Origin of the sequence: Nostoc sp. NMS7 (genome assembly GCF_017115085.1) — a bacterium.
GTDB lineage: Bacteria > Cyanobacteriota > Cyanobacteriia > Cyanobacteriales > Nostocaceae > Nostoc.
Genome location: NZ_JABXKJ010000158.1, coordinates 1 through 56,434, shown reverse-complemented (window position 1 = coordinate 56,434; position 56,434 = coordinate 1). Strand labels below are relative to the sequence as shown.

Annotated in this window: 56 protein-coding genes and 6 pseudogenes; 29 read left to right on the top strand and 33 right to left on the bottom strand. The window is 42.0% G+C overall.

Annotated elements, in window-relative coordinates; all coding sequences use genetic code 11:
* Window positions 1-771, top strand: a 771-nt coding sequence (locus HWQ38_RS16820; RefSeq protein WP_292795379.1) for a mechanosensitive ion channel family protein, incomplete at its 5' end; no start/stop codon positions are given.
* Between the two features lie 46 nt (window positions 772-817).
* On the opposite strand, the gene HWQ38_RS16815 is transcribed toward HWQ38_RS16820, so the two are convergent.
* Together HWQ38_RS16815 and HWQ38_RS16810 are read right to left on the bottom strand one after the other, a co-directional pair.
* Window positions 818-994, bottom strand: a complete 177-nt coding sequence (locus tag HWQ38_RS16815) for a tetratricopeptide repeat protein (protein ID WP_292795377.1) — start codon at window positions 992-994, stop codon at window positions 818-820.
* 282 nt (window positions 995-1,276) lie between these two features.
* Window positions 1,277-3,277, bottom strand: a complete 2,001-nt coding sequence (locus HWQ38_RS16810; RefSeq protein ID WP_292795374.1) for an MASE1 domain-containing protein — start codon at window positions 3,275-3,277, stop codon at window positions 1,277-1,279.
* A 91-nt stretch (window positions 3,278-3,368) separates the two neighbouring features.
* Between HWQ38_RS16810 and HWQ38_RS40480 the strand changes: the two are divergent.
* Window positions 3,369-3,522 (top strand): annotated as a pseudogene (locus HWQ38_RS40480) (tyrosine-type recombinase/integrase); the annotation flags it as partial.
* Window positions 3,523-3,884: 362 nt separating this feature from the next.
* Window positions 3,885-4,487: a Uma2 family endonuclease gene (locus HWQ38_RS16800; RefSeq protein ID WP_292795372.1), complete on the top strand. Its 603-nt coding sequence runs from the start codon at window positions 3,885-3,887 to the stop codon at window positions 4,485-4,487.
* A 60-nt stretch (window positions 4,488-4,547) separates the two neighbouring features.
* Here the strand turns inward: HWQ38_RS16800 and HWQ38_RS16795 are convergent, their stop codons facing one another.
* The 7 genes from HWQ38_RS16795 to HWQ38_RS16765 all read right to left on the bottom strand — a co-directional run bounded on the left by HWQ38_RS16795 (window position 4,548) and on the right by HWQ38_RS16765 (window position 10,526).
* The gene (locus HWQ38_RS16795) at window positions 4,548-5,804 is read right to left on the bottom strand and encodes an FAD-dependent hydroxylase (RefSeq protein ID WP_292795369.1); all 1,257 of its coding nucleotides are present in this window, start codon (window positions 5,802-5,804) and stop codon (window positions 4,548-4,550) included.
* Window positions 5,805-6,335: 531 nt separating this feature from the next.
* Window positions 6,336-6,500 carry a hypothetical protein gene (locus HWQ38_RS16790; protein ID WP_292795367.1) on the bottom strand — a complete coding sequence of 55 codons (165 nt, stop codon included), beginning with the start codon at window positions 6,498-6,500 and terminating at the stop codon, window positions 6,336-6,338.
* A gap of 569 nt (window positions 6,501-7,069) precedes the next feature.
* Complete coding sequence (locus HWQ38_RS16785; protein WP_292795364.1) at window positions 7,070-7,828, bottom strand: YebC/PmpR family DNA-binding transcriptional regulator; 759 nt, start codon at window positions 7,826-7,828, stop codon at window positions 7,070-7,072.
* Between the two features lie 411 nt (window positions 7,829-8,239).
* A complete protein-coding gene (locus tag HWQ38_RS16780) occupies window positions 8,240-9,151 on the bottom strand; it encodes a metallophosphoesterase (protein ID WP_292795362.1) in 912 nt (303 codons plus the stop codon).
* A 72-nt stretch (window positions 9,152-9,223) separates the two neighbouring features.
* Window positions 9,224-9,619: a cupredoxin family copper-binding protein gene (locus tag HWQ38_RS16775; RefSeq protein WP_292795360.1), complete on the bottom strand. Its 396-nt coding sequence runs from the start codon at window positions 9,617-9,619 to the stop codon at window positions 9,224-9,226.
* 198 nt (window positions 9,620-9,817) lie between these two features.
* Window positions 9,818-10,087, bottom strand: coding sequence for a peptidase (locus HWQ38_RS16770; protein ID WP_292795358.1), 270 nt, complete (start codon window positions 10,085-10,087; stop codon window positions 9,818-9,820).
* 10 nt (window positions 10,088-10,097) lie between these two features.
* Entirely contained in the window at window positions 10,098-10,526 is a 429-nt protein-coding gene (locus tag HWQ38_RS16765; RefSeq protein WP_292795356.1) for a hypothetical protein, read from the bottom strand.
* A 15-nt stretch (window positions 10,527-10,541) separates the two neighbouring features.
* Here HWQ38_RS16765 and HWQ38_RS16760 point away from each other — a divergent pair, with 15 nt between their 5' ends.
* The 3 genes from HWQ38_RS16760 to HWQ38_RS16750 are packed head-to-tail and all read left to right on the top strand — an operon-like array spanning window position 10,542 to window position 12,210.
* Window positions 10,542-10,826: a hypothetical protein gene (locus tag HWQ38_RS16760; RefSeq protein WP_292795354.1), complete on the top strand. Its 285-nt coding sequence runs from the start codon at window positions 10,542-10,544 to the stop codon at window positions 10,824-10,826.
* Window positions 10,827-10,860: 34 nt separating this feature from the next.
* On the top strand, window positions 10,861-11,430 hold the full coding sequence (locus HWQ38_RS16755) for a sigma-70 family RNA polymerase sigma factor (protein ID WP_292795351.1): 570 nt from the start codon (window positions 10,861-10,863) through the stop codon (window positions 11,428-11,430).
* Window positions 11,431-11,436: 6 nt separating this feature from the next.
* Entirely contained in the window at window positions 11,437-12,210 is a 774-nt protein-coding gene (locus tag HWQ38_RS16750) for an anti-sigma factor (RefSeq protein ID WP_292795348.1), read from the top strand.
* 131 nt (window positions 12,211-12,341) lie between these two features.
* On the opposite strand, the gene HWQ38_RS16745 is transcribed toward HWQ38_RS16750, so the two are convergent.
* From HWQ38_RS16745 to HWQ38_RS16735, 3 genes are all read right to left on the bottom strand, one after another.
* A complete protein-coding gene (locus HWQ38_RS16745; protein WP_292795345.1) occupies window positions 12,342-13,913 on the bottom strand; it encodes a metallophosphoesterase in 1,572 nt (523 codons plus the stop codon).
* A gap of 463 nt (window positions 13,914-14,376) precedes the next feature.
* Entirely contained in the window at window positions 14,377-14,742 is a 366-nt protein-coding gene (locus tag HWQ38_RS16740; protein WP_292795342.1) for a DUF5615 family PIN-like protein, read from the bottom strand.
* Window positions 14,742-15,038, bottom strand: coding sequence for a DUF433 domain-containing protein (locus tag HWQ38_RS16735; RefSeq protein ID WP_292795385.1), 297 nt, complete (start codon window positions 15,036-15,038; stop codon window positions 14,742-14,744). The genes HWQ38_RS16740 and HWQ38_RS16735 overlap by 1 nt, the downstream gene beginning before the upstream one ends.
* Before the next feature lie 252 nt (window positions 15,039-15,290).
* Here HWQ38_RS16735 and HWQ38_RS16730 point away from each other — a divergent pair, with 252 nt between their 5' ends.
* The 6 genes from HWQ38_RS16730 to pstB all read left to right on the top strand — a co-directional run bounded on the left by HWQ38_RS16730 (window position 15,291) and on the right by pstB (window position 22,123).
* Window positions 15,291-16,544, top strand: coding sequence for an ABC transporter substrate-binding protein (locus HWQ38_RS16730; protein ID WP_292795339.1), 1,254 nt, complete (start codon window positions 15,291-15,293; stop codon window positions 16,542-16,544).
* Window positions 16,545-17,118: 574 nt separating this feature from the next.
* Window positions 17,119-18,261, top strand: coding sequence for a sulfate ABC transporter substrate-binding protein (locus tag HWQ38_RS16725; RefSeq protein ID WP_292795336.1), 1,143 nt, complete (start codon window positions 17,119-17,121; stop codon window positions 18,259-18,261).
* An 84-nt stretch (window positions 18,262-18,345) separates the two neighbouring features.
* A complete protein-coding gene (locus tag HWQ38_RS16720) occupies window positions 18,346-19,347 on the top strand; it encodes a PstS family phosphate ABC transporter substrate-binding protein (RefSeq protein WP_292795334.1) in 1,002 nt (333 codons plus the stop codon).
* Between the two features lie 49 nt (window positions 19,348-19,396).
* Window positions 19,397-20,338: a phosphate ABC transporter permease subunit PstC gene (gene pstC, locus HWQ38_RS16715; protein WP_292768598.1), complete on the top strand. Its 942-nt coding sequence runs from the start codon at window positions 19,397-19,399 to the stop codon at window positions 20,336-20,338.
* A gap of 6 nt (window positions 20,339-20,344) precedes the next feature.
* A complete protein-coding gene (gene pstA / locus HWQ38_RS16710) occupies window positions 20,345-21,244 on the top strand; it encodes a phosphate ABC transporter permease PstA (RefSeq protein ID WP_292795331.1) in 900 nt (299 codons plus the stop codon).
* A gap of 51 nt (window positions 21,245-21,295) precedes the next feature.
* A complete protein-coding gene (gene pstB / locus HWQ38_RS16705) occupies window positions 21,296-22,123 on the top strand; it encodes a phosphate ABC transporter ATP-binding protein PstB (RefSeq protein WP_292795328.1) in 828 nt (275 codons plus the stop codon).
* A 196-nt stretch (window positions 22,124-22,319) separates the two neighbouring features.
* Here pstB and HWQ38_RS16700 read toward each other — a convergent pair whose 3' ends face one another.
* The 3 genes from HWQ38_RS16700 to HWQ38_RS16690 are packed head-to-tail and all read right to left on the bottom strand — an operon-like array spanning window position 22,320 to window position 23,230.
* On the bottom strand, window positions 22,320-22,814 hold the full coding sequence (locus tag HWQ38_RS16700; RefSeq protein WP_292795325.1) for a DUF3368 domain-containing protein: 495 nt from the start codon (window positions 22,812-22,814) through the stop codon (window positions 22,320-22,322).
* The gene (locus HWQ38_RS16695) at window positions 22,807-23,058 is read right to left on the bottom strand and encodes a UPF0175 family protein (RefSeq protein ID WP_073645131.1); all 252 of its coding nucleotides are present in this window, start codon (window positions 23,056-23,058) and stop codon (window positions 22,807-22,809) included. The genes HWQ38_RS16700 and HWQ38_RS16695 overlap by 8 nt, the downstream gene beginning before the upstream one ends.
* A 46-nt stretch (window positions 23,059-23,104) precedes the next feature.
* Window positions 23,105-23,230 (bottom strand): hypothetical protein, encoded by a 126-nt coding sequence (locus HWQ38_RS16690; protein WP_292795318.1) that lies wholly within the window; start codon window positions 23,228-23,230, stop codon window positions 23,105-23,107.
* 93 nt (window positions 23,231-23,323) lie between these two features.
* Here HWQ38_RS16690 and HWQ38_RS16685 point away from each other — a divergent pair, with 93 nt between their 5' ends.
* Both HWQ38_RS16685 and HWQ38_RS16680 read left to right on the top strand, forming a co-directional pair.
* The gene (locus HWQ38_RS16685) at window positions 23,324-23,737 is read left to right on the top strand and encodes a hypothetical protein (RefSeq protein ID WP_292795382.1); all 414 of its coding nucleotides are present in this window, start codon (window positions 23,324-23,326) and stop codon (window positions 23,735-23,737) included.
* A gap of 82 nt (window positions 23,738-23,819) precedes the next feature.
* On the top strand, window positions 23,820-25,967 hold the full coding sequence (locus tag HWQ38_RS16680) for a DHH family phosphoesterase (RefSeq protein ID WP_292795315.1): 2,148 nt from the start codon (window positions 23,820-23,822) through the stop codon (window positions 25,965-25,967).
* A gap of 177 nt (window positions 25,968-26,144) precedes the next feature.
* Here the strand turns inward: HWQ38_RS16680 and HWQ38_RS16675 are convergent, their stop codons facing one another.
* Window positions 26,145-26,279: a photosystem II reaction center protein Ycf12 gene (locus HWQ38_RS16675; protein WP_292795312.1), complete on the bottom strand. Its 135-nt coding sequence runs from the start codon at window positions 26,277-26,279 to the stop codon at window positions 26,145-26,147.
* Between the two features lie 185 nt (window positions 26,280-26,464).
* Between HWQ38_RS16675 and HWQ38_RS16670 the strand changes: the two genes are divergently transcribed.
* The 3 genes from HWQ38_RS16670 (at window position 26,465) to HWQ38_RS16660 (ending at window position 27,767) form a co-directional block, all read left to right on the top strand.
* Window positions 26,465-26,815 (top strand): YkgJ family cysteine cluster protein, encoded by a 351-nt coding sequence (locus HWQ38_RS16670; RefSeq protein WP_292795310.1) that lies wholly within the window; start codon window positions 26,465-26,467, stop codon window positions 26,813-26,815.
* A gap of 101 nt (window positions 26,816-26,916) precedes the next feature.
* Entirely contained in the window at window positions 26,917-27,345 is a 429-nt protein-coding gene (locus HWQ38_RS16665; RefSeq protein WP_292795308.1) for a TMEM165/GDT1 family protein, read from the top strand.
* 119 nt (window positions 27,346-27,464) lie between these two features.
* Window positions 27,465-27,767, top strand: coding sequence for a TMEM165/GDT1 family protein (locus tag HWQ38_RS16660; protein ID WP_292795306.1), 303 nt, complete (start codon window positions 27,465-27,467; stop codon window positions 27,765-27,767).
* Between the two features lie 7 nt (window positions 27,768-27,774).
* Here HWQ38_RS16660 and HWQ38_RS16655 read toward each other — a convergent pair whose 3' ends face one another.
* Complete coding sequence (locus HWQ38_RS16655) at window positions 27,775-28,701, bottom strand: cobalamin-binding protein (protein ID WP_292795304.1); 927 nt, start codon at window positions 28,699-28,701, stop codon at window positions 27,775-27,777.
* A gap of 278 nt (window positions 28,702-28,979) precedes the next feature.
* On the opposite strand from HWQ38_RS16655, the pseudogene HWQ38_RS16650 reads away from it, so the two are divergent.
* A pseudogene (locus HWQ38_RS16650) lies at window positions 28,980-30,179 on the top strand (ATP-binding protein); the annotation flags it as partial.
* A gap of 232 nt (window positions 30,180-30,411) precedes the next feature.
* Here the strand turns inward: HWQ38_RS16650 and HWQ38_RS16645 are convergent.
* A pseudogene (locus HWQ38_RS16645) lies at window positions 30,412-30,885 on the bottom strand (GNAT family N-acetyltransferase).
* Between the two features lie 60 nt (window positions 30,886-30,945).
* A complete protein-coding gene (gene pruA / locus HWQ38_RS16640; protein ID WP_292795302.1) occupies window positions 30,946-33,915 on the bottom strand; it encodes an L-glutamate gamma-semialdehyde dehydrogenase in 2,970 nt (989 codons plus the stop codon).
* 290 nt (window positions 33,916-34,205) lie between these two features.
* Between pruA and HWQ38_RS16635 the strand changes: the two genes are divergently transcribed.
* The gene (locus tag HWQ38_RS16635) at window positions 34,206-34,856 is read left to right on the top strand and encodes a hypothetical protein (protein ID WP_292795299.1); all 651 of its coding nucleotides are present in this window, start codon (window positions 34,206-34,208) and stop codon (window positions 34,854-34,856) included.
* Window positions 34,857-34,997: 141 nt separating this feature from the next.
* Here the strand turns inward: HWQ38_RS16635 and HWQ38_RS16630 are convergent, their stop codons facing one another.
* The 10 genes from HWQ38_RS16630 to HWQ38_RS16585 form a co-directional block, all read right to left on the bottom strand.
* Window positions 34,998-35,762, bottom strand: a complete 765-nt coding sequence (locus HWQ38_RS16630) for a HEAT repeat domain-containing protein (protein ID WP_292795297.1) — start codon at window positions 35,760-35,762, stop codon at window positions 34,998-35,000.
* A gap of 308 nt (window positions 35,763-36,070) precedes the next feature.
* Window positions 36,071-36,916, bottom strand: a complete 846-nt coding sequence (locus HWQ38_RS16625; protein WP_292795296.1) for a HEAT repeat domain-containing protein — start codon at window positions 36,914-36,916, stop codon at window positions 36,071-36,073.
* The gene (locus tag HWQ38_RS16620) at window positions 36,891-37,172 is read right to left on the bottom strand and encodes a phycobilisome linker polypeptide (protein WP_292795295.1); all 282 of its coding nucleotides are present in this window, start codon (window positions 37,170-37,172) and stop codon (window positions 36,891-36,893) included. Before HWQ38_RS16620 ends, HWQ38_RS16625 begins: the two co-directional genes overlap by 26 nt.
* Window positions 37,173-37,268: 96 nt before the next feature.
* Window positions 37,269-38,138 (bottom strand): phycobilisome linker polypeptide, encoded by an 870-nt coding sequence (locus HWQ38_RS16615; protein ID WP_292795294.1) that lies wholly within the window; start codon window positions 38,136-38,138, stop codon window positions 37,269-37,271.
* Between the two features lie 214 nt (window positions 38,139-38,352).
* The gene (locus HWQ38_RS16610; RefSeq protein WP_292795293.1) at window positions 38,353-39,165 is read right to left on the bottom strand and encodes a phycobilisome linker polypeptide; all 813 of its coding nucleotides are present in this window, start codon (window positions 39,163-39,165) and stop codon (window positions 38,353-38,355) included.
* A gap of 162 nt (window positions 39,166-39,327) precedes the next feature.
* Window positions 39,328-39,819: a phycocyanin subunit alpha gene (gene cpcA, locus HWQ38_RS16605; RefSeq protein ID WP_118168224.1), complete on the bottom strand. Its 492-nt coding sequence runs from the start codon at window positions 39,817-39,819 to the stop codon at window positions 39,328-39,330.
* 88 nt (window positions 39,820-39,907) lie between these two features.
* Window positions 39,908-40,429: a phycocyanin subunit beta gene (locus HWQ38_RS16600; protein ID WP_292795291.1), complete on the bottom strand. Its 522-nt coding sequence runs from the start codon at window positions 40,427-40,429 to the stop codon at window positions 39,908-39,910.
* A 720-nt stretch (window positions 40,430-41,149) separates the two neighbouring features.
* Window positions 41,150-41,434: a hypothetical protein gene (locus tag HWQ38_RS16595; protein WP_292795289.1), complete on the bottom strand. Its 285-nt coding sequence runs from the start codon at window positions 41,432-41,434 to the stop codon at window positions 41,150-41,152.
* Between the two features lie 105 nt (window positions 41,435-41,539).
* Window positions 41,540-41,980, bottom strand: coding sequence for a hypothetical protein (locus HWQ38_RS16590; RefSeq protein ID WP_292795287.1), 441 nt, complete (start codon window positions 41,978-41,980; stop codon window positions 41,540-41,542).
* Window positions 41,981-42,186: 206 nt separating this feature from the next.
* Window positions 42,187-45,111 (bottom strand): GAF domain-containing protein, encoded by a 2,925-nt coding sequence (locus HWQ38_RS16585; RefSeq protein ID WP_292795285.1) that lies wholly within the window; start codon window positions 45,109-45,111, stop codon window positions 42,187-42,189.
* A 133-nt stretch (window positions 45,112-45,244) separates the two neighbouring features.
* On the opposite strand from HWQ38_RS16585, the gene HWQ38_RS16580 reads away from it, so the two are divergent.
* Together HWQ38_RS16580 and HWQ38_RS16575 are read left to right on the top strand one after the other, a co-directional pair.
* On the top strand, window positions 45,245-45,508 hold the full coding sequence (locus tag HWQ38_RS16580; RefSeq protein WP_292795283.1) for a hypothetical protein: 264 nt from the start codon (window positions 45,245-45,247) through the stop codon (window positions 45,506-45,508).
* A 170-nt stretch (window positions 45,509-45,678) separates the two neighbouring features.
* Window positions 45,679-46,824: a quinone-dependent dihydroorotate dehydrogenase gene (locus HWQ38_RS16575; protein WP_292795281.1), complete on the top strand. Its 1,146-nt coding sequence runs from the start codon at window positions 45,679-45,681 to the stop codon at window positions 46,822-46,824.
* Between the two features lie 25 nt (window positions 46,825-46,849).
* Here HWQ38_RS16575 and HWQ38_RS16570 read toward each other — a convergent pair whose 3' ends face one another.
* Window positions 46,850-47,572, bottom strand: a complete 723-nt coding sequence (locus tag HWQ38_RS16570) for a hypothetical protein (protein WP_292795280.1) — start codon at window positions 47,570-47,572, stop codon at window positions 46,850-46,852.
* A gap of 203 nt (window positions 47,573-47,775) precedes the next feature.
* Here HWQ38_RS16570 and HWQ38_RS16565 point away from each other — a divergent pair.
* From HWQ38_RS16565 to HWQ38_RS40475, 3 genes and pseudogenes are all read left to right on the top strand, one after another.
* Window positions 47,776-48,282, top strand: a pseudogene (locus tag HWQ38_RS16565) (TROVE domain-containing protein); the annotation flags it as partial.
* A gap of 20 nt (window positions 48,283-48,302) precedes the next feature.
* On the top strand, window positions 48,303-48,485 hold the full coding sequence (locus tag HWQ38_RS16560; protein WP_292795279.1) for a hypothetical protein: 183 nt from the start codon (window positions 48,303-48,305) through the stop codon (window positions 48,483-48,485).
* 36 nt (window positions 48,486-48,521) lie between these two features.
* Window positions 48,522-48,712 (top strand): annotated as a pseudogene (locus HWQ38_RS40475) (transposase); the annotation flags it as partial.
* A gap of 65 nt (window positions 48,713-48,777) precedes the next feature.
* Here the strand turns inward: HWQ38_RS40475 and HWQ38_RS16555 are convergent.
* A complete protein-coding gene (locus HWQ38_RS16555) occupies window positions 48,778-49,041 on the bottom strand; it encodes a hypothetical protein (protein WP_292795277.1) in 264 nt (87 codons plus the stop codon).
* Window positions 49,042-49,262: 221 nt separating this feature from the next.
* Window positions 49,263-49,613 (bottom strand): hypothetical protein, encoded by a 351-nt coding sequence (locus HWQ38_RS16550; protein WP_292795275.1) that lies wholly within the window; start codon window positions 49,611-49,613, stop codon window positions 49,263-49,265.
* A gap of 738 nt (window positions 49,614-50,351) precedes the next feature.
* Between HWQ38_RS16550 and HWQ38_RS16545 the strand changes: the two genes are divergently transcribed.
* The 3 genes from HWQ38_RS16545 (at window position 50,352) to HWQ38_RS16535 (ending at window position 53,703) form a co-directional block, all read left to right on the top strand.
* Window positions 50,352-50,873 carry an NYN domain-containing protein gene (locus HWQ38_RS16545; RefSeq protein WP_196517317.1) on the top strand — a complete coding sequence of 174 codons (522 nt, stop codon included), beginning with the start codon at window positions 50,352-50,354 and terminating at the stop codon, window positions 50,871-50,873.
* A 95-nt stretch (window positions 50,874-50,968) separates the two neighbouring features.
* Complete coding sequence (locus HWQ38_RS16540; RefSeq protein WP_292795273.1) at window positions 50,969-52,573, top strand: 2-isopropylmalate synthase; 1,605 nt, start codon at window positions 50,969-50,971, stop codon at window positions 52,571-52,573.
* A gap of 449 nt (window positions 52,574-53,022) precedes the next feature.
* On the top strand, window positions 53,023-53,703 hold the full coding sequence (locus HWQ38_RS16535) for a SnoaL-like polyketide cyclase (RefSeq protein ID WP_292795271.1): 681 nt from the start codon (window positions 53,023-53,025) through the stop codon (window positions 53,701-53,703).
* Between the two features lie 113 nt (window positions 53,704-53,816).
* On the opposite strand, the gene HWQ38_RS16530 is transcribed toward HWQ38_RS16535, so the two are convergent.
* Window positions 53,817-54,254, bottom strand: coding sequence for a GNAT family N-acetyltransferase (locus tag HWQ38_RS16530; RefSeq protein WP_292795270.1), 438 nt, complete (start codon window positions 54,252-54,254; stop codon window positions 53,817-53,819).
* Window positions 54,255-54,685: 431 nt separating this feature from the next.
* On the opposite strand from HWQ38_RS16530, the gene HWQ38_RS16525 reads away from it, so the two are divergent.
* Both HWQ38_RS16525 and HWQ38_RS16520 read left to right on the top strand, forming a co-directional pair.
* Complete coding sequence (locus HWQ38_RS16525) at window positions 54,686-56,128, top strand: ATP-dependent DNA helicase RecQ (RefSeq protein ID WP_292795269.1); 1,443 nt, start codon at window positions 54,686-54,688, stop codon at window positions 56,126-56,128.
* Between the two features lie 94 nt (window positions 56,129-56,222).
* Window positions 56,223-56,434 (top strand): annotated as a pseudogene (locus HWQ38_RS16520) (hypothetical protein); the annotation flags it as partial.

Sequence of the window (56,434 nt, the reverse complement as noted above, 5' to 3'; positions counted from 1 at the left end):
ATTGATTCAACAATCGCTAATAATTTTTGCTTACCGCAACTTATTGAGCGGATACGCCTCACTGATGTCTGGACAACCCATTCCTCTCTCCCTTTGAGTGAAACTCAACGGATTGCGCTACGAGCTGCAACAGTTTCCGGGGCACTCAAAGGATTAATCACTTTTGTTTTCATCACCTTGGGTATCTTGGATTTTCTAAAAATATTTAATGTGCCTACCAGTTCAATTTTGGCAGGGGGCGCTGTGATCGGTATCGCAATTTCTCTTGGTTCCCAAAGTCTGATTAAAGATTTGGTCAATGGCTGCTTGATTTTGATGGAGGATCAATTTGCTGTGGGAGATGTAATTGAGATCGCAGATAAAAGCGGACTGGTGGAAAATCTCAACCTGCGGGTGACTCAACTACGTAATAACGAAGGTAAATTAATTACCATTCCCAATAGCAATATCACGAATGTCAGCAATCTCACCCGCCTCTGGTCGCGGGTAGACTTTTCTATTGTAGTGGCGTATGAAAACGACCCCAAGCAGGTTTTAGAGATTCTCAAGCAAGTATGCAAACAATTGTATAGCGAAGAAGAATGGCGCGAGTTCCTGCTAGAATCGCCCCAAGTGTTGGGGATTGATGACCTATCCAACATGGGTATGTTAGTGCGCGTCTGGATTAAAACGGTACCTATGGAACAATGGAGCGTTGGGCGAGAGTTCCGTCTACGGGTACGGCAAGCTTTTGAAGCAAACAATATTCAGATTCACGCAATTACCGTTTAAGTTTAGAATGTTGATTTTTTTGAGTAATTTATTCTTTGGTAGTCCCTTAAGTCTGATGATTTTTTGCCATTAGCTCGATCATTTGCAGACAATCACAAGCGATCGCATTTTCTGGGTCAAACTTTAGTGCTTTTTGCCAAGATGCGATCGCTTCTCGAAAATCTCCTTGTAATGCCCATAGTTTCCCAGCTAAGGCATGGAAGTCTGCATTGCTGGAATACAAAGCAATGGCTTGATTGTTGTGCGCTGTTGCTTCAGAATAACAGTTTAAAAGTTATTTGCCCCTAGTTTTAGCTCTGCGGTGCAATTGCATGGAGTGGAGTGCCCTTTGGGCGATCGCAAAATATTGTATTTTTGAAGCATGACAGGTTCACCATTTTAGATACAAGGGTACAAGATATTGACCGCTGCGGTACAGTCGTAGCCAAATGTGAATATTTTTTCATCATAAGCGCCACCTAAAGGATATGGGAAATGCTGAAATCGAGACATAATTTGTGCTTATTCAATCAATCCTCTGAGCTTTTACAGGAATCTCAATCACAAACTTTGTGCTTTGCCCCAGTGTGGACTCACACCAAAGATTACCGCCATGCTTCTCAGTCACAATTTGATAGCTGATAAACAAACCCAAACCAGTGCCTTTGCCAACGGGCTTGGTGGTGAAAAAAGGATCGAATAGTTTAGAGCGAATCTCTTCTGAAATGCCCATTCCATTGTCAGAAATCATAATCATCACTTGGTTTGTATCGATTTGACGAGTCTGAATCCAGATGGCATTGGGGTTGGCTGAAATGTCTGGGAACGATCGCCCCTGATTAGATTCTTCTAATGCATCAACAGCATTGCTCAAAAGATTCATAAACACTTGATTAAGGGAGCCAGCATTACATTCAATCAGTGGTAACTGACCATACTCTTTAATAACCTCGATCTGTGGGCGATGGGCTGTCGCTTGGAATCGATGTTGCAAAATCATTAAAGTACTATCAATCCCTTGATGAATGTCTACGGCTTTTAATTCTGCCTCATCCAAGCGCGAGAAGTTCCGCAGCGATAACACAATAGTAGATATACGATCAGTACCAATTTTCATCGACTGAAGAATGTTGCTTATATCTTCCTGTAAATAGTCCAGTTCAAGTTTATCCAATTCTGCTTGCAGGGCTTGAGGTGGATTGGGATAGTGCTGTTGGTAAGCTTGCAATGCTCTCAATAAGCCTTGGATATGCTCAGAAAGATAAGTCAAGTTGCCATCAATGAAATTAACCGGGTTATTGATTTCATGGGCAACCCCTGCCACCATCTGTCCCAATGCAGACATTTTTTCAATCTCAAGCATCTGCAATTGAGTCTGCTTCAGTGTTTGTAGGGCTTGCTTCAGAGTCGTATTCTTTTGATTCAATTGTTCAGTTCTCTGCTCAACTCGAACTTCCAGAGTTTCATTGGTTTTGGCTAATTCGGCAAAAGCTAAACGCAGCTTGGTTTCTACTTGTGTTCGTTCGGCGATCGTTGCTGTCAGCACCAGAATGGTAAGTGTAATCACGCCAATAAATGATTGCAGTTGCATCAAAGATTGGTTCAGATCCGCAATCACAAAACTACCTTTGCCATTGACGGTTGCGATCACTGCGATCGCAGCCACAATAAAAGTTAATAGCGTTGCACCCGGTTGCCCCAGTCGAAAGGCAGACCAGATCAACGTCGGAATTAACATATACTCTAAGTGATATCCCTCACCAAAAGCAACTTTGGCGATGAGAATGACCAACCCTATCAGGATAACTGGCTCTACGATTACCCAGAATCTCAAAGGGTGTGAGTTTGCTCTTGAGTGTCGAAGATCAGGGAGATTTTCAGAATCTTCTGAGGTTGAACTCAGGGATAACCAGTGCCAGATTGGATGTCGGTTTTTTTGAATAAATTGCCCCCAACTAAGCAGAATCGGGGTAACGATAAAAATTCCCGAAACGTTAGAAATCCACCAGGTTAACCAGACTGTCCCATACGCTGTCCAGGGAACTTTACCACTCAACGCCAAGGAAGCCACTCCAACAGTTGCATTGATCATCGGCCCCACCATGCCGGTTAAGATCAAAAATTTGAATACGTTGGTGACACGTTCTAAGGGATAGTGATGGTTAGTAGTTTTCCGCAGCAGGAAGGCACCCAACAGAGTTCCCAGAGTTGTCCCGATCGCAATTAACAGAACTGGCAGCGTTGAAATCACCAAGGATAATAAACTTGTGGGATCTCGGAACGCCCAGAAGTTGGCGAGAAATGAACCCAGCAAAACACCGTAGCCGATCCAGTTACCAAACAACAGAACAGCCCCAGTAGCAATTCCATCTGGAGGCCAAACTGGAGTCACATTCTGGGGTGTGGAGGCAAGATGCCGTGACATTTCAGCCATTCCATAATAAGCAATCGCTAAAACAATGATGCCTCCGATTTGCCTTAGCGGATGAGGGAATATAGAGGATTTTTGTGGAATCATCTGTTTCATGGCTGCTTGATATCAAGGTTCCTTGTCTTTACATAGAATGCCCTTTTTCCTTAAAGTCTGAACATAAAGCAGCCATAAAAGTAGTTTATAAAAAGCATTAAAACAAGCGGTTTGTCAAGCTGGTATTGAAAAAAAGGTGGGTTGTTATACGTTTCGCTATCCATTTACTGCAAAATAGCTATGATATCCGCACAGTACAGGAATTACTCGGACACAAATATGTGAAAACTACGATGATTTATACCCTGGCTCTTATACCATTTCACACAAACCCTGATGCATATAGATTTATCATAGGGGCACAGGAATGCTCATGCGTGTCAACTTCACGTAAAACCCATGTCCCACAAGGAACTGAAGTTCCTTGCTAATAGCTAAAGTCTACTTGAGTAGACTTTAGCTATTAGCCCAGAAATAAATTTCAGGGCGGGCGTGGAAGTCAACAAGCGTTTTCTAGCTGAAGTTGACACCAATGAACATTGTTGTGCCCCTACCAACATATTTGTATCATTATTAAAGTGAAACGGCATTAACCGTGGTGAAAAAGCTGTCCGCATTCCCTTAAATTAGAGATAATATTTCTATCATCAGTAATTCTCTATCATCTATGACTCAAGCCATACCCAAGCTAGTAACCTTCGAGGAATTCGTTGATTGGCTACCCGAAAATCGAGGAGTACGCTACGAACTACATAACGGACAAATTGTTGAAATAGCGCAACCAGTCGGGGAACACGAAGAAGTTAAAGGATTTTTAGGTATCGAAATTTCTGTTGAAATCCAACGTCTAGGATTGCCCTACTTCATGCCCAACCAAGCTATAGTTAGACCTCCTGAAAAAGATTCTGGTTACTTTCCAGATGTGTTGGTGCTAAATCGTGCAAATCTGGCAAATGAACAATTATGGAAAAAACAATCTATCGTTAGTTTGGGCGCATCAATACCTTTGGCAATTGAGGTTGTATCAACCAACTGGCGGGACGATTACTATATAAAATATGCTGATTATGTTCGCGTAGCGTCTCGAAGAGAAGAGATGGGTATCCCAGAATACTGGATTGTCGATTATGCTGCCTTGGGTGGAAGTAATTTTATCGGCAACCCCAAACAACCGACAATCTCTGTTTGTAACTTAATTGATGGGGAATATCAGATAACTCAGTTTCGAGATAGCGATGCCTGCGGCGGTAAACTACGCATTGTTTCCTAAACTTTTCCCGAATTGAATCTCACCCCAAATCAAATTTTTCAAGCTGGTGTCGTGTAGCGTTTATCGTTTTGCCAATTCTGGAGTCCGCCCCTTCAAACCGATCATTAATTTCAGGATAAACACCTTTAATACAGGTACTCGCTGCAAAAACCATAAACCCAGGCGACGCACCACCACCACAGGTAAGAAATTATTAGAAAACATCCGATCTAATAAATCCGTGAAACCTAAAATCGTCAGGTTTTCCAGCTGACGCCAGCGTTCATAACCTTTAAGAATCTGAATATCACCAATATCTTTACCCGCTTGATGCGCTGCTTGGATTACTTGCGCCAAAGCTGCTGCATCCCGAATACCCAGATTTAAACCTTGTCCGCCCACAGGATGGCAATTGTGCGCCGCATCACCAATTAATGCCAGTCGGGGGAGAACATAGCGATCGCTTTGCATGAGTTGTACCTGAAATACAAAGCGATCGCCGAGTAATTCCAATTTCCCCATCTGATTGCCATAGCGACGGGTTAATTCTGCCAAAAATTGCTGATCATCTAAAGCACATAAAGCTTTTGCTTCTTCGTGGGGGGCTGTCCAGACAATGCGGCAACGGTTCCCCGGTAAAGGTAAAATCGCAAAGGGTCCGCTAGACCAAAATCTCTCATAAGCGGTGTTGTTGTGCGGTTTTTCAGGTTTGACAAATGCCACGATGCAAGACTGCCAATATTTCCAGCCCAGAGTTTTAATCCCAGCAGCTTGACGAATTGGCGATCGCGCCCCATCTGCGGCTACAAGTAATTTGCTCTTGACTGTCTGTAACTGATCGGCAACTTTAATATCTATCGCTACTATATCGGAATCGTACTGTGTATTTACGACTTCCGCCGGACACAGATAAGTCACATTTGGACAATTTTCGACAAACTCCTGCAACGGTTGCAACAGCGCTTGGTGTTCCGCCACATAACCCAACTCTGGTATATTTAAATCATCTGTGGCAAATTCCACTACATTGGGAGAATCGGCATCAGAAAGATGAACGCGGCAATATTTGGCGATTTGAGGCAACATTTTGTCCCAAACTCCAATTCCTTGATAAATGAGCGACGAAAGCTGATGAACTGCATAGGCTTGCCCCTTCGCTACTGCCACTGATGCAGCTTTCGCCTCAATTAGCAAGATACTCAAGCCAGAATCTTTTAAAGCAGAGGCTAGAGTTAACCCAATAATCCCACCGCCGACAATTACCAAATCATATTCATATCCCCGTTCATTTGGCGGTGTTGGTTGAGGGGAAATTTGCTCAAGCTGCGTTCGGGTCATTGTTAAGTTAGGTTACAGCGTCTTAACTCTTATTTTGACGCGATCGCGCCCCTTTGAGCAAGTTAATAAAAGCAAACATTGAAAAACCCCGCCGATGACTGAGGACAACAGCGAGGTTACACAGCTTTATTTATTTGCAAATAAATAAAAGACATCTCCAGAAACTAAATATCCGTTACCCACATCTTGCACCTAGCCCTAGCGATTAAAAATCGCGGCTATACAAACAAAGTCCACCTCCGTGGACTAAGAGGAAATCAAGAGTTTTTACCCCAGGTCGCTGGGTTTTGACTGTGTAGCCAAGGCAGTGCGTTGCGCGGCTCCGCCGACTTGAAGCACCTGGCGCGCGACTTCCAGTCGCCTGGTGCAAGATATAAGGTTATCCAGAACCCTTGTAAAGAAGTAGCACTGCTACGTCTCTACATTCTTTTTCGCAGATGTCTAAAGTATAAATTTTGTTACAGAGTTACTACCAACTATTACTACTAAGAATAACTTATCATTAAATATGCTGTGTTTGACAGCAGCAGATTATAGATGATGTCTGCGAATGTGATGGCGATGTATTACTCTGTGATGAAGTCTATGATGCCTAACAGCAGCTGAAGCGGGTGTAGCTTGAAAGATTGGTGCAGCAAGTGCTATGGGGGTAGCGATCGCTAGAGCTAGTACTAAACCTTTAGCAAATTTGTTCATGTAATTTCCTTGATTCTATTTATTCAGTGAATCTCTGAATTAAAATATGACAAAGACCTATGTCGATATCTTGTTATTTATATGAAGTTTTTGTGGAGATTTTTACCCAAATTAGCATCTATATACACCTGAATATTTATTAGTCTACAGAGAAAAATTTACGGAGTTTTTCCGCAAAGAGCCAAAATTAAGTATATGGATCTAAATAAATATTAAGATAGTTGAACCCATAGGGTAGGAAGTGAAGCTGAAGTAATCGCAAAGACTGAAATTACTTCACTCCACAGTTTAAGTGAATACCTTGTTGGATAATACTTGTTGCGCTCAGATGATCTGCGATTTCCAAGTTAGATGTAACATTTTGCACATCATCTAGATATGATCAGGTGTCGATTAACTTGAGTAGCTTGATCGGAACGTGGATTAAATAAAATGCAAAACTTCATCCTGTCTCTAGCTTCCCTCTCCAATATATCGGAGAGGGATTGAGGGTGAGGTAAGCCAGGGAGATAAATTGTATCTTATTTAATTCTTATTCCATAGGGCTATGATCGCTGGATTAATTTTGATTAAGAAATGCTCAGAGCGATCAATTCTTCTGATATTTCAAAGTTAGCTGTGACATTTTGCACATCATCCAAGCCTTCTAGAGTATCAATTAACTTGAAAAGCGATCGCGCCTGATCGAGATCAGTAACTTCTACATTATTACTGGGAATCCAGCGCCATTCGGCATCAATTACTTTAATGCCTTGTTCTTTGAGTGTCTGGCTAAGGGTTTCTAAATTTGCCAGATCAGTAAATACCTCAGCCATTTCATCTTCAATCATCTCATAAGACTCGGCATCGCCAGAGAGGGATGCTTCTAAAAGCTGTTCTTCGTCAACTACACCCTTGACTACACAAACGCCTTTTTGGTGAAACATCCAGCTAACGCAACCTATTTCACCAAGATTACCAGCATTTTTACTAAAAGCTACACGCAAGTCAGCAGCAGTGCGATTACGATTATCTGTGAGGGCTTCGATTAAAATCGCTACACCACCAGGGCCATAACCTTCGTAGCGAATCGCTTCAAAGATAGCATTATCGCCGCCAAAAGTACCTGCACCTTTAGCGATCGCTCGTTCAATATTATCATTGGGGATACTCGCTGCCTTTGCCTTGTCAATTGCCGTGCGAAGTTGAAAATTCAGCGCCGCATCTGGTACGCCGCTTCTAGCCGCAACGATAATCGCCCTAGATAACTGAGTAAAGGTTTTTCCCTTCCTTGCATCTACTACAGCTTTTTGGCGCTTAATATTTGCCCATTTACTATGTCCTGCCATAATCTAAAATTATCAAAACTCTATCCAAGATTAGGATATATTCGCTGGCAAAAACCATAACTTCAGATAATTGTGCAAAACGACATCAGAGTGGCGCAGTTGTTGTGAGGGAATTAGGATAAATGACCAATCATTTTAATCAACATTATGCCCGATTTTTTTCCTCTCCTCGCCATGCCAAGAATCACTCAAAGCAACGCAGCAACGGTTAGATTTGATTTTCAAGTGAAAGGGGGAATGGGGAGTGGTGTAGTTCAATTAGTTGAAAAGCGCTGTAATATTATGTCTGCTTGATTACTTATTAAACCCGAAGAACCCCAAAGAGCCAAAGTTGCGCTTTGTCTCCCCTAAGAGTATCACTCCCCAACGTTCATGGCTGCATCCACACATTTGGGTACTTCTATCGAGACTCTAAACCAGAGAATGCTGGTCAATTTTGACATCATTACCAGGTATAAATTCCAATGTGCGGAAACCCAACACAGCCAGTAAATCCTTTTCTGGTAACTTGACTGGAGCCGGTTTTTCAGCTTTTCCTGGCGCAGGTAACGGATAAGAAACAGATGTCGCTGTACTAAATCGAATGTTACCTTCGCTATGTTGAATTACTTGATGAATGTGACCACTGAGGACGGTAACAGAAGAAAAGCGGGATAATAACGAGAGTACTTTGCCTGAGTCGGCGGTTGCCCAACCCCATTGAGGATAAAGATTATACAAAGGAATGTGACTAAAAATAACTATTGGCGTGTCTTGTTTCTGCGCTGCGAGGTCTTTTTCTAGTAAATCTAGTTGCGCTTGGCCGAGTTTCCCTTGACCAGTTTCGCCAAATTCCAGCACATTGGTCAGGGAAATCAAATGCACGCCATTATAGTCCCATATTTGCAAACCTTCTCTTTTATCCTTTTGGCTGAATGCTTCTCCATAAGCTTTCCCCCTGTCTCCGATGGTGTCATGTTCGCCAGGGAGGGTAAACAGTGGTGCTTTCAATTGGGAAAGAAATTGTTTTGCCGTGTCAAATTCCTCCGGTTTGGAAAGGTGAGTGATGTCTCCAGTATGAACAATGAATGCTGGTGGTGTGGATAGTGAATTTATGGCGTTGATGGTTTGTTGCAGAGTTGCAGTAACGTGGGGGTTCGCTTCCTTATTGAAACCTAGATGTGTGTCGCTGATTTGCACAAATGATAAAGGTGCAGAATTTGCTAATTTCTTACCTTGCGAATCTTTGACCGAACAGGATACAAGTAAACCATTTTCCCCCACTACCCACAGAATGCCAAGACCAGTCCAGCCAACGTGTTCAATAAACTTTCTACGTCTCATTTTGTTGTCCTATTTAAAGTGAAAGTTGCTTTGCTTTAAGTAAAAAGCAAGAGGTATTTTATCAGAGCCTTTTTACTTTTTACTTGTGTTAACAGTAATTGTTCCTTGCATGTAGGGATGAATAGAACACAAGTAAGGGAAAGTTCCTGGCTGTGTAAAGGTGTGTTTCCAAACTTGATCCCCATCCAGTCCCTTAGAATCAAAAGAGCCATCTTTGGCGATAATGGTATGTGGTTCCTCGTCTTGGTTGACGAACTGCACGGTTTCACCAGCACCTATCTTGAAATTTGACGGTAAGTATTTGAAATTGACAATTTTGACGGTAGGATTTGCGGTATTGGCGGTAATTTCCTGCGGTTGGGGTGTAGGTGTTACAGATTGTCGGTTGGGGGTGCAGGATGATAAAGAGAACACAATTACCAGAATTGTAGAAGCAAGTCCTTGAAGCAAGTAAGAGATATATTTCATATATCGATAGAACCGAAAGTTATTAAGGAATTGCACCAGACAACGCACAAATACAACAGATAAAAATTGGCTATTTGTTGCATTTTTACTTTTTCAGGACTTACGCAATATGTGACCGAAAACCTTATTCTTGCGTAGCGGTAATTCATGAATTACCGCTACTGTCGTTATCTTTTGCGTAAGTCCTGTTTTTACTTGTTATGACTTGCGCCGTTGAGAAAATAATCCTGTCATATTTAGTCCGGTAGCAATTAAACTCAGCAATCCCAATCCGTTGAATAGGGGTAAAATTGCTGACAGTCTCAAAAATTGGAACGTATGAATTTTGAGAAGAAATCCGACTAATTGGGCTTGATGCAACCATTCATCCGCAACTGTCATGGCAATACCTGTAACTGCGGTGATAATTAGTGGTAAGCAGATTGTAAGTGCAATTAGTCGGTGATATTTGCGGAAGACTAATCTCATGATCAAATTCCTAATCTTGTTCTAAGGCTTGTAGTTGTGCTTCTAGTGCGTTTAAATATCCTTGGTCGGATAGAGTTTGCTCTGGTAGTAGCTTTGCCTTCACCGCACTTTGAAGAATATCTTTAGCTGTTAGCATTCCCGACTGATGCGCGTTCAACAGAGCATTCCCACTCTTGATACCTACATTTTTTAAGTAGCCGCGTTCAGCCATAAAAGCCAGATTGAAAGGATTAATTTGACTGGCTTTGGCACTGTTTGCCACGACTGAATTATATGTAATTGAGGTTTGTGCTTCAGCAGTGGTTGCTAGTACAGGAGATATTAACAAAGCTGATAAAATTGGGAGAATGTAACGTTGCATAGTTTTACCTCGTGAATAGAGTTGTTGGGATAAAGCAATGAAAGCAGGTAGGGGAAAACCTACCCAACTTGTTTTCATCTGGGTGATGTGTAAGTGAAAAAGGCTATTTTAGTAGAGACACAATTAAATAGCGGGCGCGGGTTATATTTGAGAGAGACTCACACGCCGTTAACGGCATCGTGTCTCTACAATCAAGCATTACCGAAATCAATAATTGTGTGGGTTAGTGTTCGCTTCTATTCCTATAACGAACGAGATGAGAATTTGGATTTAATCTCAATCTCAAATCCAAATTCTCAAATCTCAAATCCAATTGCCTCCGTCAATCGTTATATAAATAGAAGTAAAACCTTTGCGATCGCCAACCAAATGGTGTAACCTGATATCCACGCAGGTATATTCACACCCCAGCATGGAGTCACATCCTCCCCCGCACCAGACAGATACAGAGTTGCTCCACGCCCTGAAAGCAAAACAGCCAGGGGCGTTAAGTATTCTCTATGACCGTTACGGTCAGGTTGTCTACGGAATTGCACTGAAAGTATTGCAAAACCCGCAGGAAGCAGAGGATTTAACACAGGAGATTTTTCTGGCTTTGTGGCGCAATCCGACTGTCAATCCCAACCACAGTCATTTCCTGCGTTATCTGATCACGATGACGCGCTCAAGGGCAATAGATAAAATCCGCTCTCGGAGTCGCACCCTCAATCTCTTGCACCGCTTTGGGCAAACAGTCACCGCCGAAACCCTGTCTCCAACTCCGGTTGAGCAAGCTGAGTTAATAGAACGCCAAGCAGCCGTTCGCTCTGCCCTTAGCCAACTGCCAGACAACCAACGTCAAATTATAGAGATGGCTTATGATGCTGGACTTAGCCAGTCGGAGATTGCTCAACAACTAGATGTACCATTAGGAACAGTGAAAACTTGGACACGCCAAGGACTGCTGAAGCTAAAACAAATATTACTTGATGCTATTGATTAGTTACCTATGACTGCACCAGAAAATTCTCAATATATACAACAGTTAGCAGCAGGCTATGTCGTGGGTGAACTGTCTCCTGATGAAGCTCTTGAGTTTCAGCAGATGCTCGCAGAAAATCCATCCTTGGCAGTGGAAGTAGAGCAGTTACAGCAAGTATTAGATGAAGTGGTTTATGGTTTAAATGCTGTTGAGCCACCACCGCATTTGCGTGCAGCTATCCTCAGCAATTTAAAGGACGTAGAGACTGAAAATTTCTTCGCGTCCCAGCATCGTCCGGTCAGCGCTTTTCCCTATAGTCTCTCCTGGCGCAAAATCATCGGCAGTGTCGCGGCACTATTAATTTTGTATTTGGGAATAGAGAACTACCACTTGCGTACAGAATTGCAGATAGCTGATAATCTCAAGACACTGCTGCAACAAAAAGCAACCCGCCTGTTTCCCTTAAGCGGTGTGAATGTAGCAAAAGCAGCAAGCGGCAGTTTTGTGCTGAATCTGGAACAGCAAACAGGTGTGATTGCGATTCAAAATGTTCCCCCTCCGCCTGTTGGAAGTGTTTACCGACTTTGGGCAGTTGTTGAAGGCGAAAAAATCCCGTGCGGACAGCTTCCTGCCAATACACAGGGTAAGATTGTCGAAAAATTTGCGATGCCTGCTGATTTCTATAATGCGGGGATATCAGAATTGTTTGTGACGCTGGAGACATCCACTGACTATCGGTATCCACTAGGACCGGTAGTCATGAAGAGTGCTTTTACCTTTGGTGATGGTAGTAAACTTTAATATCCGCTCTCTAGGGTGCGATCGCATGATTAATCCTTGGAAAACCTCACCCTGTCCTGTCCGACATCCCTCTCCGAACTCACGGAGAGGGACAGGTTTTGCGTAGCATAACCAATCTTTGAGGTTTTTATTTAAATCACAAATGGTTCAAGTTCGCGGTTATACCACTCATCTTCAATCCGTTCAGCAATCAGTGGTCTGATGATAAACTTAGGTGGGCTACCATCCAGAACATCAATCCGCACACATGAATAAGGCAGCCGATTCTGAAAATTGTAGTCATGACGACCGACAAAAAGCTTTGAATCTGCAACTTTCCGAATCGGTTTACCTGCAATTTCGGTAAAAGTCTCCATCAATTCAGTCCCGCCTCGGCGTTGATAGCGGGGACGATGACCACTACCACCAGAGATAATGCAGTTAATGTGGGAGTCAGCAAATCCGGTATCAGTTGTGCAAAGATGCTCCAAACAGTGAGCGTGACCATTTAAAATCAAATCCACTATGGGACGTTCTTTAATTAGAGAACCAAGAGTTTCTGCCACTTGTTCAAATACCCAGCGCAAGCGGTGGCGAACTGCCAAAGTTTGCGCCTGATCCCACTTAGTAGCTTCTGTGACGTAGGGTGGATGGTGGAAAAAGATTACACGTCCGCGCACTTTGGAGGTGTTCCAAGATTCGATTAGTCTGCTTCGCAACCATTCAAGTTGTTCAAAATCGATCGCAGGCATTTTCTCAGATGCCAATTGTTTTTCAATGTCGATTTTGATCTCATTTATTTGGTCTAATTTGGCACTAAGCTCATCAAGTTGTTCCGCCTCAGTGGGTTTATCTGGGTTGAGTTCATTGCATATTCCCAAAATCTGCAATTCTTCTTGATCTATTTCCTGACGACGCTTTTGCAATTGGCGACGGTAAATTTCCCCTTCTTGAGTTGCAGGTAAAGGTGATGGTGTATTAAAGGTGTTGGAATCTAAAGCGAAAAAATCAATCCCGCCGTAACGGAAGGTGTAATAACGATTGGGTAAGCGGGTAAAATGTCCAGGTTGGTAACGCAAACATCGCCCTGTATCGGTCTTAGCAGTATAGTGTTGATCTAAATGACGTTCTAACTCTTGTGGGGAAGCGATCGCCTGGGTATAGTCCAAAAACGCTCGCGCATAGGCATTACCTTGATACGATCCATGCCAGCCAATCTCGATATCTTTGTAGCGCAACAAGCGACGTAGTGACGATGTTGTTCCCGTAAATAAACGGTACATCAACGGCACATCGTAGTAATCATGATTACCAAGGACTGGCAAAAATGGGAGATTAAACACCATGCGATCGTAGGAAATGCTTTTGGGGTTGTCGCCACCAACAAGAAATTCGCGGTAAGGCTCAATAAAGTTTGTCGAGTAATACTCTTGAGAACCTACCACATAAATTACATCGCCTGTGTGCAACACAAAACTGCAATCATCGCGGTGAGTCAGCATTAGTTCAGCAACTTTTCGTTGGGGGTGGTATCGAGAATGGGATTTGGTGCCAGAATCACCGATAACCATAAAGGAAAATTCTGGACTATCTTCCCTGCGATCGTCAATCACCATCCTGGTTTGGTCAATTCCCCGTTGCACAAAACTTGGATGCATCCACCGCACCCGTTCCTTCATCTTTTGAATTTTTACAGGAATCGGTGGCTCGGAAATCAATTTCATGGCTGATAACTCTTGAATGCCTAATGCACATGTTGATTGTAACGAGATAATAAGGGTTTTATTTTAAATCTCGTTTCTAGACACTACTAAACACAAAGTTTCTCTTAGGGAATTTCAAATAAAAAAACATCCCAAATTTTCTAGTGTGATGGGTGTCCGCACTACGTGCCGCTACGCGAACACCCGTCCTATATTCAGGGCGGGCTTTTCGACCCACCCCACAAGATGGATAATTTATTTCTTGTCAGTCCCTTAGTGCCTTTGTACCTTATACCAATTGTATGTGAAACTGCGCTTTATTCATGTAGGGGCAATTCATGAATTGCCTCTACAGTTTTGTAGTTTTGCCTAAGTTTTATAGGCGCATCTTGAAAAAGAAATGATATTAGCGTGATTACTACTCAGCACTACTAAATGTATTACAGCAATTTTCAGGGCTAAGTGCGATCGCACTTGGACAATCTTACGAATCACCCCAACTACTCAAAAATTCCACTTGATTCTGCATATTCTCTGCTGGTGTAGCCGCAATTAACTTTAGCAAGCGGCGCATTTGTTCGCCTACCGAGTAACCTTGCTGTGCCAAAATAATTCCTGCATAAAACTCTCCACGTTCCAACAAAGTTGTATGCAACTGATAAAAATTCTTAAGATTAAACCTGTAAATTACTCGCTGATTCTCTAATGCCCAATTCAGTTGTTCTTCGTCACTCCGAGATAGCATTCCCCCTTCCGCAACAGTAATCACATCTACACTACGAGCGCGTAAAGCTGAATAAAGCTTATGGCTCCTTGCATCCTCATCTAGATACAAACGAATATTGCTCATTATTGAATCTGAGCTTTCTTTGCGTGTAGTGCTGCTAACCGTTCATACTCTGCTTGTTCTGATGCTAAATCAGCCTCAATTTCCTCTCGGTTCGCGTGATAGTAGGTTAGTGCTGCATAAATCTGTACTAAGGTTAGATGATCCAGATCAGCTGCAATTTCTTCTGCGTTGTCACCTTGTTTATATAAAGCGGCTATGCGACGGACTGATGTACCTGTCCCCGCAATAATAGGACGACCCCGACGCAGTTTAGGGTTTCTTGTGATTAGTGTACCGATATCGGTAATAGTCGCCAAAACTTCTTCTCCCAAATGTCTCACACTAACTATTATTGTATCGGCTTGTATTGCTACTAAGCTGATTAAATATACGTCTCATCAAGATACAAGTAATCAGATTATTAGTAATTTTTTCCAAGCAGCCTCACCGCTATAGGTCTACAGGGCTAGACAACAGGCTATTGACTATCTTTTACAAAATGTGATGCCGACAGTGGGCTTTGCCTACATAGCCAGTATTATCATAATGAACATAATACTCATGCATCTATGAAAAGTGCGATCGCTGTTAGACTCTCCGTTGGTATCGCTCATCAAACCGCATTATTATTTATCTGCTCTATGTTACTAATAGCCTGTAGCAAAAGTGGCAGTACTGGTGCAAATTCTGCAAAAAATCCAACAGCAACAACAGGTACATCTGATGCTATTCCTATCGGTATCGCTTTTGCCCAAACAAGCAATGTAGCATTACTTGGTCAAGAGGGAACTGATGGAGTCAAAATTGCCGAAAAGTATTTTAATGCTCAAGGTGGTATCAATGGTAGACCAATTAAATTAATATATCAAGATACTGGTGGCGATGAAGTTGGAGCCATTAATGCCTTTCAAACTTTAATTAATCAAGATAAAGTTATTGGCATTGTTGGCCCTACCCTGTCACAACAAGCTTTTAGCGCTGACCCCATAGCAGAACGTAATCAAGTTCCAGTTATTGCAGCATCAAATACCGCTAAAGGCATTCCCGAAATAGGTGATTATGTTGCTCGTGTTTCTTCATCTGTTGCTGTCGTTGCTCCTTATTCGGTGAAAGCTGCACTCAAGCAAAATTCTCAAATCAAAAGAGTAGCTGTATTTTACGCTCAAAATGATGCTTTTAATAAGTCGGAAACAGAAATTTTTCAGAAGACAGTTAAAGATTTAGGATTGAATTTAGTCACAGTACAAAAGTTTCAAACAACAGATACCGACTTTCAAGCTCAAGCTAGCGATGCGATTAATTTAAAACCAGACTTAGTGATTATATCTGGGTTTGCTGTAGATGGAGGTAATTTAGTTAAACAACTACGGGAACTTGGTTATAAAGGAATAATTATTGGTGGCAATGGTTTTAACACATCTCATATATTTTCTGTGTGCAGAGCGCTTTGTGATGGCGTGATTATTGCTCAAGCTTACAGTCCTGTATATCCCAGCAAAATTAACACTGCATTTCGTAAAGCCTACGTTGAACAATATCGTAGAGAACCACCCCAAATAACAGCTCAAGCTTTTACTGCCTTACAAGTATATGTAGAAGCTCTACAATCTTTGGATAAAAAAAGCAAAATTAACAAATTGACGCTGCCACAGTTGCGTACACAATTAAATCAGGAGTTACTCAAAGGAAAGTATCAAACTCCTCTTGGTGAAATTGCTTTTACACCAGTAGGTGATGTCATTCAGAAAGAGTTTTACGTTGCCCAACTGAAGATGGAAGCAAACGGCGTTAATGGAAAATTTTCTTTCTTAAGCGTAAAGTAGTACTTTCTGAAGCTATTAATGATAGAGTTTGTAGTAAGGACTTTAGTCCTTATTTTCTAAGCACTAAAGTCCTTACTACGAACTTGCTTACCCCCTAATTTTAACTTGACAGACTACTAATAGTTGCAATATTGCCTATAGGATCTATAGCGGTTCTCGTTTAGATGCAATATACGGTAGAAGCATAGCATTGCTCATTAGTATCAACTTAGAGCCAGGGCAATAGAATTCGCCGCTACACAAACGAAGTTAAGGAAAAATTGAGTGCTTGAAACCCACCTCCGTGGGTTTCTAATCGCCCTTTTAACGTTAAGTTGACTATTTGGTATTACTCATCACATATTTTTTGGCAAATATATGTATTGATATTACCGAATTTTTTCGCTTCACAGTAGAAACAAGCCGTATTTTTCAAATGCCTTGATAAGTTCAGATTTATTTGCTACTTTCAACAATCAACTGCTCACTCAATAAAAAAATTGCAGCCAGATGATAAATATTATTCTATATACCTTATAATTCTTATAATTACGGTATTCGCCTAGAAATACCGTAGATTTAGGGGTGAATTCTGATGAGCGAGTCGCAACAACCAACACAATTGGGTAAATTTCTAATTGAAGGAGTGAAAGCTTTGCAGCCCATACAGCTTTGGTATCAACACACAATTAGAAGTTGGTTGAATGGACGCAGTGTGCAAAGCTTTGTGAGTCTGTTTCTCATCGGTACTTTTTTGAGTGTAGCAGTTGCCTCCTGTTCTGGAAGTAGTTCAGCTAGCAAGGGTGATGTCAAGCTAAAACTCGTTTCTTTCTCTGTCACTAAAGCAGCTCATGACCAGATAATTCCCAAATTTGTGGAAAAGTGGAAGCAAGAACACAACCAAAATGTGACATTTGAGCAAAGTTATGGAGGTTCTGTAGCTCAAACGGCTGCTGTCATTGCCGGTTCGCAAGAAGCAGATATAGTACATTTGGCACTTCCCCTGGATGTCAACAAAATTCAGCAAGCAGGTTTAATTAAATCAGGTTGGGAAATCAAATCACCGAGAAGTGGTATTGTGAGTAGATCGGTTGCTGCGATCGTCACGCGCGAAGGCAATCCCAAAGGTATCAATACTTGGGCAGACTTGGCAAAAGATGGCGTGAAAGTGATTGCGGCTAACCCAAAAACTTCTGGTATTGCTATCTGGGAATTCTTGGCTTTTTGGGGTTCGGTGAGTCTGACAGGCGGTGATGATACGAAGGCATTAGATTATGTCACCAAAGTTTATAAAAACACCCCTATTCTGACAAAAGATGCCCGTGAAGCAAGCGATTTATTCTTCCAGAAAGGTGAAGGAGATGTCTTAATTAACTACGAAAACGAGGTAATTTTGAGCGGTAAAAATGGCACGAAGTTGCCTTATATTATACCCCAAGTCAATATTTCTATTGATAATCCTGTAGCAGTAGTCGATAAAAACGTTGATAAACACCGTACAAGAGAAGTTGCACAAGCATTTGTTGATTTTCTTTACTCCACAGAAGCTCAACGGGAATTTGCAAAATTACAATATCGTCCTGTCAACCCCACTGTTACCCAAGAAGTCGCATCACAACATCCCCCAATTGAAACTTTATTCACATCTCAAGATTTAGGTGGCTGGGATATTATCCAGAAAAAGTTTTTTGCAGATGGAGCAATTTTTGACAAAGTGCAAGCTGCCAAGAAAGCATGATATCTTTTTTCTAATGCAGGATTCTCTAGTTGCAGATAGGCAAGCATAAGCAATTCACAGTAACTTCATCTCAATTGATAATTTATGAGCTTTCGTAGCAGATTTAAGAATAGTATTTTTCTGACGTTTTTAATGATTATTGCCAGCAGTATAACTGCTTGTAGCAGTAATGAGGAAAAGAAAAGTCAGGTGAGTATTGATGGTGCAGCTGTAGGTTTTCCTATTTCTTTAGCAGTTGCAGAAGAATACGGTAAAGTCAAACCTGAAGCGAAAGTAAGCGTTGCCTCAAGCGGTACTGGTGGTGGTTTCAGTAAATTTTGTAATGGCGATCTTGATATAGCTGGTGCTTCTCGTACCATTAGAGATGAAGAAATCAAAAAATGTAAAAGCAAGAATATTGAATTTGTCGAGTTGCCTATAGCTTTAGATGGCATCGCTGTGATTGCTAACCGTCAAAATAACTTCGCCAAATGTCTAACTATTAAGGAACTGGGTACCATTTGGGGTGGCAAATCAGATGGCAAAATCTTGACATGGAATCAAGTTAATCCCAAGTTTCCTAACCAAAAGCTGAAGCTGTATGCACCATCTTCTGATACGGGAACATTCGATTATATGACTCAAGCTGTGACTGGTAAAGCCAAGAATGGCCGTACAGACTACACTGCCACTCAGAATCAAAACCTTCTCGTACAAGGAGTATCAGGTGATGTATCAGCTTTGGCTTATGTAGGGATATCTTACTACATTCAAAATCAAGATAAACTCAATCTAGTTGCTGTAGAAAGTCTTAAAGGAAAGTGTGAAAAACCAGTTCCAGTGGATAATGTAATTAAAAATATCTATACACCTTTGTCTCGTCCTCTCTTCATCTATGTTAGTAAAAAATCCTTAGATACTAAGCCAGCAGTAAAAGAATTTGTAGATTTTTATCTAGAAAATTCTTGGAAGTGGGTAGATAGTGTTGGTTATGTAGCATTACCTGATGAAGCTTACCTCAAAGTCAAACAAAAATTTGCTACTGGTGAAACTGGGACAAAATTCAAAAAAGCAAAACCAGGTGAACCAATCACAAACTTTATTTAAATAAAGTCTCAGTCATTGTAGTCTGAGTGTAGTTAAAACTTAACTGTTTATGCAAAATACCAATTTTCAAGACGATCCTTATCTATTATCCAGACAGTCACTAGAGAAAAATGCCTCTGAAGATATCTCAGAGAAGATTGTTGCGGCGATTTTATTTGCTTGTGCTTTAGTCTCGGTTTTGACTACCTTTGGTATTGTCGTAATTATCTTTCAGGAGACATTCGGTTTTTTCCAAGAAGTTTCCTTTGCCCAATTCTTTCTTGATACTAAATGGACACCGTTATTTGCCAATAGACATTTTGGTGTTTGGCCATTGATTAATGGCACTTTCTTGACTACAGCTATTGCAATGGCAGTTGCTATTCCTCTAGGTTTATCTTCTGCGATTTATTTAAGTGAGTATGCCCAACCCAAAGTAGCAGCAATTTTACGTCCAGCAGTGGAACTTTTAGCGGGAATACCTACAGTAGTATATGGTTACTTTGCGCTGTTGTTCCTGACACCATTGCTGCGGAATTTTATCCCTCTGGAAATATTCAACGCTCTGAGTGCAGGGTTAATGATGGGGGTAATGATTACTCCTACTGTTGGTTCTATCAGCTTAGATGCTATTCGAGCAGTTCCGCGTTCTTTGCGAGAAGGATCTTATGCTTTAGGTATCACTAAACTGGAAACCATTTTTAAAGTAGTTCTACCAGCCGCGCTTTCTGGAATCATCGCTTCAATTATATTGGGTATTTCTCGCGCTGTGGGTGAAACAATGACAGTCCTCATTGCCGCCGGACAACAACCAAGACTAACTGTTAATTTTGCGGAATCAGTAGAAACAATGACAGCCTACATGGCACAAATTTCTGGTGGAGATAGTCCGCGTGGTAGTCTGAATTTCAAAACATTATATGCTGTAGGCGCTGTTCTGTTTCTACTTACCCTTGCTTTGAATATTGTTAGTTACTGGATTGCTAATCGCTTTAAAGAAAAATACGACTAAATAGATATGGCTACAAGTTATCAACAAGATGATTCTCTAGATTCTGCAGCAGAATTTACCGATAATGTTGAGAGTAGGGAGACATTAGGGAAAGTATTTGAAGTACTTTTTTTGTTAGGATTGCTGATTGGTTTATTTATCCTAGCATTGCTACTTTTTGATATTTTTCGAGACGGATTAGGCAGATTTTTGTCACCCGGCTTTCTCACGGAAACTCCTTCTCGTTTTCCTGACCAAGGTGGTATTCGTCCTGCGATTATTAGCAGCATTCTTTTGGGAGCTGTTGTAATTTTCGTCACTGTCCCCATTGGTGTCGGAGCAGCTTTATATCTAGAAGAGTATGCACCTAAAGCTTGGTGGACAGCGATTATTGAGATTAATATCAGTAATCTAGCGGGTGTGCCTTCTATTGTCTATGGATTGCTGGGTTTAGGGGTTTTCAATTATTTGCTTGGGTTTGGCCCCGCTTTGATTTCTGGAGCGTTGACTTTATCTTTGTTGTCTTTGCCAGTAATTATTGTGACATCTAGAGAAGCAATTCGCTCTGTCCCAGATTCCCTGAGAAATGCTTCTTACGGATTAGGTGTCACAAAATGGCGAACTATCAGCAATCATGTCATACCCTATGCTGTTCCCGGTATTTTGACGGGGGTGATTATCTCTGTATCCCGCGCTATAGGTGATGCAGCCTCTCTGATTGTTGTAGGTGCTGTGGGTTTTCTCACCTTTAACCCTGGTTTGTTTCAGAGGTTTATGGCATTACCCATTCAAATTTACAGTTATATAACTCGTCCTGAACCGGGTTTTGCTAGTGCAGCAGCAGCGACAATTATTGCGTTGTTACTTTTGATTTTAGTTTTAAATGGTGTAGCAATTTATATTCGCCAACGCTTCTCAATAAGTTAGGTAATTAAATATCTAATTGGATATATTCACAGAGATTAGGAGATACGGAAAATGACTTATAGCAATAGTAAAAGTCAATTAGATAGTGCCACAATCGGCCAAGATAATGGTGTCTTCAATGTTGAAGGTGTGAAGGTCTACTATGGGGGATTTTTGGCACTTTTAGATGTCTACCTGAAGATTCCTGATAAACAAATTATTGCTTTTATTGGCCCTTCAGGATGTGGTAAAAGTACCTTATTACGTTGCTTCAACCGGATGAATGATTTAATTCCTGGAGCTAAGGTTGAGGGTAGATTGAATTACCGCGATCGCAATATTTACGATCCTAAGATAAATTCTGTAAAATTACGGCGACAAGTGGGAATGGTTTTTCAAAGACCGAATCCTTTCCCTAAGTCAATATACGAAAATATTTCCTTTGGCCCGCGTGCTAACGGTTACAAAGGTAACATTGATGAATTGGTGGAAGATTCTCTCAGACGCGCTGCTATCTGGGATGAAGTCAAAGACAAACTCAAAGAGAAGGGTACTGCATTATCTGGCGGACAACAGCAACGGCTTTGCATTGCGCGTGCGATCGCTATGAAGCCAGATGTATTATTGATGGATGAACCATGTTCTGCTCTCGACCCAATTTCTAGCCGTCAAGTAGAAGAACTCTGCTTAGAACTCAAGGAGCAATACACCATCATTATGGTAACTCACAATATGCAGCAAGCTTCTAGAGTCGCAGATTTTACGGCTTTCTTCAATACAGAAATTGACGAGCATGGCAAACGTCGCGGAAAATTAGTTGAGTTTAATCCTACAGAGCAAATGTTCAGTTCTCCTCAAACTAAAGAAGCTAAGGATTATATCAGTGGACGTTTCGGTTAAAGAGCTTGTCCTAAGTATTTAGGATAATAGACAACCTTGTACAATATGGTAAAACTTTGTACAGGGTTTTGTTTTGTGATACCAGACTCACTAAAATAGCGATCGCACTACAGACTCAATCTATAATGCGTAGGAGAGTCACCCTATGCTGCATAACACTCAAAAAATTTTGTTTGAGTTTTATCTGAACCCGCGATTAGTCTATTTCTCCGACATCCCGTAGCACTGCATCAATGAGGCTAGGTCGGATATAAATTCCATTGGTGCGTAACTGCTCAATATACACTTTAAGCTCAACAATCAAGCCTGCTTTTTTCGCCTTACGCAAAATGCCAAGAGTACCTATCCTGCGAATTCCTAAGCGTTCTGCAACCCTTCGTGCTTGAGCATCATCCAAAAGTACCGTACTATCTAGAGTGGACTGAGCCAAGGCAATAGCTTCAGCTTCTCCACGATCAACTAGGATTGATAATGGTTCTAATATCAGGGCTTCAGGGGCTTGAATTTCCAACCAAGTTAACTGACTGACGGCTTGTGCGCCAGGTAAACCTACACCTTGGATTGTTACTTCATCCCATACGGCTGTGGGAAGTAATATTCGCTGATAAAGTTGGGGTAAAAGTTCCAGTTGCGCGATAATTGCCAAGGAAATGAGGGGGCTGCTATCGGCAACGATGACAGAGTTAATCATCGCGCAATTCGTCGGCGATTTGGTCATCATCTAAGTTGATAACAGGGATTTGCAAACGTCCTAGTTCGTACATGAACTGTGGTTTGTTCATGCTGCAAAAGGCGGCGGCTTTACCAAGCGATAGTCGGCGTAGCTCAAATAGTTTGACTGCGAGCAAAAATGTGAGTTCTGCTTCTAACGCTTGGGGTGATTTACCGGAGGTAATAAGTAAGTCATCGGGATAATGAAGGGATAGGATGTGCATGATTCACTTCTGTGTTCCTGATTCCTAATTCTGTCTTGATTATGGCTTACATCAGTCCCACTAGCATAGACGAAGCGATCGCACTCAGTAGTGACTCAACAACAACTCGACGACTGGCTAAATCACGATTAAATCGTTTATCGAAGAATGATGAGCTGATGTTGCTTTGCATTAGCTTAATTCTGGAAAATATGCTGAGGCTTAATAGTCCGAAATTGAAGTAATATTTTATCTTAGTACTTATATTGTGTATTATGTTTAACCTCTGTCATTTGCTTTAGTTGCAGCTACGATTCTAGTTGCATCAATCAATAATCCCGGTGCTACCTTAGCTCGAACTTGTGCTTCTAAGTGTGGTTCGCACCCAATTCAGTTTACACCTGGGCAACACATCAGAGTTGAAGTCGTAAATAGTACACCCAACCTGATTAAAATCCAAAAACCCTCTGGGACTGATGCAATATCCTTGAGTCCAGGGCAGAAATTAAATCTAGAACAAATAGAGGGTAGGGAGCCAAATACATCTCTGATATTTTGGAGTGAAACTGGTTTATCACTACAAGCAATTGTCTCGAAAACTAACTTTGGCACATTGCGGCTTGAACTCCGTCCGACTTTGCGTTCTTCGGGCGATCGCTCGTTATATATTATGGATGATGGTAGGATAAACGTGTTTTAGATAGCAAATAATGTTATTAGTTATGAGTTAAGAAACAACTTTCAATTCAACACTCATAACTAAAAACTCCTAAATTTATACTGTGCTAGACCGATCTGTATCTGAACTCGCAAAACCTCGCAGGCGCTTACCTAATCAGCGCTGGCAAATTTATCCGCAAAAACCAGAATTTGCCCAAAATTTAGCGGTTTTGACAAATATTTCCCCGATTATCAGCCAGTTGTTGATTAATCGGGGTATGGAAACACCAGAACAGATACAAGCCTTTTTAAATCCAGAGTCTTTAGTTTTGCCTTCGCCGTTAGAAGATTTCCCAGATTTGGCGATTAGTTTGGAGCTGTTGCAAAATGCGATCGCTTCTCAAACAAAAATTGCTATTTGTGGTGACTACGATGCTGATGGTATGACCAGCACTGCTCTACTTTTACGTAGTCTCCGCACTTTAGGCGCACAAGTAAATTATGCTATTCCCAGTCGGATGCACGAAGGCTACGGTATTAATAAACGCATAGTTGAAGAATTTCATAGCGAAGGTGTGGGGCTAATTCTCACTGTAGATAATGGTATCTCTGCGTTTGAACCAGTTGCGAGAGCTAGAGAACTTGGTCTTGCAGTTATTATCACCGATCACCACGATCTTCCCCAAAAGTTACCGCCAGCTAACGCTATCCTCAACCCTAAACTAATAGCAGAATCCTCACCTTATCGGGGTGTTGCTGGTGTTGGTGTCGCCTACATTTTGGCAGTGTCTCTAGCACAACAGTTAGGCGAGACTAAGGGCTTAATTCAGCCGATGCTGGCACTATTTACACTGGGAACGATCGCAGATTTAGCTCCCTTAACTGGCGTAAATCGCCGTTGGGTGAAACGTGGTTTACAGCATTTACCCAAATCCAACTTGGCTGGAGTGCGAGCATTAATTCAGGTAGGTGGTGTGCAGGTGAGGGAAAATGAGAGAGCAGGAGGAGATGAAGAGAAACTTCAAAATCCAAAATCCAAAATCGTTCGACTGAGCGTAGCCGAAGTCCAAAATCGTTCGACTGAGCGTAGCCAAAATCCAAAATCGCTCAAGCCTGAAGATATCGGTTTTCGCTTGGGGCCGCGAATTAATGCTATTGGTCGGATTGGGAACCCTCAAACTGTGATTGAATTGCTGACTACAGATGATATGGGGGTGGCGCTGGAACTCGCCAAGCAGTGCGAACAAACAAATGCTAATCGCCAGCTAATGTGTGAGCAAATTGAACAAGAAGCGATCGCTTATGTAGAGACACAATTTGTTACATCTCTACAGCAAGACCGTGTATTAGTTGTTGTTCAACCCAATTGGCACCACGGCGTTATTGGGATTGTCGCCTCCCGCTTGGTGGAACGTTACGGCGTTCCCGTGTTCATCGGTACTTATGAGAATGAGGAACATATACGCGGTTCTGCACGAGGAATTCCAGAATTTGATGTGTTTGAAGCTTTGGAATATTGTCACGATTTACTAGGGAAATTTGGCGGACACAAAGCAGCTGGGGGTTTCTCTTTACCAGCAGAGAATTTACAGGTGTTGCGATCGCGTTTGATTGAGTTTGCTAACCAGTGTCTTGAACCCCAGCATCTCAAGCCTCTGCTCAAAATTGATGCCGAAGTCAACCTCAATCAAATCAATCAGCAGCTTTACCAACAACTTAATGCTCTGCACCCCTGCGGTATGGACAACCCCGATCCAATTTTCTGGACACCTAATGTCCAAGTGGTTGAGCAAAAAATTGTTGGCAAGGGTCACATTAAATTGACAATTGCCCAAACTGTCGATAATCTGCAATATAAAATCAAAGCGATCGCTTGGCGTTGGAGCGACTATTTCCAGCTACCATCGCTAGTGGATGTTGCTTACAAACTGCGAGAAAATTACTTTAACGGTAACACCACCATTGAGCTAGAGTTAATCGGTGTCAGACTGCCAATTCAGCTTCAACAATTTTTTGCTTCGCCACCTACCCCGTCAAGCACCACCTTTGAGTACAACCAGCGACATTATACTTGTGGTTTCTATAAAAACGGTATTGAAGCAGAATTAAGAATTAAAAATCCTGAAGGCAAAGTCTTAGCGATGCAGCCAGGACATATAATTGGTTTGCTGGGAACTAATCGTCAAAACGCCAAAGAAATTGATATCTCTCAACCACAGTATGACAATATTATCCAAGCTGCCCTTCAAGCGTTATCAGTTAAGAGTTAGGAGTTAGGAGTTTAGAGTTTTTAATTAACTTATCACTTGTGACTGTGACACTGCGAGTGCTGATTTATGAGTTATGAGTTATGAGTCGAGAATAAAATTTAATTCTTCACTCCTAACCCTTCGGCAGGCTCAGGGCATCGCTCCTCACTCCTAACTCTCAATCAGCACTCAGCACTGTTAAAGGTTGCCGTTGCGAAATGCCAGCACAAAGATTACCGCAGGACCAGCAATCACAATTAGCGCCACGGACAGCAATTGGAAAATAACTTCCCAATTGATACTGGTAAAAGCGTTAACCAAACCGTCAAACATTTTTCCTTTTCTCCTTCCAATTGTATTAAAAAATTTAATAACTTAATTACAAAACCTGTAATCGATCATATCTGGCTATGGACGGTTAGATTTAATTTACTTAACAAAATTATAAGAAAAGATATAAAAACGTACAATAGGGGGATTGGGCATTGGTTATTTCTCCCTCATCTCCCTAATCCAAAATGTCAACTTGGCAATGTGTAAAACAATGTGGAGCCTGCTGTAATCTTGATCCAGCAGATCGTCCAGATTTGGAAGAGTATCTCTCACCATCAGAACTAGAACTCTACCTCAGCATGGTAGGCGAAGGCGGATGGTGCATTAATTTCGACCATACCACACGAGAATGTCGCATCTATTCAAATCGTCCTCGCTTCTGCCGCGTGGAATCAGAAGTGTTTCAAGATATGTATGGGATTGAACCAGAAGAAGTTAACGATTTTGCTATTGACTGCTGTCGCCAGCAAATAGAAGGAGTATATGGCGATCGCAGTTTAGAAATATTACGCTTTGACAAAGCTATTGGCCTTTGACACTCCGACTACTGATTTTAGCCTGTGGGGTTGCAATTTATTACAAGAATCTGAGAATATGATAGAAATATGAAAACAACCTAGCAACAAAACTACCGCTTGTGAAACTTGACTCTGCTCCTTTGGGTATTTCTGGCATATCTCAGACTGAGATCGAGCTAGAACCGAAAGACAGCACTGATTTTAACTTAATTCCTGCGATCGCCCTGCCAGTTGGGCCTGTAGTTGCGGATAGTCCTCAAAAGCAGCAATCAGCGCTAGTAGTTTTTGGTACAACTTTTGTAACCATTTTTCTAGCAGAAATTGGAGATAAGACTCAACTATCCACGCTATTAATGAGTGCAGAATCTCATTCCCCGTGGGTAGTATTTATCGGGTCTGCGGCTGCGCTGATAACTACCAGCTTATTAGGTGTACTTTTAGGTAGTTGGATAGCCGGACGACTCAGCCAGAAAACTGTAGAAAAATCAGCCGGCGTGATGTTGTTGGTAATTTCCCTAATGCTGTTTTGGGATATATTCCAAGGTTAGTTAGGAGTTAGGAGTTTGCAGAGACGCGATTAATCGCGTCTGTACAGGAGTTAGGAGTTAGTAGTTATTCTCCCTCATCTTCCTAATCTCCCTCATCCCCCTCATCCCCCTTTATCAATATGGATTGGCATCTCTTAGGACTGAGCTTTATTACAGTTTTTTTATCAGAATTGGGTGACAAAAGTCAGCTAGCAGCGATCGCACTTTCAGGGCGTTCTAATTCTAGGCGTGCAGTATTTTTTGGTGCAGCAGGCGCATTGCTGTTAACAAGCCTGTTGGGATCATTAGCAGGGGGTGCAGTAGCACAATTACTACCTACACGCTTATTAAAAGCGATCGCATCTGTGGGATTTGCCATCCTTGCTGCACGTTTGTTGTTATTTAACAATGAACCATCGGCAGATTCTGAACAAATACCGTAACCAGACATTACAAAGGTTCCCAACCGGTTCCTTTGTAGCCGTATTCAAAAATTTCTGGATGCAAAATTTCTGCTAAAATTTCTAGAGAATCTACCAGTCGCGGTCCTGGACGATTGAAGTAAGAATTGCCATCAGTGATGTAAACCCTACCCGATTGGGTAGCGTGTAGTTTTTCCCAGTCTGAACGTTGAGTTAACAAATTTGCTTCTTGGCGAGTCCGATTTAAATCAAAGCCACAAAGCATAAAAACAATGACATCTGGATTAGTTGTTAAAAGTGTTTCCCACGGCAAGGTCGAAGAAGGCTGACCTTTGCCACAAAATAGAGAGTGTCCTCCTGCTAAGTTAACTAATTCTGGAATCCAATTGGCGGCAATCATCAAAGGATCAGTCCACTCGATACAGGCGACAGTAGGCACTTCATTTAAAGAGAGTCCTTGGATTCTTTGCTGACAAATTTTGACGCGAGCTTCTAAGTTTTCTAATATTTTTACCGAGTCTACGCCAAAGATGTTGCCGACTCGCTCAATGTCAGCCCAAACATCCTGGAGACTATTGGGTTGTAAAGAAATAATCTGAGGTTTACTGTTAATGAGTGTGGCAACTGCTTTTTCAACTTCCTGTAAGCTGACAGCACAAACATCGCACTGGTCTTGAGTGAGAATGTGGGTAGGCTGCAACTGCTCTAAAACGTCTGTTTTGATTTCATAAATACTGAGAGCAGATTGCAATAAATTGTTCACCTCATCGTTAATTTGGCTGCTAGAGGCATTGGAATTTAAACGTGCTTGGGTACAAATGGGGCGATTTTGGATTTCTGGAGGGTAGTCGCATTCGTGCGATCGCCCTACAATAGCATCAACCAACCCTAGTGTCGCTAAAATCTCTGTTCCACCGGGAATTAAAGAAACAATTCTCACATTACTATCCGTCATCGTTTCACCTCCACAACAGCTGCTTTTACCTTAATTTTGGCAAAATTTGAATCTTTAGGCATCTTTCTCTAGGAGAATCAAGAGTGTTTTGGTAGTCAGCCTCAGCAAGAATTTGATTAGAAAAAATATACTTTCCGGTTATGAGAAATCATATCAAGTAATTGCAGTTATACAAAGACAGTTCTGCTTTTTCCGTAGAACTACAAGGTAAAATTATTTCTTATTGAGGGCAACTAATGCAGGTGGTGTTGGCTAGAGATATTACAGACTACAAACAAGCTCAAGAGGCTTTACTAAATTCCGGGCGATTTTTGAGCGTTCGTCTATCGGCATTGGAATTATAGATATGAAAGCGCAGATAGTCGATACTAATCTGGCACTGTGCAAGATTTTTGGATACAGTCGAGAAGAACTATACGGCAAGCCCTTTACAGATTACATTCCCACAGAAAGGGGGGATTTAAAACTTTATAAACAACTGATGTCAGGAATTCCTCCAGACTTAAAGACAACTTCGAGGCTTGGCTGCCAACCCGGAGAACATCAGCAACAGCTTCTCGCCGAAACATCCCATTGAGATAGAAAGACGCTGCCTGCATTAAAATGGTAGCTTAATTTGGATTCATATCTCTGTTTCTGTTATATCAAGCAGCAATGCTAAACCTGAGTTTTTTCTAGCGATGATTGAAGACATTACTGAACGCAAGGAAACAGATTTGAAACTGCGTGCCTCTCAAGAAGCAGCAGAAGCTGGCAATCGGGCAAAAAGTGAATTTTTAGCAACCATGAGCCATGAGTTGCGGACGCCTCTGAATGCGATTATGGCTTTGTCACAGTTGTTGCAACAAGAAAGAATTGGCTCTCTCAATGAAAAGCAGAACGAATATGTAAATTCTATATATAGTAATGGTGAACATCTGCTGGCACTGATTAACGATATCCTTGATTTATCTAAGGTAGAAGCAGGCAAAGAGGAACTGTTACTCTCACCTTTGCCAGTGTCAGATTTATGTAATTATGCTATATGGACAGTGCGCGATCGCGCCTTAGAAAAGGGATTGCAACTTACATCTGAAATTGACCCAGAAGCGGATATTTGTATTGGTGATGAGGGGCGCATCAAGCAAATGCTAGTCAATCTGCTCACCAATGCGATTAAATTTACCCCAGCCGGTCAGGTATCGCTGGTAGTCAAAAAAGTACCGCAAGGGATAAGCTTTATAGTTTCAGATACTGGAATTGGTATAGACTCAAATCAATTTCAATTTCTATTTGAACCGTTTAAACAGCTTGATAGTCGATTAAATCGGCAGTATGAAGGCACTGGTTTGGGTTTAGCTTTAACACGCAAATTAGCCCGTTTGCATGGTGGAGATGTTACCGTGACATCAACTTTGGGAAAAGGTAGTCAGTTCACTCTATTTCTACCAGATTCAGTGCATCCGGGAGAAATCAATTCAAAATTCAAAATTAAATAAAAAATTCAGATAATTCAGCTAGAGTCACTACTGATGCAGACTGCTATAGGACTAGTATTTGATTTTTGAAATGTACGTAGATGTAGGTTGGGTGGAGCGGAGCGCAACCCAACTGATTAAGCTAATCGGCATTGAAGTTGCATGATCAAGGTGGGCAAGATGCCCACCCCACAAGAATTTGATAAAATTTAATATGCAAATTAGATGTGTTTTAGCTTATCAGGATGTTGGGTTACGCAAAGCCTCCACCCAACCTACAATTTTTTTGCTGTGAGAATTTTTTTCTCATTTTCAAATGGGGAATACTGGCTTCTTCAAATATTTCTCCTTCTTCTACAAAATCCAATTTTTTGTATAAATCTTTCACATATTCTTGAGCATGAATCACTACTTCTGGAATATTTTTGTTAGCTATTACTTATAGGGCATTTTCCATAATTTTCTTACCAATACCCTGCCCTCTAGCTGTAGATAAAACAGCAAGCCGTTCTATTTTGGCAGTTTTATCATCTAAATATCTAATTCTGGCAGTACCCACAACTTCGCCATTTAAATAAGCAATCAAATGTTCAGATATTGCATCTTTGCCATCAAATTCTAAAGCGGCATCTACCCCTTGTTCTTCCTGAAAAACTGCTATCCTAATTGCTTGAATTGCTGGAAATTCTTGAGGTAATTCAGCAACTTTTATAACTAAATTAGACATTAAACTCTCTACGATTCCTACAAGAGTAGGTAGGGCAGATGCCTTACCTACTCTTGTAGTTTAATCTGCCCCTTCAATTGGTGCAAAACCTTGGCGCTGAATATTTTCTGTTACCGCGCGTGGTTCCAAAAATTGTAGGAGGTAATCCGGTCCACCTGCTTTAGAACCTACCCCAGAAAGTTTGAATCCACCAAAGGGTTGCCGTCTAACGATCGCTCCTGTAATATTACGGTTAATGTACAAATTCCCAACTTCAAACTCTGCCTGCGCCTGCTGAATGTGCGAAGGTGTTCTAGAATAAAGTCCGCCAGTTAAGGCGTAGTTTGTACCGTTGGCGACTGCTAAGGCTTCCTGGAAATCTTTCACGCGAATTACCGCCAGCACAGGCCCAAAAATTTCTTCTTGGGAAATTACCGCATTTGGCGATACTTCACTAAAGATCACAGGCCCGATAAAATATCCTTGTTCGGGTGCTGATAACTCTAATGCCACTTTTGCTTCTACCTTACCCTTCTCAATATACTCACGGATGCGATCGCGGGCATTAGCATCAATTACCGGTCCAACTTGTGTACTCGGTAACTCTGCTTCCCCAATATTCAAGGATTTTGTCGCTTCCACTAACCGTTGCACAAAGATATCATAAATCGGTTCCAGCACAATCACCCTGGAGGCAGCAGAACATTTTTGTCCACTGTAACCAAATGCTGACTGCACTACCCCTACAACAGCTTGGTCTAAATCAGCACTTTCATCGACAATAATCGCATTTTTACCACCCATTTCCGCAATCACCCGCTTCATGTGCTTCTGTCCGGGTTTCAAAGTTGCCGCATCTGCGTAAATTCGACAGCCGACTTCCTGGGAACCTGTAAAAGCGATTACATGAGTATCTGAATGATTTACTAAATAAGCGCCGACTTGTGAACCCTTGCCAGGTACGTATTGAAATACACCTTTAGGGATACCAGCCTCAATTAAGATTTCTGTGAGTTTTGCGGTAATTACAGAAGATGTTTCCGCAGGTTTGAGGAGAGTACAATTGCCTGAAACCAAAGCGGCAACAGTCATTCCACAAGCGATCGCTAGCGGAAAATTCCAGGGAGAAATCACTACAGCAATACCCCGTGGTTGGTAAATATAACGATTAGTTTCACCAGGGATATCGTAATTTAAACCTTCATCTAACCGTTCCATCTCATCAGCGTAATACCGACAGAAGTCTATCGCTTCGGAAACCTCTCCATCAGCTTCCTTAACTGGTTTCCCAACTTCCAAAACCATCCAAGCTGAAAGTTCAGCGCGGCGGAGTTCCATCAAATCACCCGCTTTCCGCAAAATATCAGCACGTTGTTTAGCTGGTGTTTTCTTCCACGCAGGAAACGCCGCTTTCGCAGCTTGCATCGCCTGTTCTGCTTGTTCAACGCTAATCAACCCAATTTTACCAACTACCTGACTGAAATTAGAAGGATTCAGAGAATCAACAAATTCTGGCGTATTCACATATTCGCCATTAATTAGCGGCAAATAAGTTTTACCCAACTGTTGGCGAACACTTTGGAAAGCTTGAGCAGATTTTTTTGTCATCTCTTCCTCAGCATAATCGGTATCAGCAGCACCAAGGAAATGAGAGACGCGATTAATCGCGTCTTCTTCTTTGACAATCGGCGGCGCTAACAATTCTTCAATCGGTCGATTTTCGAGATTTTGCCGTAAAAAAGAACTATTAGCGGTATTTTCCAACAACCGCCGAATTAAATACGCCATCCCAGGCAATAATTCACCATAAGGACAGTAAACTCTGACGCGATAACCCCTGTCAACTAATGCCTTTGCAACTTTATCACCCATACCGTAGAGGACTTGCAATTCAAAGCGACGACGGGGGACATTTAAACTTTCAGCGATCGCAATGGCGCGAGAGTGCGATCGCACATTATGGCTTCCAATGGCAGAATACACATATTGATGATTTTCTAGCAATAACTGAGTGATGGTTTCAAAGTTAGCATCACTTGCGGCTTTCTCGTTGTAAACTGGCTGTGGCCAATGCTTCTGCGCTGCTTTGATAGTTTCCTGATCCCAATATGCGCCTTTGACTAAGCGGATTGTCAGGGGATAACCGCGTTGTTTCAACCAAGAAATTAAATCTTTGGTATCTTGCTCACTATCACGCAGATATGCTTGAATTGTCATGCCAACATCTGTACGTTGGCGAAACTCTTCTTCTAGTAAGAGTTTTTTCAGGATGCTGAGAGTTATATCCTTGTAGCCATACTGTTCCATATCAAAATGCACAGCTGCGCCCAACTCTTTAGCACTACGTAAGAGAATACGAATGCGATCGCTAACTCGCTCCTCACTACCTTTAGCATCTAGAGGGTCAAATTGGGAATAAAACGCCGTTAACTTCACAGAAACCTGAACTTTTGGGATGAGTTCGCCATCAGCCTCATCAATAGCCGGGATAGCTGGCCAATTCTTCGATGCTTCCACCAATTGCTGGATTAATTCTAGATAGCGTTCTAGATATGACTGCGCTTCGACTTCAGTAATCACGGCTTCACCAAGTAAGTCGATGGTGAAAGCCATTTTTTCTTTTCGCAGTCGTTCAACTGTTTTGATGACTTGTTTAATATTTTCCCCAGAAATATATTTATGGGCAAGAGTCTCAACCGCAGTACCAACGGTTGTAGCAGCAACTTGTCCTGGCATAGAGTCGGGGTTAGCAAAATTTAGCATCCCCTTTAAAGCTGCTGGTAATTCTACAGACTCATCGCCGAGATATTCTTGCAAATGTGAGGCAACTTCTGATTTACTGTGCAAAGCAGGGAGTGTATCTATAAAGCGAAATAATTGCACCCGCAACCCCGGACTACTCATCGCCCAAGCGAGTAATTTATCATCCCAGCGCATTTGATCTCGCAGGGAAGAAAAAAACGAACGATTTTCCTGGGTTGCTGCTAGAAGTTGTTTAGCAATTTCTTGGGTTTTAGCTTCGTAGGTGCTTGTTTGTACTTGTAATACCACTGATAATAAACTCCGTTAATCAACGCAAGGCTTTTTTTACAAAGCCTCTGTCTTCTATTTTGACGCTTTCATATATTTAGTGGGGAGTGGGCTTGCCGTGAGCGTAGCCGAATGGGAGATGAGGGAGATGAGGGAGATGGGGGAGACAAGGAGAAAATAACGAATGCCCAATGCCCAATTCAATCACTTACAAGTGTTATCCTTTTGTTGATCTATTTCTAACTTGATGAGACAGATGTTGCAACACAAGAGATTAGCTTAGTCATACTAAGAGTGTGAATACTACATTTATGCCTACAGAAAACCTCACGCATATCTTATTTTCTAACTGGCAACACACACTCCAACCCTTTGGTGTTGAAGAGGTAGCGTCTGAGAAAGTCTTTAATTGCTTGGTTGCAGCTTACTCTACCCCTAATCGCCATTACCATACACTGAAACATATTGATCAGGTTCTCAGCACAATTCAGATTTTGGAAGGCTACACCAAAAACCTAGCTGCTGTTCAACTTGCTGCCTGGTTTCACGATGTTGTGTATGACTCTCAAGCTCAAGATAATGAAGAACGAAGCGCAGACTATGCTTTGGAATTGCTGAGTAATTTGGGTATTCCCGAAAGTACTATAACTACTGTCACGCGTCTGATTCTGAACACTAAAAACCACCAAGCTGCAGTAGATGACTGTGATGGCCAAGTTTTACTTGATGCAGATTTAGCGATTTTCGCTACTAACCTAGTCCAATATCCAGAATACACCCATGCTATTCGCCAGGAATATGACTGGGTGGCAGAAGCAGATTATATCATCGGTCGTCGGCAGGTTTTAGAAGGATTTTTGCAGCGATCGCATATCTACTTTACGCCTTTAATGTCAGAGTTCGCCGAACCATCTGCCCGTGGCAATATCCAGGCAGAAATTCAGTCTTTATTGTCTGGTTAGTTTTACATTCAGGAATGTGGATTAAATAAAATGCAAAACTTCATCCTGTATCTAGCTTTACTCTCCTTGATCAGGAGAGGGATTGAGGGTGAGGTAAGCCAGGGACATAAATTCTATTGTATGTTATTTAATTCTTATTTCTTACCGTCTGCCACCACCACGATAAGGCAATTCAGGCACTTCAGGCACTTCAGGCACTTCAGTCTCTTCTAGCTTTCTTTTAGGTGCAAACACCTCTTGATTTTGTTGGGGCTGAATTTTTTGCTGTGCAAACTTTACACGGGTGCGAACTCCCAGATCGGGATCTGTATCGAGCATTTGCTGAAGTTGAGTTGTAATCCGCGACGCTTGATCGGGTAAACTGACTGCGTTGTTTACCGCCGCAGGCATCGCAATCGCTAAGGTTTCCAAACTCGTCACTGCTGCATAGCGCACTACCCACTCTGGATCTTGACAAATTAGTAATAGCGCCTCTAATACTTGAGTCTGAACAGATTCCAGTTTCTCAGGCGGTACTTGATGCCAGCGTAAAGTGCCTAATCCCCTGGCAGCTGCTCGCCGCACACTCAAAGAAAAATCGGTTTTTGCTGCCTCTAACAACGTATCCAGCGCCCGGATATCGCCAATTCCCGCTAAGGCACGAACAGCCCAGGCTCTAGCACCATAGTTGTAATTATCAATTAGTTCCAATAGTGGCGCTACTGCCGCTTCCCCGATCGCAATTAGTCCATTTACCGCCGCCACCGCCGCACCAGGATTGTTGTAGCCTAAAGCTGCAATCAGTGTAGGAACGGATTCCTCTATACCAGCTGCTGCTAACTCTTGAACTGCGTCTACTAAGCGCTCTGAAGAATCTGCTTCTTCCACAGCACGGATTAATGTTTGGGCAAGCTCACTATTATTCATAATAATTTTTCATGGGTCATTAGTCGTCAGCCAATTGTAGCTTAGGTTATCCGTAGTTACCATCATACTTAAACCCCCTAGTCCTGATGTCGCAGTTGGTTTGGCGGTTTCGCTGTGGTAAACAATTAGATTTACACGTATTAATGACAACTCTTTATAGCCTTTCCTAATCTAGTCAGGTATAGCTTAACCTCACCCCGATAAGCTCTGCTTATATCTTACCTCTCCGAACTCATGGAGAGGGGTTGGGGGTGAGGTTTTGATATGTACTTCATCCAGCAGGGAACCGCTATATCTATAACTTAGAACTACAACAGCGAGTCCATTAAATTCATCACTTTAACCGCACCTGCTGACAAAGTGCTTGCTGCGGTGTGGTTAACTTGATATTCTAGTAATCCTTTAAGAGAAATTAGCTTTAGACTATTTTCGGCAAGAGTCTGCGCGATCGCATCTGCTGCGGGTAGATATCCAATCGCTCCCAAATCTGCTAAGACTGCTCGACGCAATTGCAATTTTTCTCCCGCCAAAGCTTGTACTAACCGTTCTGCATAAACTGGTTCTTCGGTTAACTGATACATAGCTCGTGCAGCAGCATATTGCACCAATTCGATTGGATGCTCTAAGAATGGCTTGATCAAAGGGATAAACTCAGTCGCCCTCAAGATTCCCAAGGCTTCTAAGATGGAGTCGTAAGGTTGAGATAAATCAGCCTGCTTTGATATCAGCTGCTCTCCCTGCAAGCCTACTTGTAATAGCTTGATCAGCGCGGGAATACAAAGCGGATCACCTAGCATCTCCAAAGATTGTACCGCCGCTTCCCGCACATAAAAATCTGAGCAGTCTAAACACCCAATTAAAGGTAATACTGCCTGGCGATCGCTGAGTTTTCCTAAGGCTCTAGCGGCGTTTCGTCGTAGAGGATATCCGCCTTCTGGTGTCCTGTCGGCTTCATCCTCTAACGCTTTGATCAGTGCTGTAACCGCAGCTGCTTCACATATCCGAAACCTACCCAACCACCAGGCTGCATAAAAGCGCAGACCTAAATCTGCACCTTCAAGATTAGCTAGAGCCTGCTCTACCGTTAAAGATTCACCGTCGGCATTGTCACCTGTCAGTGATAAATCTTCAATTTTTTGCGGACTGGGATTCATGAGCAGAAGGATGATCGCTGTGTTCGCTATCTGTTTGAGTTTGGGCGTTCAATGGCTGAATGCTGACTATTTTGCCACCCAAGCGAGTAATCCGCTGCATTTCTTGATTCATCCGGTTCTCAGGCACCGTGAAAAACACACTGGCACTAGAACGAATCGGATAGCCAACTTTTTCTGTTTCATCGCTTTGGCGCAGACCGACTACTTCATAGCGGAAGGAGCGATTACTATTTCTACCATTATTTTGTCCAAGCATAAATCAATTCCTAATTTATAAATTGAAGTTATCATTAGTCCTTTGTCCTTGGTCTAAAATTAATGACCAATGACCAATGACTAATGACCAATGATACTAAAGTGGTTTCACACTGGCTATTTTACCACCTTGTTTTACCACTCTCTGGAAGTAACTAGATAGTTCTTCATAAGGTATAATCACCGCTTGATTGACACGGCGTGTGCTAGGATACCCAGCTCCAAAAACGCCTGCCACTTCAATACGGTAAAGTCTGCCTTCTTTACCAAAAGTCCCCGCACCACCGAAAGTACTGTTGGGGGTAACGCCTTTTTCCGAAGGAACGTATGAAAAGCCTGAGGGGCCACCAGAGGGAGGAACAACGATGGATGCACCATTGCGACCTAGTTCGCTAGCAAGGCGCGAGGACTTGCCTTTCAGTTGGGAGGTATCGCTACTAGCATAGCCGCGATAAAGTTGGAATATCCGACTAAATCCCACAGTTTTCTGTCCTGTTTGGGTTTTAAAGCCGCGATAGTAAGGGACAATATTTTCACCAAAGCTAGATTGATACTCTGATGAATCAATATAAGAATCAATATCGGCTTCATATCCCTTGGTTTGATACAAGTCCAAGTGATAGACCACCTCAGACTCATCATAGGGGGCACGACCCAACAAATGTTTATAGTTCAGCTCGATGAGGCGAGTTTGGAAGCTGTCGTAGAAAAACTTGGATTTGTACAGTTCTGATTTAGCTACTTGACGCACAAACTCTTGCACTGTATTTTTTCCATCGCGCAGGATAGATTCAGCACTTGTAAGGCGGTCAGATGTCAATATGTAGTTGTTGCCCAACACCTGACGATAGACGGCAGCAATTACTCTCTCAATATCTTCTTTGCTTGCATTTGGACGCAATTCTAAAGGAGCCTGATCACTAAAAGGCTCTGTTCCCAGACGGGACGCTGCTGTTGTAATAGCCATTGGTAATTTTCCTTTTGTAATTCGTAATTGGGAAAAGTTAGGAGTTAAGAGTTAAGATTAGGGGTAGAGTTAGGAATTCAAAACTCATAACTTCTAACCCTTCTCTACCAGACGCTGCGCGTAGCTTGCTTCCACGAAGTGGTACGGCAACTGTTACAGTAAGCTTGCCGAACTGCTCAGGGCATCGCTCCTCACTTAATTCCCCATTCCCTATTTATACGGCAGTAATGCTAATCACTTTACTGCCCTTGCGATTCAACTGCTGCAATTTACTAGAAAGTTGTTCGTAGGGTACGATCAATTCCGCAGTACCGCGCCGTACTACAGTTGAATTCGGGGAAGCTGCTTGTAGGACTTTGATCCGGTATGTTTCGCCGCGACCACCTGTAGAGAGACCTGTTAAGGCTCCGGCGGAGACTGGGTAAATGGGTGAAGCTAGATTCTTAGCCACTTCCCAGGTTAGCCGTCCTTGTTTTTGTCCTTGAGCGCGATCGCTATTGGCATAACCCCGATACAGTTGCAACAGTCGGCCAAATCCAACAGTTTTCTGTCCTACTTGACTTTTAAAGCCTCGATAGTAGGGCACAATATTTTCGCCAAAACTCTCTTGATATTCTAATGAGTCAATGTAGGAGTTAATCTCAGCTTCATAACCTTGTGAGTTGTAAAGTTCAACATGGTACGAAATCTCTGACTCATCTTGTGGGGCACGCCCCAATAAATGCTTATAATTCAACTCGATAAACCGAGTTTGGGAGTTGGAGTAGAAAAACTTATCCCGATAGAGTTCCGATTGAGCAATGGCTTGCACAAATCCCCGAACTGAGATTGCACCTTCCTGCAACAGTGATTCCGCACTGACAAGACGCTCTGCTTCCAGTAGGTATTCATTACCTAAAACCTGACGGTAAGCTGCCCGGCTAATCACTGCCACATCCGCTTCTGTTCGATCAGGACGTAGTTCTACCAGTGCTGAGTTTTCAAATGCTCCAATCCCTAATCTTGCTGCTTGTCCCAAAGCTGCCATTTTTAACCTCCTCAGTTTTAACTGCAAAACTGAAAACTTTTTAGAAAAATTTTTTCTAGTCTTTTAACAGTCTTTTGAAAATAAAACTGCCCGGAGAGGTAAACAACTCATAGAACTTACTTGTCATCAGAGCTGATTTCCTCTCCGGGCTAAAGAAATACTCTAGCTTAGAGTATTGATTACATAGTCGATGTAAGAATTGGCTTCAACAGCTGGATCACCGCTTAGACCGTGGTTGGCTTTGATGTACTTGAGAGCTTCAATGTACCAGCTAGGAGACAGATCAAAAGTCCGGTTGATTTCAGCCAAGCCAGAAATCAAGAAATCATCCAAGGGGCCTGTGCCACCAACAACTAAGGCATAAGTGATAATCCGCAAGTAGTAGCCGACATCACGTACACACTTGCCTTTACCGCGTGCATCAGACGCGAAGTTGGGGCCTTGTTGTTGAGTGGTGTAAGGGAACTTGCTATACACAGCTTGAGCTGCACCTTCGGTCAATCGTTGAGCATTGGCGCTCAAGGCTTTTGCTGCTTGTAAGCTAGCTGGCGCTTGGCGGAAGCGACCAAAAGCAACTTGAATCTCGGTGCTGCTGAGATAGCGTCCTTGAGAATCAGCCGATGCAATTGCTTCAGTTAGAGGTGTTTTTGTCATTTTGGTATTTTCCTTTTACAAACTTTTGGTTGAAATTTTGTTTTGTCCTAATGGACAATTATCTCAGTCGATAGCAGCAATGTCTGGCTTAAGCTACTGCTGAAGCAGCACGATCAAAATAGCTAGCTATTTCAGATGCCAAAGCGCTGCAATCTCCTTTGGTGATGTTGTTTGTATCGTTGACAATGGCCAAGGAAGCTTGTTTGAGCTTCTGAATACCAACCGCAACTGACGCTCCTGGAGTTCCCAATGCTAAATAGGTTTCCCGCAAACCATTGAGGGCACGGTCATCTAGCACGCTAGAATCGCCAGCAAAGATCGCATAGGTGATATAGCGAAGAATGATGTCTAAGTCTCTGATGCAAGCAGCAGCGCGACGGCTGGTGTAAGCATTACCACCGGGAGTGATCAATTGGGGTTGTTCTGCCCACAAATCACGAGCCGCAGCAGCAACAAGAGCAGACGCATTGCTGGTAATCCGGTTAACAGCATCTGCACGCTTGTTACCATCTTTGACTAGTTCGCTCAATGCATCCAATTGTGAATCGGAGAGATATTCCCCACGTGTATCAGCTTGGGAAACTACTTTTGCAAATGCATCTAAAACCATTGCGTTAAATCTCCAAATTTGCTTGGTTATGAATAATTCGACTCAAAACTGAATGGTTCAGTTTATTTTTGATGTCAGCACTGCCTGACGAGTTACGAAAGGTTTAAAACAGACATCTCAAGAAATAAGTTTACGATCTCCAGGCTTTCAGATTAAAACTTTTGTTAGAAAACTTCAAACTTCTCTGAACGACTGGAAAACCTGATTAAGATGTTGTTTTTTCCTTCAACTTCTCTTTATACAACGCGGCTGCATCATTATTTATTACAAATTATTGTCATATTTGTGAATTTTATTTACATAAGTTCACATTTGTCTCTCTGTTAGTTTATGAGAGGTTATTACAGCCCTGCGGAAATAACTATCCAGTTGAAAAGGGCTAAAAAGCCAATGAAATCTGTCGTCCGGGCAAAGCATTGCTCGCTACAGCAGATTGCAACTTGGTGAGGCACAGATAATCGTAGGGGCACAACATGTTGTCATACGTGTCAACTTAACGTATAACCCATGTTCCGCAAGGAACTGAAGTTCCTTGCTCATAGCAAAAGTCATCTGAAGATGACTAAATATCTCTCCAAATCCTTAGTCTACTTCAGTAGACTTGAGCTAAAAGCCAAAGGAATTCATTCCCAGGCGGGTGACAAAGCTATGAGAGAGGCTGTTTCAAGCTTAAGTTGACACCAATAAACATGTTGTGCCCTAAACAGGGCGATTTAACGCCTAATTCAGAGGATTATACTCTGAAAGTAGATGATCTAAAAGCTTACCTTCGTGATGATTTAAATATGACGCAGATGTTCCTAATTCCTGTAATTTCTGGTAAATAAAATCACGTTCAAATGTTTCGATACGTTCTTCTAAGTTTCCATAGAGTTCCTGAAAAGTGAACTCAGTTGCTAAAGCTAAGGCAATTTGTTCTCGGTCTTTACCAAGTGACCGACCGTTGAATTGATAATCACCTTGAGAATTCTGGGATAGTAGCCCAAGAGCGATCGCTAAAAGCAAAGTTTGATAAGCTAGTTTTAATTCTCTACCAGAGCCAATTTCCTCTGGGATTAAATCGGGAATGTTTTCGTCTTCATCGATTTGTTCACTCTGAGTCCGTTCATATCAGTCTCGATAAAACTCAATTTGATTGAGAAAATAAGCCGGAAAGCCCAACGAACGCGTCAAAACACACAACCTCTGCTCATCTTCAGCTACCAAGGCGGTTAAAGTGCGACTAAATCGACTGTAAATCGCAAAAATTTCTTCTTTATCTTTTGCTCCCACCCAGAGGGTAGTTTCCCGTTGAGAAGTTGGGTTTAAATTAGTGTCAATATCCTGAATTCGCAGCAACAAGTTAGCGCTATTATAAAGTTGATTCAAACGCAAATTGGCAGTATTTGCGGGAATTAAATCTGATTGTTTTAATACTTCCCCAATAGACAAATTGCTCAATTGCTCAAACTGCTGGCGAACAAAGGGGATAAGTTGCTTCTGAAATTCTTCAGCAGAAATTTTCCACGATTGAGAGCGGCTAAGTGGATTCAATAAAATGCAAAACTTCATCCTGTCTCTAGCCTCCCTCTCCTTTATATCGGAGAGGGATTGAGGGTGAGGTAAGCCAGGGAGATAAATTGTATGTTATTTAATTCTTATTCTTTAGTCCACCTCCGTGGACTTCTCGGCCAGACCCTACGCGTAGCTTGCTTCTGCGTAGGAGTAACGTTTGTGTAGTAGCGAATTCTATCCGCCCAATACTTTTCAAACATCCTCTAAGAATCATGACCAATTAACGGCAACAACAAGCGGCTAACTACCCGATTATCTGGTAATTGGTAGAAATTCAACTCTCCTCCCAACTCCTGCATGAGGTTTTGGCAGATTAGCAGATGTAAGGCTGGTGGTTGGTCGAGGTTGGAGTGAGCAAGCACATCTTTCGATGTATTATCATGTAGTTCCGTGAGTAACTGTGGTTCGATCGCACCGTTGTATGTAATCGACAGTTCTAGCGATGTCTGATGATCAGTTCCTACGTTTGCAGAAGAATGCTTTGCATCTAGGTTTTTAGATGCATCAAAACGGCGACACCAAATATCAATTCTGCCGCCAGTTTGAGAACGGTTACAGGCAGTAACCAATAATTCATGGATAACTAATTCAATTTTAACAATATCACCAGCGATCGCCATTGCAGATTGAGCATTTGAGGTAGGAACACCTTTGGCTAATGAAGAATTCTTTGGCGACTCTTTTTCCTCAATTTGTTGTCCCAAACCATGTACACCAATCCACAGCTTTTGTTGTTTAAGTAAATTTTCGATGCGTTCGAGCGATCGCTTCAGTAAACTGACTATGGACATAGTTTCCCAACTGATATGTAGCCGCCACTGCTCAAGTTTTAGCATTCCACTCATGGAGGTAACTGTGTGATCTAACTGCTGTAGCAATAGTTGGTAGCGCATCTGAGTCAGTTCATTAGTAGGAATACCCAAATCATGTATTTGTTTCAGGGACAGCGCCGTTATTCTTTGGATTTCCTCAAGGCGACGATGTTTGTACCAGTTGAGTTGTCGTAATTCCTCTGTTGTGGATTCTAGAAGTTGGGTAATTTGCTTTTCACGACGCCACCAAGCTAATAGAGAAATTAGAGTTGCGATCGCACTGAGGTTTTGTTCTGACCAGCGACGCTCTTGATAGTCTGCCAACAACACTACACCTGTGGTTTCATAATCAGCATTGGTACGTAATGCCATCACCAAAATTTGACCTTTGTCTGGAGCTTTCAACCATTTCCGGGTTTCCGGGGGTAAATTATCCACCTTCAAAGTCAGGTAATTCTCCGTAACAAGTGCCCACTGAATTAAGGCTTCAGCCTCGATCGGAATAGATGCATCAGAAAAAATCCCAAATTGACTATTGTCAATCACTCCAGGGATAATTTCTGCCCAACTTTTACCAGGCAACCAAGATAGCAGTATCGCTAGGGGACAGCCCAAAATCGATGCTATTTGTTCGAGTGCTGTACGTTCTAAATGCTTTTTTTCGACCTCAATTTTGCTGTTCTGGGATTGCGTCAGGATGCGTAGGCATTGCTCAAATGCCTGCGAAACTTTTTGCTGCTGGGTGGTGCGGTTATGTAATTGCCACTGACGAACAATGACTCCAATCTGTTGACTAACAGCCCACAGCAATTCTTTTTCCAAAGTTGTCCAAGAATGATGACTTTCGTGAGTGATCACTAAAAGCGCTCCTGGTATATGCTCGTGAGTGCATTTACAAACAAGTAGCGATCGCACACTATTTTCTAACAACAAGGGACGCCAATTAAAAAAGCGTAAATCTTCATCTAAGTTCTGAATTTCTACCGCTTGAGTTGAACGTTGCAAAAGCTGCCCATCTAATTCTTTGAGAGTATCAAGAGTAAATGTCAACGGTCGGCGATTATGGGGCTGATTTTGATAAATAAATTGATAATTATTCTGCTCAGAATCATACTGCAACAGTAAAAATCGCGTCGCAGTTAGTCGAGCTAAAACTTTTTTAGCACAGCTATGTAAAGTATCCTGAAGGTCATGTTCGCTATAAATACCTTGGGCAACTTGGCTAGTCAGTTGAGCATCCTCTTGAATCTGTTTGATAGTGCTTTCCATACTTTCGCTAGATGCCACCAGCGAGATAAAGCCAGCAACACCCTGGACAAAATTTTTGTCTGCCTCCGTCCAGTTCCGAGGTTCATTGCTTTCTACCGCCAGAAAACCTACTAAGTCCTTTTGCCAGATGATCGGAGATGCCAAGAGCGATCGCACCTTCAGCCGTTGCAGTAATTTTGCCGTAAAATGGCTTTTTAGGGAACTGTGTGCATCACCAATCGAGACAATTTGGTTAACTGTCAAAGCATAATAAAAGTCGCTCAACTCCTGTACAGTTATTCCTGCTGCTTGCTGACTGTTGGAATTGCGATCAAGTTTGACAAGCTGATTGCTCATCCGACACCAAAAGTAGCGCCCTTCCCGCTCAAACCAGTAAACATTTGTCCGACTGGGGGAGACAAATTTATGAGTTGCTTGCACTGCTGCTTCAAGTCTTTGATTAAGGTTAGTCAGGCTGCGTAAATTTTCCAGCAATTCTAACAATGGCTCGTCAGTTCTCTTAGTTTGCTTGTGCTGCAAATCCATCTCATTTTGAGAAATCACTGCCCCCAGTTCGCCTAAAACCATCATCAAACGAGCTTTTGCTTCCCCTGTTAGTAGGTAGCCCCAGCGTTCTGAACCTAGTAACAGCAAGCCTAAGCAACAATCTTTATAGCAAATTGGTAAAATAATCGTTCCCTTGATGTGGAATTTTTTGGCAATTTTTTGCCATTCGGCAGCGCGGATTTCAGTTTGTAAATCAGCTACACCCAAGGGATGTTGTTCAATCACTACTTGCTCTAATAAATCTCCAGGACTAAGAACAACTCTTTGCCGTAAAAAGACCGTATCATTATCAGGTGTAGTGCCACCTTTGCCAAACAATGTGTGATTCAGGCGATCGTAAAGAGCAATCCAAATCAGTCTGTAGTCAAACTGCTCTTTGAGATAAGAAATAGTAGTTTCAATCAGAACGTCAACATCATCTTCTTCTCTGAGGCTCTGGAGGACACGTGCCAACGAGAGGATCTGCTGTTCGGCGGCTATAGATTTTTGCGGCTGCCCCATCTGATTTATTGGTTAACATAGCTTGTAATATATAAGATGCCCAAAAAAGCATCCTGAGTAATATTGCCAGGGGTGTTTGCTGAAAGTTCTAGCTAAGGGGTTCGTTGAAGTTAGATTATGGAGTGCTAGGGAAATGGGCGAAACTTCATCTGATGCTCTAGAGGAGCAGAGACAAGTCTCAGAGGAAAAGCGAGAGTCTGCCGAAGATTCAAGGCTCTCACAAGAAAACGAGCGAGAGTCTGCCGAAGACACTAGGATTTCACAAGAGAAGCAGCGACAGCTTGCTGAAGAAATTAGAAATTCTGCCGAAGAAGTGCGCCAGATTGCCGAAGAAGTGCGGCTAACTAAAGAAGAACTCCGACAAGCTAAAGAAGAACTCCGACAAGCTAAAGAGTAAGCGCGGCAGTCTATTTAAAATAATTCGTAATTCGTAATGACGCTCTCTACGAGACGCTACGCGAACGCTAACGTAATTCGTAATGACGTTTGCGGACTTATTACCCACTGGTAGAGAATTCTGGAGTGAATTCTGACTGCTGACTTCTGAGTTCTTCTTTATAAAAGCTAATGGATATTTATAAATTTGCCATTCGTCCGCTTTTGTTCAATGTGGTAAAAACCGATTCCGAGTGGTTACACCAACAGACGATTCGCAGTTTTAGTTGGCTATCGCAAACAGCCAATCGCCCTCCTGCTAGTTGGGTAAACCAACGCCTAAAGCAGTCCTTATGTCTGTACGATTCCCGCCTAGAACAAAATTTGTTTGGGCTAAACTTCGCAAATCCTGTAGGGTTAGCAGCTGGCTTCGACAAGGATGGAGTAACTGCTGGCATTTGGTCTAACCTGGGTTTTGGCTTTACAGAATTAGGAACTGTAACTTTTCACGCACAGCCAGGAAATCCGCGTCCCCGTTTGTTTCGTTTGCCGTTGGATAAAGCTGCTCTCAATCGGATGGGCTTTAATAATCGTGGTGCAGCAGCAATGGCGGCACGTTTGACACAGGAAAAACAGGAGTTAAGGCAGTCAATACCTATAGGGATAAATTTAGGTAAATCTAAGGTAACTCCCCTAGAAGCAGCCGCACAGGATTATCTCGATAGTTTTCGCTTACTCAAGGATTTGGGAGACTATTTTGTTGTGAATGTCTCTTCTCCCAATACACCGGGATTGCGATCGCTCCAAGATGCTTCTATGCTCAGTGCGATCTTGAATTTATTACAACAAGAAAATACTACACAAAAACCAATTTTTGTCAAGATAGCGCCAGATTTAGAATGGTCAGCGATCGCTGACATTATAACTCTTGCTAAAACCTACCAACTGGCGGGGATTATTGCCACTAACACCACCATCCGGCGTGATGGTCTAAAAACCCAGGTGATTGACCAAACGGGCAAATCCCCCCAGGATGAAGCTGGGGGAATTAGCGGTGAACCATTGCGCGATCGCTCCACTGAGGTAATTCGTTTTATTTGGCAGCAAACCCAAGGACAAATCCCGATTATTGGCGTTGGTGGCATTTTTTCTCCTGAAGATGCTTGGGAGAAAATTACTGCTGGTGCTAGCCTGATCCAGGTTTATACAGGCTGGATTTACGAAGGACCACTGATGGTACGCCGAATTCTTCAAGGTTTGCTAGACAAACTAGAAGAAAACAAATTAGCTACCATCAGCGAAGCTGTTGGGTTACAAACAAAAATTCAATCATTCTAATTTTGAATTTTGAATTTTGAATTGTTTAACCTTCTTCCAATGGAAAAAATTCCTTAGTTTTTTCCACGTATGACCAGGCAATACCATCAGGGTCTTTGCTACGACTCCACTCAGGAAACTCTGGATCATTTCGCCGTTTATAAACCGTACTGGAATAGACATTTAGCCGTTTGGCAAGTTCAGATTGAATCAGAGAGCCAAAAATTAACTGTTTTTCCAGCGATCGTTTAGCTGACTCATGGGTTAGCTGTGGGAGTGATTCAGTTTCTAGTTCTTCCTCCTGTAGGGTTGGTGGTGCTGCTAGGAGCGATCGCGCAGTTTTAGTAACTGGTTGAGCCGGAAGCTCTTTAACAGGCTCACTACTGTCAAGAATATTGCCGAGAATGCTGGCAGTTATAAAGTAATAAGACTGCCCTGCATCTTCAGAATTCAGTACACTAGCACCAAATTCCGAGGCTTTACCATCCAAGTAGCGTTTTGCCGTTGTTCCCGGAAAATTGCCCCTGATTGCCAAGTCCATTGGCGTCAGTCTGCCCTGATTTTCCCGAACCAACTGATGAAAAATTGGGTTAACTCGCATAGTCCACTGTTGCCATTGATATTCCTGCCAAACCTTGAAGCCAATTACCAGCAAAATTACCGCCAGTAAAATCCTCCAGGTGGCAATCAGGAAAATAATCAAAAACGAGATGGGCAAAAGTAGAACGAGAAAAGCCTTGCCGTTACCTTCTATGGGTTTTTCACTCATGCCGATTTTTGCCAAGTGAATTTTAGGAAATAATATTATATTGGCAAAAATTTGGCTACTTTTTTGTATCTTTTGGCAAAGTTGCGGCAAATTTGTCGGCAAAACCTTTATTAGGTAAGTGTTATACCTTTATTACCTTCTGCTTATGTGACATGGTGCTGCGATCGCACATAAGTTTTTTCCCAGAGAAAATAAAAGGATTTTTTATGCACGCCGTAGACGTTTCCAGTTCTCTGGGTAGCTTGGTTGCAGATATGGGACTAAGTTGTTGTGAAATTGCCACCACAATGGCACTAGTGACAGCAAAAGCAGAGAAAAAATACATAATTCGCGGCTTTGCTACTGAATTCCGTGAATTAGGTATCACTGCTAAAGATAGTTTTAGTTCTGCGGTTCGCAAAGCTAGCAACCAAAACTTCGGCGGAACGGATGCATCTGTAGCTTACGACTGGATGATTAAGAATAAGTTTAAAGCTGATGTAGTCTGCTTTTGGACTGACTCGGAAAGCTGGGCGGGAAATAAGTATCCAAGTCAAGCGTTGAAGGAGTACCGCAAAAAGGTAAATCCTAACGTCAAGGCGGTGTATGTCACCTTGACACCTTACCAGATTACTTTGGTAGATCCTGAAGATTCGCTGTCTTGGGATTTGGCAGGGTTCGACCCAGGTACGCCTCGGATCATCCAGATGCTAGCTACGGGTGAATTGTAGATATTGCTGAAGGGTAAAGGATGAAACACTTTATCCTTCATACTTCATGGCGGGTTATCCTTGTTCACAACTTGCCTTTCGGGGACGCAGAATTTAGGGTTATCGGTTATGTCTCCACCATTGTGGGGATTAGCGGGTTCAACCCCCGCACCCGCCTTTGTTTGATTTTTACCTTACGCAAAGACGCAAAGAAGGCGATTTAATTTTTGAATGCTGAAGACGTACGATCTATTAGTTCAGAGTCGCAATGGATTAAGAAGAATATTTTAAGTCAAGCTTTACCAAATGGCACTTGCGCCCTTCCTATAGTCGCAGGTTCTTACCCCATGCCAATGCTTGTTTGACCTGCACTCATTTTTGTAAAACTGTCGATTTTTTAGATGAACATAAAAAACAATTAGAGCAAACAAATCGAATCATTGCGATCGCAATCATTGGTACAGTAGTAGGAAAAATTAACTGACCATAGACAAATAAACCATAGCTAATTCCTACCTAAGTACCACATAAGGCGAGGCTAGATATAAATCTATTGAGACTACGCTTGGGTGTGCTAATCATCAAGGCTGTACTGCCAACTAGAATTAGCACAAATAAACCCCGCAATGGTAGGCTGTTAATTCCTGGGGCGATCGCTTTACCTGACATCAAAGTTGCGATCGCATTGGCGTGAATTTCCACACCTGACATGGGTTTATTGCTGTTACTAGCAGCAACAGGATAGGTAGGAAACATCTGTTGTGGGTCTATCAATTGCATAAAAGACCCTTGGCGCGTCTAGGAATTTTCGTAGACGGTTGCTAAAGTAATTTGGCTGCCATATTTTTGCAATGCTGCTTGGAGTTGGCGATCGTCAGTAACTCCATAACTACTTGGCGTGTCAAAACGACATCTACGGCTACAGATCGGGTACCTGCTTTAATTAACTTTGTGATTATTTAGTTAGATGCAGCACGCTTATCAGGAAAAGATTTCAGTGTTTATACGTAGATATATTGTTTCGGATCTGTTTTATAGTACTGTTCGGGAAGTGATATTGACTGATCGTCTATTGCTAAAATTACGATGTCTTCTGGAGGCACAATCGGCCTAGGCAGTTGAAAAAAGTCAGAAAGCGCCTGATTTTCGCTCAATTGAACCAATTCCCCACCAAAAGCACTCAGCAGTGCTGCCCCGATTACCCAAGCACCAGCGAGGAGATGACCTAAGCGAACCATCCACTTAGATTTGCAAGCCGATGCTGTGGAAGTTACTTTTGTCGGTTTACTTGACAGTCTATTGGCAAGAGAGACATAGTTTTTAGTTAAGGTAGATGTAGGTTCTTCTGCCATATCGTGTTACTGATTGATTTAAGTCCAACACTTTTATTTATTCAGACCACGTTTTACTACAAGCACATTGAAATAAGACTTAAATGACAATCTTATACATTTGTAAAGTATCTTCTATTCATCAACAAACTTTTATTACCAGAGCTAGCCCCCAAGAGATTCCTACTTAGGCATTGCCTAACTTATTCTTTTTCTGTTGAGTGAGTTATAAAAGAGTGATTGTCCCACAAATTAGAGCTGGATATACTCCGCCTGTGCATTTGGTTGCGGCGAGATTTCACCCCAACCCAACCAACAGGTAGGTTCCTAAGTCGATGTACCAGAAGCTGTCCCAAGTCCGTCTTCTGTCTCTGGTGCAATATTGGTACTCCCCACAAAGCGTGTCCTGATGGTGAAAGCTTTACCTATAGATAGGCATTAACTTATATCCTACCTTAAGCCTATGCTATACCTCTTTAGGAGTAAAATTTAGTGTTATACAGCGATGAATGCTGTTACTGGGTCAATTTTATTGGTAGATTTTGAGCAAAGGGTAGCTCTTGGGGTGCCGGAGGTGAATAAGGTTTAGCACCCAGTATCTCAACTCCAATGTTGCAACCGTTTTTATGCCTTGAAAGAGGTAGGATAAAAGCTATAGTTCAAAGGCTACTTTATAGATATTAGCAAACTTGTCATTAGAGAATTGCTATAATCTATTGTTCAATCTAAATTCATTTATATGATTAGGTGTAAATTTGTATGGGTTCTCCAATGAATCGTCTGTCTATTTTTGTAGACGGAAACAATATGTTCTATGCTCAACAAAAAAATGGTTGGTTTTTTGACCCTCGGCGAGTCTTAGAATACTTCAAACATGAGCAATCAGAAACAACATTAATTAATGCATTTTGGTACACTGGCTTAAAAGACCCACAAGATCAGCGAGGTTTTAGAGATGCTCTAATTAGTCTAGGATATACAGTTAGAACTAAAATTCTGAAAGAATATTATGATGATACCTCTGGTCGTTACTCCCAAAAAGCAAATTTAGATATTGAAATTGTTGTAGATATGTTTAATACAGTAGACCAGTATGACCGAGTAGTATTATTCAGTGGCGATGGAGATTTTGAAAGAGCAATCGAGCTATTACGCTCCAAAAATACACATATCACAGTAGTATCAACAGAAGGGATGATAGCGAGAGAGCTACGTAATGCTACTGATAGATATATAGATTTAAATGATATCAGAGAACAAATAGAAAAAACTGAAGGTTAGTAGCCTTAGCAATTTTTTACAAAGGTAAGAGTAAAAGAAAAACTAAGGTTGAAGATATATTAAGCCACAAGTCTAAACTAAACTAGAAACCGCAAATGACAAACAAAACAGATCGAGTCATCATTTTTGATACGACATTGCGAGATGGAGAGCAGTGTCCAGGAGCAACTCTGAATATAGACGAAAAGCTAGTTATTGCCAAGCAATTAGCGCGTCTGGGTGTGGATGTAATTGAAGCAGGCTTTGCCTTTGCAAGTCCGGGAGATTTTGAAGCAGTCAAGAAGATTTCTCAAATTGTCGGGATAGAAAATGGTCCGATAATTTGCAGTTTGGCAAGGGCGATAAAAGCAGATATTGAAGCCGCCGCCGAAGCATTAAAACCAGCAGTTAACGCTAGAATTCACACATTTATTTCGACTTCTGATATTCATTTAGAGTATCAGTTGCGAAAGTCACGCGCAGAAGTGTTAGCGATCGCCCAAGAAATGGTAGCTTATGCTAAATCCTTCATGACAGATGTAGAATTTTCGCCGATGGATGCGGCGCGTACCGATCCAGAATTTCTTTACCAAGTTTTAGAGGCAGCGATCGCAGCCGGTGCAACAACAGTTAACATTCCCGATACTGTGGGTTACACAACCCCTAGCGAATTTGGAGCGATGATTAAGGGGATTATCGAAAATGTCCCCAATATCGACCAAGCGATTATTTCAGTTCACGGTCATAATGATTTAGGCTTGGCAGTTGCTAACTTCTTAGAAGCCGTGAAAAATGGCGCACGGCAACTAGAATGTACAATCAATGGGATTGGCGAACGTGCCGGAAATGCCTCACTAGAAGAATTAGTGATGGCGTTACATGTGCGGCGACAATATTTTAACCCCTATTTGGGAAGACCAGCAGATTCTCAAGAATCCCTGACAAATATCGACACCCGGCAAATTTATAAAACTTCACGCTTAGTTTCCAATTTGACGGGAATGTTAGTACAACCAAATAAAGCGATCGTGGGGGCGAATGCCTTTGCCCATGAGTCTGGGATTCACCAAGATGGGGTGTTAAAAAACAGGCTGACCTACGAAATTATGGATGCCCAATTGATTGGCTTGACAGACAATCAAATAGTTTTGGGCAAACATTCCGGGAGAAATGCTTTCCGCACTCGGTTAAAAGAATTGGGCTTTGAACTGTCAGATACGGAATTAAATAAAGCATTCGTCAGATTCAAAGATGTCGCAGATAAAAAGAAAGAAATTTCTGATTGGGATTTGGAAGCGATCGTTAACGATGAAATCCAACAAGCACCCGATTTGTTCCGGGTAGAATTGGTGCAAGTTTCCTGCGGTAGTAACGCCCGTCCCACTGCTACTGTCACCCTCCGCACCCCAAATGGTGAAGAATTAACCGATGCTGCGATCGGTACTGGGCCAGTGGATGCAGTTTACAAAGCCATCAATCGTGTGGTGAATGTACCCAACGAGTTGATTGAGTTTTCTGTGCAGTCAGTAACAGCCGGTATTGATGCCATTGGAGAAGTGACGATTCGTTTACGTTATGAATCTAGAGTATTTTCCGGTCATGCGGCGAACACAGATATCATTGTGGCATCCGCGCAAGCTTATGTAAATGCGTTGAATAGGTTGTATTCTGCATTGCAAACTCAACAAAAGCAAGAGGAAGTATCTGCACAGAAAGTCTAAAGAATACAGTCATTTGATTCGCAGTTGGATGCAACACTGTATTAGACTTATTGCATAAGTTGAGATTTGTTAAATCGAACCACAGATATACATCAGGGCTATTTCATTCTCATCTAGTCCGCCTCAGAATGAATTCTGAGTCTAATAGCGAAAGTCGTCTAAAGACGACTAAGAAAAGGTTATAAAATATAGTCCGTTTTAACGGACTTTAGCTATTAGCCCTGAACTTCAGTTCTGGGCGGTTTCTGTCTAGAACGAAATAGCCATGGATACACATAGCTAAATATAGGTGTGTATCTGTGGTTCTTTTTGTTCATATTTTAATTTTGGCAAAAAGTCAAGTCTATTGAGTTCATTATGAATATTGTTTACTTTTTTAGATTTTTAGATTTACCTAATATCCATAAAACTTTATTCTAAAAAATGATGTTTATAGTCAGCTAGCTTGTATGAGTAACGAAAAAACTCCAGAATTGCCGCTCTGGGTACAAGATAGAGATATAGTGATTGCTCATGATGAAGAAGTACAATGGCGAGAAGGAATACGCCCGGATTATTCTTACACCAATGAATTTCTTCATCAAGAGAGTAAATTTCAGCATCCAGAAGGTTCTTTAGAAGCGATCGCTCAAAACTTAGTCCGAACTTTTGAGATGGAAGCTTCTAATAAATCTAATCCCCAACAGTGGCTTTCCATTGTTACTGATAAGTTTAAGATGAGTAGCAATGGGGGGCAACACTTCACTGCTCAAGAGGTCGCCCAGCAAGGTACTTATAACCTGTTTCTGGGTGAAAGTGAGCATTATAGCTCTGAAACAGAAACCTTTGAATCTTCATTTGAGGTTTTTCATAATGCTTTTCGTAATGGCTTCCTTTGGGAATTGACAGAAGTCCTTTCGGGTCCGCCTAATGTTACCTTTAAGTGGCGACATTGGGGAACATTTAATGGTTCTTATAAAGACTATGCACCCACAGGGGAAACAGTAGAAATCGTAGGAGTTAGTATTGCTCGCGTGACTGATGATTTGAAGATTGAGTATTTAGAGCATTATTTTGATAATAATGTTTTTCTTGAGAAATTAACCGCAGGTGGTTGTCCCTTCCATTCCCAAAATCAGAACAGTCACTAATTTTTATTTTGTTGTAGTCAAATAGTTCGCTTGATCAGCGCTTTTAGTAAATAACTGGGAGCGCTGATCGAGTGAAACTGGTTTACATGGGCTTTGCCCAATTTAGAAATCGCTTATGCTTGATTAGCATTAGAATTTAAACGCATCATGATTTTTTCTGGCTCTGTCAAATTTTTAAACCCATAACGCCGATAAAGTCCATGAGCATCTTTTGTGCCTAACATCCACCTTTGAACATCTTGGAATTCTGGATATTCCAAAATATATTCTACAAACCATTTTCCTAAACCCTGTCCTCGATAAGGCTCCAGAATAAAAACATCTTTTAACAACGCAGAAGTTGCATAATCAGTGATGAATCTCGCAAAGCCAACTTGTTGATCGCCTTCATAAAGTCCAAAACATAAAGAATTTTTGATTGCCTTTTCCACAGTGGCTAACGGGATGTTTTCAGCCCAATAGGAACTTTGTAAAAAATCAGGAATCATTTGAATATCTAATTTAGGTTTATCGGTGCTAATGTAAAATTTATGTTTTAATTGTTCGTTCATCTGGCTGAATATTCTATTTAATTGGTTGATGCGTAATAATTAATTCTAATTCATTCTTGCAGGGAAGCATCTCACTTTCTTAGAAAGCTCTTTAAACCTCACCTTAGTAAAAAAAGGGGGCAGAAATATTGTTTCCCTTAGTACAGCTTTGCATTAATTCGTAGCGTTTTTAAACGCAAAGGGACGCTGAGGAAAGCGCAGAGGTACGCAGAGTTTTTTAAGAAGATTCGCTACGAACTTGCGAAATCCTGCACTTAGTTACCAAGAAAGGATTAAGGGGGAGTCGATTTATGGTGCATTTGCTTTCACTGAGATGCTCCCTTCTTGCAGTCAGTGCGTTGCAACCTAAGATGATGAAATTACTGAACCATCACTTGGAAAGTAGAGGCTATATTCAGTATTCAAGGATATGGGTGCATCTACTATTGATTATGAATCAGCCTACAACAAAATCTTGGCAAGAAGTTCGTGCAGCTTTTCAAAAAATCTGGGGTTATGAAGATTTTCGTCCGCCACAAGGAGAAATTGTCAGCAGTTTATTAGCACAAAAAGATGCGCTAATTATTATGCCCACAGGTGGAGGAAAATCGATTTGTTTTCAACTTCCCGCACTGCTACAAACAGGATTAACTTTGGTAGTTTCGCCCTTGGTGGCGTTGATGGAAAATCAAGTACAGGAACTACAACAAAGCCATCAGAAAGCAGCGCTTTTACATAGTGAATTATCGCCATCTCAACGCCGTGCAACTCTGCAAGCTTTAGAACGTCAACAGCTAAGATTACTTTATTTATCGCCAGAAACTTTGCTAAGTGCGCCAGTCTGGGAAAGATTATGTCAGCCGCAATTGCAAATTAATGCCTTAATTTTGGATGAAGCCCATTGTTTAGTACAGTGGGGTGATAGTTTTCGCCCAGCTTATCGCAGATTAGGGGCGGTGCGTCCGGCATTGCTAAAATCAAAACCACCAGGAACAAAAATCAGCATCGCCGCTTTTACGGCTACTGCTGACCCCTTAGCCCAAAAGATTATTCAAACAGTTTTACAATTACAGCAACCAGAGATTTTCCGTTTGAATCCTTACCGTCCTAACTTGCATCTCAGCATTCGCATCGCTTGGACACCACGAGGTAGGAAACAACAATTATTAAAGTTTATTCAAAATAGACCGCAACAATCGGGATTAGTTTATGTTCGCACTCGGCGAGATAGCGAAGATTTAGCTGAATGGTTAGCAGACATGGGTTATGCCACAGCTAGTTATCATGCGGGATTGGGTGCAACAGAACGCCGTGAAGTAGAAGCAAGTTGGTTAAGTGGTAAAATACCATTTGTGGTTTGTACCTGCGCCTTTGGTATGGGGATAAATAAAAGCAATGTCAGGTGGGTTATTCATTTTCATGCGCCGCATCTGCTGTCTGAATATGTGCAAGAAATAGGCCGCGCTGGAAGAGATGGGAAACCAGCAGAAGCGCTGACATTAGTGAGTGAACCTACGGGGTGGTTAGATCCAGAGGATAAGCAAAGACAGGAGTTTTTTCACGAACAAATGCGATCGCAACAACAAATAGCGCAGCAACTTGTGAAAAAATTACCGAAACAGGGAGAAGTGAATGCAGTGATGCGACAATTTCCTGATGGTGCGATCGCTTTAGCATTACTCCATAGCAGTGGTCAGTTAAACTGGCTTGATCCTTTCCATTACAGCATTGCACAAAAAGCGGAAACTCAGCCACCAACACAATTACACGCCACCAAACAAATGCATCACTATCTAACTACCAAGCAGTGTCGTTGGCAGTTTTTGTTAAACGCCTTTGGTTTTGATAAAGAAGCAGCTAACTGGCGTTGCGGACATTGCGACAATTGCCACTAAACTGCTGTCACCCAATATGCTTGGGTTAAGGATTGTTGGTGGAAATTTGATGTGTGTACAGACGTTGTAATGCAACGTCTGTACTTTGCCATAATTGCGTATTTACGAGTATAAAAGACTCGTTGACGGAGCTAAAAGACTCGTTGACGGAGTTCAAAGACTCGTTGACGGAGTTCAAAGACTCGTTGACGGAGTTCAAAGACTCGTTAACGGAGCTAAAAGACTCGTTAACGGAGTTCAAAGACTCGTTAACGGAGTTCAAAGACTCGTTGACGGAGTTCAAAGACTCGTTGACGGAGTTCAAAG

Excerpts from the sequence above, each read along its gene's own strand:
- cpcA (WP_118168224.1), bottom strand. The coding sequence starts at position 39,819 with ATGACAAAAACACCTCTAACTGAAGCAATTGCATCGGCTGATTCTCAA.
- HWQ38_RS16730 (WP_292795339.1), top strand. The coding sequence starts at position 15,291 with ATGAAAAGTGCGATCGCTGTTAGACTCTCCGTTGGTATCGCTCATCAA.
- HWQ38_RS16575 (WP_292795281.1), top strand. The coding sequence starts at position 45,679 with ATGGATATTTATAAATTTGCCATTCGTCCGCTTTTGTTCAATGTGGTA.
- pstA (WP_292795331.1), top strand. The coding sequence starts at position 20,345 with ATGGCTACAAGTTATCAACAAGATGATTCTCTAGATTCTGCAGCAGAA.
- HWQ38_RS16560 (WP_292795279.1), top strand. The coding sequence starts at position 48,303 with ATGAAACACTTTATCCTTCATACTTCATGGCGGGTTATCCTTGTTCAC.
- HWQ38_RS16630 (WP_292795297.1), bottom strand. The coding sequence starts at position 35,762 with ATGAATAATAGTGAGCTTGCCCAAACATTAATCCGTGCTGTGGAAGAA.
- HWQ38_RS16600 (WP_292795291.1), bottom strand. The coding sequence starts at position 40,429 with ATGGTTTTAGATGCATTTGCAAAAGTAGTTTCCCAAGCTGATACACGT.
- HWQ38_RS16745 (WP_292795345.1), bottom strand. The coding sequence starts at position 13,913 with ATGAAATTGATTTCCGAGCCACCGATTCCTGTAAAAATTCAAAAGATG.
- HWQ38_RS16590 (WP_292795287.1), bottom strand. The coding sequence starts at position 41,980 with ATGAAGTTTTGCATTTTATTGAATCCACTTAGCCGCTCTCAATCGTGG.
- HWQ38_RS16800 (WP_292795372.1), top strand. The coding sequence starts at position 3,885 with ATGACTCAAGCCATACCCAAGCTAGTAACCTTCGAGGAATTCGTTGAT.
- HWQ38_RS16720 (WP_292795334.1), top strand. The coding sequence starts at position 18,346 with ATGAGCTTTCGTAGCAGATTTAAGAATAGTATTTTTCTGACGTTTTTA.
- pstB (WP_292795328.1), top strand. The coding sequence starts at position 21,296 with ATGACTTATAGCAATAGTAAAAGTCAATTAGATAGTGCCACAATCGGC.
- HWQ38_RS16725 (WP_292795336.1), top strand. The coding sequence starts at position 17,119 with ATGAGCGAGTCGCAACAACCAACACAATTGGGTAAATTTCTAATTGAA.
- pstC (WP_292768598.1), top strand. The coding sequence starts at position 19,397 with ATGCAAAATACCAATTTTCAAGACGATCCTTATCTATTATCCAGACAG.
- HWQ38_RS16620 (WP_292795295.1), bottom strand. The coding sequence starts at position 37,172 with ATGCTTGGACAAAATAATGGTAGAAATAGTAATCGCTCCTTCCGCTAT.
- HWQ38_RS16585 (WP_292795285.1), bottom strand. The coding sequence starts at position 45,111 with ATGGGGCAGCCGCAAAAATCTATAGCCGCCGAACAGCAGATCCTCTCG.
- HWQ38_RS16700 (WP_292795325.1), bottom strand. The coding sequence starts at position 22,814 with ATGATTAACTCTGTCATCGTTGCCGATAGCAGCCCCCTCATTTCCTTG.
- HWQ38_RS16635 (WP_292795299.1), top strand. The coding sequence starts at position 34,206 with ATGCCTACAGAAAACCTCACGCATATCTTATTTTCTAACTGGCAACAC.
- HWQ38_RS16660 (WP_292795306.1), top strand. The coding sequence starts at position 27,465 with ATGGATTGGCATCTCTTAGGACTGAGCTTTATTACAGTTTTTTTATCA.
- HWQ38_RS16570 (WP_292795280.1), bottom strand. The coding sequence starts at position 47,572 with ATGAGTGAAAAACCCATAGAAGGTAACGGCAAGGCTTTTCTCGTTCTA.
- HWQ38_RS16755 (WP_292795351.1), top strand. The coding sequence starts at position 10,861 with ATGGAGTCACATCCTCCCCCGCACCAGACAGATACAGAGTTGCTCCAC.
- HWQ38_RS16550 (WP_292795275.1), bottom strand. The coding sequence starts at position 49,613 with ATGGCAGAAGAACCTACATCTACCTTAACTAAAAACTATGTCTCTCTT.
- HWQ38_RS16525 (WP_292795269.1), top strand. The coding sequence starts at position 54,686 with ATGAATCAGCCTACAACAAAATCTTGGCAAGAAGTTCGTGCAGCTTTT.
- HWQ38_RS16580 (WP_292795283.1), top strand. The coding sequence starts at position 45,245 with ATGGGCGAAACTTCATCTGATGCTCTAGAGGAGCAGAGACAAGTCTCA.
- HWQ38_RS16770 (WP_292795358.1), bottom strand. The coding sequence starts at position 10,087 with ATGAGATTAGTCTTCCGCAAATATCACCGACTAATTGCACTTACAATC.
- HWQ38_RS16615 (WP_292795294.1), bottom strand. The coding sequence starts at position 38,138 with ATGGCTATTACAACAGCAGCGTCCCGTCTGGGAACAGAGCCTTTTAGT.
- HWQ38_RS16540 (WP_292795273.1), top strand. The coding sequence starts at position 50,969 with ATGACAAACAAAACAGATCGAGTCATCATTTTTGATACGACATTGCGA.
- HWQ38_RS16765 (WP_292795356.1), bottom strand. The coding sequence starts at position 10,526 with ATGAAAACAAGTTGGGTAGGTTTTCCCCTACCTGCTTTCATTGCTTTA.
- HWQ38_RS16750 (WP_292795348.1), top strand. The coding sequence starts at position 11,437 with ATGACTGCACCAGAAAATTCTCAATATATACAACAGTTAGCAGCAGGC.
- HWQ38_RS16775 (WP_292795360.1), bottom strand. The coding sequence starts at position 9,619 with ATGAAATATATCTCTTACTTGCTTCAAGGACTTGCTTCTACAATTCTG.
- HWQ38_RS16790 (WP_292795367.1), bottom strand. The coding sequence starts at position 6,500 with ATGAACAAATTTGCTAAAGGTTTAGTACTAGCTCTAGCGATCGCTACC.
- HWQ38_RS16555 (WP_292795277.1), bottom strand. The coding sequence starts at position 49,041 with ATGCAATTGATAGACCCACAACAGATGTTTCCTACCTATCCTGTTGCT.
- HWQ38_RS16740 (WP_292795342.1), bottom strand. The coding sequence starts at position 14,742 with ATGAGCAATATTCGTTTGTATCTAGATGAGGATGCAAGGAGCCATAAG.
- HWQ38_RS16675 (WP_292795312.1), bottom strand. The coding sequence starts at position 26,279 with ATGTTTGACGGTTTGGTTAACGCTTTTACCAGTATCAATTGGGAAGTT.
- HWQ38_RS16670 (WP_292795310.1), top strand. The coding sequence starts at position 26,465 with ATGTCAACTTGGCAATGTGTAAAACAATGTGGAGCCTGCTGTAATCTT.
- HWQ38_RS16655 (WP_292795304.1), bottom strand. The coding sequence starts at position 28,701 with ATGACGGATAGTAATGTGAGAATTGTTTCTTTAATTCCCGGTGGAACA.
- HWQ38_RS16535 (WP_292795271.1), top strand. The coding sequence starts at position 53,023 with ATGAGTAACGAAAAAACTCCAGAATTGCCGCTCTGGGTACAAGATAGA.
- HWQ38_RS16785 (WP_292795364.1), bottom strand. The coding sequence starts at position 7,828 with ATGGCAGGACATAGTAAATGGGCAAATATTAAGCGCCAAAAAGCTGTA.
- HWQ38_RS16530 (WP_292795270.1), bottom strand. The coding sequence starts at position 54,254 with ATGAACGAACAATTAAAACATAAATTTTACATTAGCACCGATAAACCT.
- HWQ38_RS16690 (WP_292795318.1), bottom strand. The coding sequence starts at position 23,230 with ATGCAAAGCAACATCAGCTCATCATTCTTCGATAAACGATTTAATCGT.
- HWQ38_RS16795 (WP_292795369.1), bottom strand. The coding sequence starts at position 5,804 with ATGACCCGAACGCAGCTTGAGCAAATTTCCCCTCAACCAACACCGCCA.
- HWQ38_RS16625 (WP_292795296.1), bottom strand. The coding sequence starts at position 36,916 with ATGAATCCCAGTCCGCAAAAAATTGAAGATTTATCACTGACAGGTGAC.
- HWQ38_RS16545 (WP_196517317.1), top strand. The coding sequence starts at position 50,352 with ATGGGTTCTCCAATGAATCGTCTGTCTATTTTTGTAGACGGAAACAAT.
- HWQ38_RS16695 (WP_073645131.1), bottom strand. The coding sequence starts at position 23,058 with ATGCACATCCTATCCCTTCATTATCCCGATGACTTACTTATTACCTCC.
- HWQ38_RS16810 (WP_292795374.1), bottom strand. The coding sequence starts at position 3,277 with ATGAAACAGATGATTCCACAAAAATCCTCTATATTCCCTCATCCGCTA.
- HWQ38_RS16610 (WP_292795293.1), bottom strand. The coding sequence starts at position 39,165 with ATGGCAGCTTTGGGACAAGCAGCAAGATTAGGGATTGGAGCATTTGAA.
- HWQ38_RS16780 (WP_292795362.1), bottom strand. The coding sequence starts at position 9,151 with ATGAGACGTAGAAAGTTTATTGAACACGTTGGCTGGACTGGTCTTGGC.